We start from the raw sequence: 44066 nt of genomic DNA, 5'->3' as shown, positions 1-44066 counted from the left end.
TTACTTAACACCCTGAGTTGTTCGTGCCTCGCTATGCGTTGCTGTTTCCCGTCTCAGTGGGGTCGCATTATAGGGAGATCCGAAAACAGATCAACCCTTTTTTGAAGAAAACTTGAAATAATGTGTTGTTCGCTGAGTATTTGAGCTAAACGCTCAAAAACACAACTAAACCACCTGTATTGAGAGGTTTATAGAGCTATTTAAAGTCAAAGTTATGGTAACTAGTGATCAGTAGAGACATATTTGGATCATCAATGCTGAAAAAGCCAACCAATAAGTTAAGAGTCGTGTTACTAAAATCATTTGAAATAGTCAAAAGCTGAGATTTAAATTCATTGGGCTATATTTTTATTTGAGAAGTGAGTTTACTAAGGCCCCAATGGTTAGCTTTACTATGAGGTTCTTAGTACCGGTATATAGATAAGAGAACGACCCCATATATCTTCTGATCAGCTCTAATCAATAAAAACTTCGTTAGGGATTGCTTAATGGCAGTTAAATTCGAAGTGCTATTATTAATAACTGTAAATCACTATATAAAGTGAAAATGATATTTAACTAAAACCAGATAGGCTATTTTGGATCAATGGTAAGTAAAGGGTAACTAGGCAGAGCTATTAAAATAACTGTAAAAACAACCTATCGATTCAGAATCTATGAGTCAATGCACATAATAGAAGGTAATTACTGGTTCATATAGTTTGACAAATTTTAGGCAAGAAAAAGCCGAGCATAAGCTCGGCTTTTAGGTTTCTTTAAGACTTACTCTGCAGACTGTGCGTCTTCTTGAACTGCTTCGCTAGTCGCTGGGCGACCAACTAGTTCAATATAAGCCATTGGTGCATTATCACCAGTACGGAAGCCACACTTAAGAATACGAGTGTAACCACCTGGACGATCCGCGTTACGTGGACCGATTTCACTGAATAATTTACCAACAACTTCATTATCACGCGTGCGAGCAAACGCTAAACGGCGATTTGCTACACTGTCAGTCTTAGCCAGTGTGATTAAAGGTTCAATTACACGACGTAACTCTTTCGCTTTTGGCAAAGTAGTTTTGATGATTTCATGTTTCACCAAAGAACCTGCCATATTGCTAAACATCGCTTTACGATGGCTACTGTTACGGTTTAATTGACGACCACTCTTACGATGGCGCATGACCCTATCCTTCTAACTAAACTAATATAGTGATTTAGATTATTCAGCTAAGCTTGCAGGTGGCCAATTTTCTAGGCGCATGCCTAGAGAAAGTCCACGTGAAGCTAGCACGTCTTTAATTTCAGTTAGAGACTTCTTACCTAAATTAGGCGTTTTAAGAAGCTCAACTTCAGTGCGCTGAACTAAATCACCGATATATTGAATTTGCTCGGCTTTCAAACAATTTGCTGAGCGTACTGTTAATTCAAGATCATCAACTGGACGAAGTAGAATAGGATCGAATTCTGGCTTCTCTTCTTTCTCTTCTGGCTCAGTTACATCACGTAAATCTACGAATGCATCTAATTGCTCAGCTAAGATAGTAGACGCACGGCGGATCGCTTCTTCTGGATCTAAAGTGCCGTTTGTTTCCATATCAATGATTAACTTGTCTAAATCTGTACGTTGCTCAACTCGAGCTGATTCAACCGAGTACGCAATACGTTCAACTGGGCTAAATGATGCATCAAGCAACAATCTACCAATTGGACGCTCATCGTCATCAGAGGATAAACGACTAGATGCCGGCACATAACCACGACCACGTTCAACACGAATACGCATGCTGATCTCGCTGTTATTTGTAGTTAAATTACAAATAACGTGATCTGGATTAGCAATTGTTACATCGCCATCGTGCTGAATATCAGCCGCAGTAACAGGGCCTACACCAGATTTAGTCAGGGTCAGAAAAACTTCATCTTTGCCTTCTAACGTTACTGCTAAACCTTTAAGGTTTAATAGTATTTCAATGATGTCTTCTTGAACGCCTTCTTTCGCGCTGTACTCATGTAATACACCGTCGATTTCAACTTCAGTTACTGCACATCCAGGCATAGATGAAAGTAATATACGGCGTAAAGCATTACCCAGAGTATGGCCAAAGCCACGCTCTAATGGTTCTAAAACTATTTTAGAACGCGTTGGGTTGATAGCGTCGATGTCGACTAACCTTGGTTTTAGAAATTCTGTAACAGAACCCTGCATTTTATCCTCTCTTAACTCTTAACTTTACTTAGAGTAAAGTTCGACGATTAGTTGTTCATTAATGTCCGCAGACAGGTCTGAACGCTCAGGTAGACGCTTAAAGCTGCCTTCCAATTTCTTACCGTCAACTTCAACCCAAGTCGGCTTTTCACGTTGCTCAGCCAACTCTAGAGCAGCGATGATACGTGCTTGCGTCTTAGACTTCTCACGGATTACAACAGTATCTTCTGGAGTAATTACGTATGAAGGAATGTTCACAACACGACCATTAACTAAAATCGCTTTATGGCTTACTAACTGACGTGCTTCTGCACGTGTGCTAGCAAAACCCATGCGATATACAACATTGTCTAAACGTTGCTCTAAAAGCTGTAACAAGTTTTCACCTGTGTTGCCTTTAAGGCGAGCAGCTTCTTTGTAGTAGTTACGGAATTGCTTTTCTAATACACCGTAGATACGACGTACTTTTTGCTTTTCACGTAATTGTAAACCGTAATCAGATAAGCGACCTTTACGAGCGCCGTGCTGACCAGGTGCAGTCTCAAGTTTACACTTAGAGTCGATAGCTCTTACGCCGCTCTTAAGGAACAGGTCAGTACCTTCACGACGACTCAGCTTGAGCTTAGGGCCCAAATATCTTGCCATGTTATTTCTCCTAACCTATTGTTAAACGCGACGTTTCTTCGGTGGACGACAACCATTATGTGGTATTGGCGTCACGTCAGTAATGTTGGTAATACGGTAACCAGCAGCATTCAAAGCACGTACAGCAGATTCACGACCTGGACCTGGACCTTTAATGAAAACTTCTAGATTTTTTAAACCGTATTCTTGAGCAGCAGTACCTGCACGCTCTGCAGCAACCTGAGCAGCAAATGGTGTAGATTTACGTGAACCACGGAAACCTGAACCACCGGCAGTAGCCCATGATAGTGCATTACCTTGACGGTCGGTAATCGTTACAATAGTGTTGTTGAAAGACGCATGAACATGAGCCATACCATCAGCAACTTGTTTTTTAACCTTTTTACGACGAATTGGTGTCTTAGCCATAATACTATCCCCTTATCGCTTAATAGGCTTACGAGGACCCTTACGGGTGCGCGCGTTAGTCTTAGTTCTTTGACCACGTAGTGGTAAAGAGCGACGGTGACGTAGGCCACGATAACAACCAAGGTCCATTAGGCGCTTGATATTTAAAGTAACTTCACGACGAAGATCACCTTCAACAGTGTACTTGCCAACTGCATCACGCAGTACGTCAAGAATTTCGTCTGAAAGTTCACCGATTTTTGTGGTTTCGGCGATACCAGTCGCTTCTAAGATAGCCTTAGAGCGAGTCTTACCTATGCCATAAATAGCTGTTAAACCAATAACTGCATGTTTATGATCAGGGACGTTAATGCCAGCAATACGGGCCACTAACACATCTCCTATATTCGAATTTGGTAATCAAAAGTTTGAAAAGCCCGTAAGGATACTCAAACGAAGACCAAATCACTACTAAAAACACAGGCCGAGAAAACTCAGCCTGCACGACTGTTTACTTAGCCTTGCCTTTGCTTATGCTTAGGCTCACTGCAAATTACGCGTACTACACCAGCACGTTTAATAACTTTACAGTTACGGCATATTTTCTTAACGGAAGCACGTACTTTCATTGCTCAACTCCGTAAACTGACCTTATCGACCGTAGCCTTTAAGGTTCGCTTTTTTCAGCACAGAATCATACTGATGAGACATCAGGTGAGTCTGTACTTGTGCCATAAAGTCCATGATTACTACAACGATAATCAAAACTGATGTACCGCCGAAGTAGAATGGCGTTTGCCACGCCATCGTCATGAATTCAGGCACCAGACAGATAAAGGTTATATACAAAGCACCTGCCAATGTCAGGCGTGTCATCACTTTATCAATGTATTTAGATGTCTGCTCACCTGGACGAATACCTGGGATAAATGCGCCAGATTTCTTAAGGTTATCTGCTGTTTCACGCGGGTTAAAAACCAACGCTGTGTAGAAAAAGCAGAAGAAGATAATGGCCGCAGCTAAAACAAGCGAGTACAACGGTTGACCTGGAGTCAACGTAGTAGCAACAGCTTGTAATACATCAGCGACTGGACCTTCACCTTGGCCGAACCAGCTAGCAATTGTACCAGGGAACAGAATTATACTGCTAGCGAAGATTGGTGGAATAACACCCGCCATATTTACTTTTAGTGGTAAATGCGTGCTTTGGGCAGCAAATACTTGACGACCTTGTTGGCGTTTAGCGTAGTTAACAACAATACGACGTTGTCCACGTTCGAAAAACACTACAAGATAAGTAACAGCGAATACGATTACCGCAACCATCAACAGTACAAAAACATTCAAATCACCTTGGCGCGCCATTTCGACTGTCGAACCAATAGCAGACGGCAAGTTAGCTACAATACCAACAAATATTAGAACAGAGATACCGTTACCGATACCGCGCTCTGTTATTTGTTCACCCAACCACATAAGGAACATAGTACCAGTAACTAAACTCACCACAGCGGTGAAATAGAAACCCATACCAGGGTTAACAACTAACCCCTCCATCATGCCCGGTAAGCTAGTAGCAATACCGATTGATTGAATAGTAGCTAGCACAAGCGTGCCATAGCGTGTGTACTGGCTAATTTTTTTACGCCCTTGCTCACCTTCTTTCTTAAGCTCTATAAACGGAGGATACATATGCGTTAATAGTTGCGTAATAATCGAAGCCGAGATATACGGCATAATACCCAGTGCTAACACTGAAGCTCGCTCAAGTGCACCACCACTGAACATGTTGAACATTTCAACAATGGTGCCCTTTTGTTGCTCGAAGAAATCGGCAAGTACAGCGGCGTCAATCCCAGGGATCGGCACAAATGAACCTAGACGGTAAATTATGATAGCACCCAATACGAAGAGTAATCGGCGCTTCAATTCCGAAAGTCCACCTTGTGCACTTTTTGTATCTTGACCTGGTTTAGCCATTAGTACTTCCTTAGTCTTCTACCTTGCCTCCGGCAGCTTCAATAGCTTCGCGAGCACCTTTAGAGGCTTTAAGGCCTTTAACGGTAACAGCGCGTGAAACTTCGCCAGATTTAACAACTTTAACGAAAAGAACGTTCTTTTTAACTAGACCAGCTGCTTGTAACGCGCTTAGGTCTACCACATCGCCTTCAACTTTAGCGATTTCAAAAAGGTTTATTTCTGCAGATACTAAAGATTTGCGAGAAGTAAAACCAAATTTAGGTAGACGACGTTGCATAGGCATTTGACCGCCTTCAAAACCAACGCGTACTTTGCCGCCAGAACGTGATTTTTGACCTTTGTGACCACGACCACCAGTCTTACCTAGACCAGAACCGATACCACGACCAACACGTTTTGGAGCAGTTTTTGAACCTGCAGCAGGTGAAAGTGTATTCAAATGCATCGAATTAACCCTCTACCTTAACCATGTAAGAAACCTTGTTTATCATACCACGTACACATGCTGTGTCTTCTAACTCAACAGTGTGGTTGATACGACGTAAACCAAGACCGCGTAATGTAGCTTTATGTTTCGGTAAACGACCGATAGAGCTTTTTACTTGTGTTACTTTTACAGTTTGATTTGCCATGGTTACCCCAGTATTTCGTCTACGCGAAGGCCACGTTTTGCAGCGATTGACTGTGGAGAATTCATATTCTCAAGAGCCGAAATCGTTGCACGTACTACGTTGATTGGGTTAGTAGAACCGTAACATTTAGAAAGTACGTTCTGAACACCAGTCACTTCTAGTACTGCACGCATAGCACCACCTGCGATGATACCAGTACCTTCAGAGGCTGGTTTCATGAACACTAGTGAGCCAGCATGACGTCCCTTAACAGGATGCTGTAATGTATTGCCATTTAGGTCTACATTGATCATGTTGCGACGTGCTTTTTCCATTGCTTTTTGAATAGCAGCTGGAACTTCACGTGCTTTACCATAACCAAAACCTACTTTACCTGCGCCGTCACCAACTACAGTTAGTGCAGTAAAGCTAAAGATACGACCACCTTTAACTACTTTAGACACACGGTTCACCGCGATTAGCTTTTCAGCTAGATCAGGCTGTTGTTGCTTTGCTTCTACGTTAGCCATAGTCTACTCCTAGAATTGCAAACCGGCTTCACGCGCAGCATCAGCTAGCGCCTTCACACGGCCGTGATATTTAAAGCCACTGCGATCAAAAGCAATCTTTTCGATGCCTTTGTCAGCCGCACGTTCAGCAACCGCTTTGCCAACTGCTTGCGCAGCTTCAACGTTACCGGTGCCTTTAACTGTTTCGCTAATAGCCTTTTCAACAGTAGAAGCAGCAGCCAGTACATTACCCTCAGCATTTACAACTTGAGCGTATATGTGACGTGGCGTGCGGTGGATAACAAGACGCGTTGTGCCTTGTTCAATATAATTTCTACGAGTGCGTTTAGCACGACGTAGACGAGCTGTTTTTTTATCCATCGTCTTACCTTACTTCTTCTTAGCCTCTTTACGGCGTACATTCTCATCTGAATAACGAACACCCTTACCTTTATAAGGCTCAGGTTTACGGTATGCACGAATGTTAGCAGCTGTTTGACCAACTAACTGCTTGTCTACGCCCTTAACTAGAACTTCTGTTTGGCTTGGAGTTTCAATCGTAATTCCTTCAGGAACTGCGAAATTAACTGGGTGTGAGAAGCCAAGAGTTAAATCTAATGTTTTACCCTTCGCTGCAGCACGGTAACCCACGCCTACTAACTGAAGTTTCTTCTCGTAACCTTCATGCGTACCAACAACCATGTTGTTGATTAGAGCGCGAGCAGTACCTGCTTGAGCCCATGCATTAGCTACGCCATCACGAGGTAAAGTAGTAATAACGTTGTCATTTACTTGTACTTCAACAGCGTTGTTGATTGTACGAGTAAGTTCACCGTTTTTGCCTTTAACTGTGATTTCCTGGCCTTTTAATGTAACTTCTACACCGGCAGGAACAGTAATTGGTGCCTTTGCTATGCGAGACATAGTTCCCCTCCGATTAAGCTACAAAACCAATGATTTCACCACCAACACCAGCACTACGTGCTGCGCGGTCTGTCATTAGGCCTTTAGAAGTTGATACGATAGCGATACCAAGACCACCCATTACCTTAGGTAATTGGTCACGTTTCTTATAGATACGTAAACCAGGGCGACTTACACGCTGGATATTTTCAATTACAGCTTTGCCTTCGAAGTACTTCAACTCGATAGAAAGCTCAGGTTTAGTTTCGCCGTTAACAGCGAAATCTACGATATAACCTTCGTCTTTTAGTACTTTAGCTAATGCTACTTTCAGCTTTGAAGTTGGCATCGTTACAGATACTTTCTTCGCTGATTGACCGTTACGAATTCGTGTGAACAAATCCGCGATAGGATCTTGCAAGCTCATAGTCTTACTCCCATGATTCTATTACCAGCTAGCCTTTTTAAGGCCAGGAATTTCACCGCGCATAGCTGCTTCGCGAACTTTAATACGGCTCATGCCGAATTTGCGAAGGAAACCATGTGGGCGGCCCGTAATGTTACAACGATTACGTTGACGTGCAGGGCTAGAATCACGTGGTAAAGCTTGTAGCTTAAGTACCGCGTCCCAACGATCATCTTCAGATGTGTTAACATCACTGATGATAGCTTTTAGTGCAGCGCGCTTTTCAGCGTACTGAGCAACTAGTTTTGTGCGCTTTGCTTCGCGCGCTTTCATAGAATTCTTTGCCATAACCCTACCCTTATTTCTTAAATGGGAAGTTAAACGCTTCTAACAACGCACGGCCTTCCTCATCAGATTTCGCAGAAGTAGTGATAGTAATATCCATACCGCGTACACGGTCTACTTTATCGTAATCGATTTCTGGGAAGATGATTTGTTCACGTACGCCCATGCTGTAGTTGCCACGTCCATCAAAAGACTTTGCACTTACGCCACGGAAGTCACGAATACGTGGGATAGCGATTGATACCAAACGCTCAAAAAAGTCCCACATACGCTCGCCGCGTAGGGTTACTTTACAACCAATCGGGTAGCCTTCACGCACTTTAAAGCCAGCAACAGATTTGCGTGCTTTAGTGATTAAAGGTTTCTGACCAGAGATTGCTGCTAGATCCGCTACTGCGTTATCTAAAATCTTCTTGTCAGCTAGGGCTTCGCCCACGCCCATATTCAATGTGATCTTTTCGATCTGAGGGACTTGCATGACAGAGCTGAAACCAAACTTCTCTTGAAGTTCAGCAACTACTTTGTCTTTATATACTTCATGCAGTTTCGCCATCATTCTACTCCAACTATTAGATAGTTTTACCAGTAGATTTAAAGATACGTAATTTCTTACCATCTTCAATCTTGAAACCTACACGATCAGCTTTACTCGTTTCCGAGTTGAAGATCGCAACGTTTGATGCATCCATAGATGCTTCTTTCTCAACAATGCCGCCAGCTTGGTTCAATTGTGGAACCGGCTTTTGGTGTTTCTTGATCAAGTTTATGCCTTCGACAAAGATTCGACCAGATTCAGTAACAACTGAAAGCACTTTTCCGCGCTTACCTTTGTCTTTACCTGCTAGTACGATTACTTCGTCATCACGACGTATTTTTGCTGCCATGATTGGCTCCTTACAGTACTTCTGGGGCTAGTGAAACGATTTTCATGAACTTATCATTACGAAGTTCGCGAGTCACAGGGCCGAAAATACGTGTACCAATTGGCTGTAAGTTATCATTTAAGATAACAGCAGCGTTGCTGTCAAAACGGATCAGAGAACCATCTGGACGGCGAACACCTTTTCTGGTACGCACAACTACCGCGTTTTTAACATCACCTTTCTTCACTTTACCGCGAGGAATAGCTTCTTTTACAGAAACTTTAATGATGTCGCCAATCGCTGCGTAGCGACGGTGAGAACCACCAAGGACTTTTATACACTGCACTTTGCGAGCGCCGCTGTTATCAGCAACTTCCAGCTGAGTTTGCATTTGGATCATGTTAATGACCTCCGGTGTAGTAATTACAACGTGTCTTAAATTTGTTTAAAATCAAGACATTTCGATTAAATCCCACTCAAAAACAAACGAGTTGTCTCTTAAGGGCGGGCAATTGTACCAGCATTGAGGGGGTAGCGATAGGTTATTTTTTAATTAATTTGGAGTGATGGGAAATTAAAGCTGAGTAATTACGGCTATGTAGCTATTTTACAGGTGGTTACAAAACAAACAAGGCACCTGTAATGTGCCTTGTTTGTTTAAAGTGTAATAAATTAACCAAATAAACCTTTTAATTTATCTTTAATTTTATCTTTTGCTTTGTCTTTGGCTTTTTCTTTTGCCTCATCGACCTTCTGCTTAGCTTCATCTTTGAGCGCATCACCAACATCTAGCTTTATACCTACATCGTGGAAAGGCCCTTTTATACGTAGTGGTATTTTAAAGCCAGTGCTGTCATCGGTAGTTCCCTGACCTTCGATAGATCCAACTATACCTGTAACCAAACGATAGTTGACCGTTGTTTGCGGTAAATCAACGTCGCCTTCACCTGATATTCTAATAAGTGGGCTGATAAGTGATAGGTCGGTATTTTTGCCAACGCCATTAGTAAAGTTAAAACTTCCAGTTAATGCTGAAAAATCTGTTTGCTCAGATTCTTCAAATCCGGTATCAAGCCCTTCAGATGCAGCACCAAAGTTACCTGAAATGAGTTCCTTACCTTTACGAACCATCTCAGCTATATTTGCACCTTTTACAGCTCCATCAGCAAACTCAAATCCAAGCTTTCCATTAAGCGCACCAATAAACGACTTTTGACTTTGGCCAGTTGTGTTTAGGTTCCAATTTAAAGACCCCTTACCCATTAGCTTGTCAAAACCTGCCGCATCCGTTAATAAAGGCTGTGCATCTATTCCAGCTAAGTCAAAGTTAGTTGATATTTTATAAGGTACTTGCTGTGCGTTTACATTGATAACGCCTTTACCTGACCCTTCATAAGCAGAAAAGCTATCTAGGCTTAGTTTTGCAACGCTATTTTTTAAAGCAACAGTAAATTGATTTGCGCCTAATTTAATATCATTGGCTTTTAATCCACTTGAACGAATCACTACATTTGCATCTAGTGAATTTAATGCACTTAAATCAATTTTAGTGTCATCCCATACTATTGGCTCTGCAGGTTTATCTTCTTGCTCTTCTGGCTCTTCTTGTTTGGCCACTGCTTCAGGTAGATACGGGTTTAAGTCAAGCATACCTAAATCAATATCAGCATTTACTGCTAAACGCTTACCTAGGTTAAGCTCGCTCTTACCTTTTATTTCTAATGCGTCTAACGTCGCAACTAAATCTTCTAGATTAAATTTCTCACCTAGTAGGTGCATTTTACCGTTTACACTAAATCCGTTAAATGCATTGTCTTTAGCGTCTAGCTCTACACCTTGCCATTTCGCAATACTTTTAACAGACTCACCGCTTAGTACTAACTGACCTTTAATATCTTGGCCTTGCTTAGCTATGCTCCCTTCGAACGTTAAATCAACTAAACGAGAATCTAAGGTTTGTTTAACATTAAAAGTAGCACCTTCAATTGCTTTAGCAGGAGTATCTAATTTTATATCAAGATCAAAACGCTCTTGCATATAAGTAATACCCCCTTTTACTTCTAATGTTTTACGAAGTGAAGGAAGTAAAATAGCGAGTTCTAAATCGCTAATTTGTTGTTTGGCACCTGTTTGACCATCTAGATAAGTAAATGTGCCGCCATAAATAGCAACCTCACCTAACTCAATATCAAAGTTATCTGGAAGCTTTATCGCTTCACCTGATTGGCTCTGCTCTTTTGGTTGCTCTGCAACTGCATCAAACAACTGCCAATTGGCTTTACCATTTTTGTCGGTTTCTAATAGAATATTTGGTTCGTTTATAACAAACTTATCTAATTTAAACTCACCACCAAATAATGAAAACCAAGGTATGTGTACAGCAAGCTGTTTCATACTCGCCATATCGGCGCGCGAACCTGATTCCATATTTGCAAAATGCACGTCGTTAAGTTCTAACTTTAATGCAGGGAATACGCTAAGTGTTTTATCACCTTTAATAGTAAGAGTGCGCCCAGTTGTTTGTTCTACCTGTTCTGAAACTTTGTTAAAAATAGTATCAGTAGGGATTAGAAACGGTGCGGCAACAATTAGTGCTATACATAGTAAAAGTATTACACCTACAATTTTAAGTAAGGTTTTCATGATCGTCCTTTAAAACGTGCAAATAATGTTCTTATCATAGCGAGTGTTAGCCTTAAAATCATTGTCGTTCTGATAAAAAAGCTTTTTATTAGATATTACATTCCCATCCTGAATCGCCCCTGAAACACTTTGATACCTTTAGGTTACAAATAAATATTGACCCAATGAAACCTTAAGGTTACATTGATACCTACAGGTTACATATTGTAAAAATTTTAAAAAGAAATGAGCTATGTCTAATTACGATATTAAAAGTGAAGAAAAATTTATGGGCCAAAATGCATGGTTTTCATTATTCATGGGGGTCACTTTATTAATCATTAGTGTTTACCCAATGCTTAATCAAACATCAGCCCCACTATTGTTTTTGGAACTGCTGCTTTTTTAGGTTCATTCTTTATGTTTGTGATCAGAGGCGGGTTTACATGGAGAATGAAATACCACCTTACATATAAAGATGAGTATTTAAATACCATCGACACTATTGCCTATAAACATGTCGTGCTTGGCTTACTTTTTAGTATGGGTGGCGTGTACTTACTCTCCGATACTCTTGCTTTAGAAGTATCTCACAGCATGATGGCTACATTTTACCTTGCTGTAATGAGTTTAATATACGGCGTATCAATTCTTTGGCAAAGCAAAGATTAGGAGCAAAAGTGCAAAATAAAATTGCAAAATACCGCAAAGAAGCAGGCCTTTCTCAACAAGACTTGGCTGATCTAATTGCGGTTTCACGTAAGACTATTAGTACAGTAGAAACGGCACGATTTACCCCTTCGGTAATAATTGCTCTAAAAATAGCAAAGCATTTTAATACCTCAGTTGAAAGTCTCTTTGTACTAGATAAAAATGATTGATACATGTTAAAGCGTTGGTCTCATTCTATTAGCAAAAACACCGATTTAGCTATTTCAATTGCAACGTATGGAGGACAGCGCTGTTGTTATTAGCGTAATTGCGCTAAAATAGACCAGCAAAAAAATATATATCTAAACCGGAGATTCTACAAGGCATGAAAAAACTGCTAATTTCACCGTCAAAAATGACGCTAGGCGAACAAGAAAATCAAATCTATCAGAACATTCTGAAGCAATCTTCAGAATTAAGCCTTAACCTTATGGCCGTGAAAGTAGAAAACCACCCTGATGATTTTTTACCTTGGTGTTACGAATTGCTAAGTGCAAGCAGAGATCGTATGAACTACGACTTACTAGAGCCGCAGCAATTACCAGTACTTAAGAAGCTACACGATCAGCTTATTTCAGCTATCAGCTTTTTACAGGTTAAAACTTTACGTATTGCTCCGTGGCCTGTAGTAAGTGTATTTGTAGAACAACACAAAGACGTTATTGCTCTTGATGAACAGCTTCGCTTAGTAGACTACATTAAGAGCATTCGTGAACAATCTCTTAAAGATATGATTCCTGAAGATTTACTTGCGTTTAGCGGTAAGCACATGGCATCACTTGATCCAAGCACATATAACTTTGACGTTGAATGGTTTGCATCAACAAAAAGTGCGAAGAGCTTTCATCAAATGCTTAGCGATTTACCAGGTGCCTTTGACGATGCACTAGTAAATATTCCACTTGAAGGTGACATTACTCAATACGAATATCAACAATTTGTTGCTGCTTATTCAAAAATATTCACCGACAATAATGAAAAACCAACACTTGCGCCTGCAACACGACTACTTGCAATGCGTCGCCCTGATATATTTACTCCGATCACAAACAATCGATTAGATGCATTATGCGGTGCCCTTGGTGTTTCTAAACTAAAAAATAGTGATTTTGAGCGTTACTGGCAAGATATTGTAAAAGGTATTCAAGCTATGTCATGGTACAAAATGGCTAAACCTAGTAATGAGTTAGAAGAACAATTAGTTGCTATTAAAGCACTAATCCCATGTTTCTTTCACTATGCTGATGCTAAAACACCAGATAACTCTAACTACATCAAACTGTTAAGTAAGCCTAAACGAACTACAACTACGACAGGTAAAACTCAGCGTAGAGGTAAAGAGTCTGCAGAAATTTTAGTAGACCGCGCACTTGCTGCTGACGATATTCCTGAGCACATTCGCAGTAAGCGCGATTCAATTGTGAGTGAAGTTCAAAAAGGTCGTAGTGTAAACGAAACAATTAGCCTTATGCGCACTATATTTGGCTAAAAACTTCTAATTTAGCCGTACTTTTATGGTGCGGCTAGGTTAATTTATGCACCAGCAGTGTGCGCAACATCTTCCTACATACCATCTCTCATCTCAATCTATAAAATACAAGCCCATGTTTTTAATGTATAAAAATAATTTTTAATAAAAAATAATGAAGCTGGCACATACAGTGCAATTATCCCGTTAGTTAAACAATAAAAAGCCGTCAGCCTAAAGGTTCCGAATACATAATAAAAACCTTGGCGAGCAAAAATCATATAACGGGAAATGGACATGCTAAAACTAAAAAAAACCATCGCCATAAGTGCTATAGCATTAATGGGCGCAACATCTTTAACATCAACAGCCGTACATGCTGAAGTAACAGCAAACGCAGCGGCAACATCAAACTACTTATGGCGTGGTCAAGAGCAAACTGGGGGCGATGCAGCTATTTCAGGCGGTATTGATTACGCCAATGAATCGGGCTTTTATGCAGGTACTTGGGCTTCAAATGCATCGTGGGCAGATGAAATGACCTATGAGCTTGATTTATATGCAGGCTTTGGTGGCGACATTAACGAAAGCGTTAGCTACGATGTTGGCTATATTTATTACGCTTACCCAGATGCCGCTTCTGAAGCTGACGCAGATTTCTCTGAAATTTACGGTAGCATCAGTGTTGAAGGCTTTACATTTGGTGCTTCAGTACTTGCAACATCAGCTGCAAGTGGTGATGGTACAGACTTTGGTGATTCACTTTACCTGACAGCTGACTACGGTTTTGCTGTTGGCAGTAACGGCACTGAAATGGCACTTCACTTAGGCCACTACTCAGGTGACTTTATTGGCGATGATAATATCTTAGATTACGGTGTATCAATTTCGAAAGATGGGTTCACTTTTGGTTTATCTGATACAGATATGGATGACTCAGATATTAAAGCTTACGTTGCTTATTCTGTAGACTTTAATTTATAAGAAAGAATGTGTTACTTGCTGCGACACGAAGGGCCTTTTGGCCCTTTTCTTGTTTTTGAACAAGACCCCTTACATCTGTTAACAAACCGTTACAATTGAATGAAAACAATACATACATTTTCCTTTATTCTATTACCTAGTCACTGGGCATTTATAACTGCCTAGCCATAAAATAGGTATAAAGGAATAATAATGAAATCACCTAACGCGTTTAGCGCCCTACTCGATATTTATATAAGTCCTAGTAAAGCTTTCAATGGTGTTGAACACGCCAAAGGTTGGTCATGGCTTGCTTTTATAGTCATGTCTTTAGTTTCAATGGCGAGTATTTATATTTTTTATTCCACTGTTGATATGCAGTTTTTGATTAATGAGCAAGTAGCAGCATCAACTATTGATGCGACGATTGGCGAGCAAAAAATGATTCGCCAAAGTATAGAGCAAAATGCAGAAGGCCAAATATGGTTTGGTTTGTTTGGCGGCGTAATTGCGCTGGCTATCATGAATGCATTAATGGCACTTTATTATATGCTTGTGGCTAAACAAGATCCTGAATCAGAACATAGCTACGGAGCTTGGTATGGATTCGCTACCTGGACAATGATGCCAGTTGTTATTTCAAGCCTAGGAACAATTGCTCTTGTACTAAGTGCAAGTACAGATCAAATATCTCAACAAGCCGTATATAGCTACGCATCTATTAACCAATTAATAATAGGACTTGAAATTGGCCATCCTTTTTATAGCTTATTAGAATCAATAAACTTATTTAGCTTTTGGAGCATTGCGCTGGGAATGATCGGCTTAAAATGCTGGACTAATTTTTCAACTAACAAAGCACTCCTATTCTCTGCTCTTCCTTCAATTATTATTTTTGGTATTTGGGCAATCATTGCAGCAAGTTAACTCTTAAGTGGAGGTAGATACTAGCTCCACATTACTTAATTCACGGATAGATAAAATGAAAAAAGCAATAATCATCACACTCGCTGTAGGCGCATTTATAGCCCTAATTGTGTCAAAGCAAATTTCTGGCGATGAAAAACAAGCCGAAGTAAATATTGCTCAAGTAGAGCTTGGCGACATTGCTGACTCAATAATGGCTTCAGGTAATTTAGTTTTTAATACACAAGTGCAATTACGCTCTGAAGTGACAGGCCGAGTAGATAAAATATTTGTTCAAGAAGGCCAAGGAGTTAAACAAGGCGATATGTTAATGCGCCTTGATACAACTGCTTTTGAATCAGAAGTTTCCCGTAGTAAAGCAATCCTTCGCGCCACAGAAATTGAAATTAAACACAATAAAACACGCCTTGCTAACCTAGAGCGCCAACTTAAAAGACAAAAAGACTTATATGATGTCGGTTTAGGTAATCAAGAGAGCTACGAGAATATTGAAAGCGCACGCGATCTAGCTAAAATCGATATTGAATCACGAATAGAGTCGTACAACCAAGCACAAGCGTCACTACAAATTGCGCAAGATCGCTTAAGTAAAAGTGTTTTTAGAGCTCCAATGAGCGGCTTGCTTGCATCTGTAAATATTAAAGAAGGTGAAACCGTTATAGCCGGTACTACTAATATTATTGGCTCTGATTTAATGCTAGTAGCCGACCCAAGTGCTATTTTAGCCGAGCTACGTGTGGATGAAACCGACATTGCGAGTATTAAGCTTAACCAAAAAGCGAATATTTATGCGGCTGCATACCCTAATAAACCATTTAGTGGCACAGTAATCAATATTGGTACTTCAGCTAAAAACCAAGCCGGCTCTCAAGGTTTATCGTTTAAAGTAAAAGTATTACTCGACACTACTGAGCGCCAGCTATATGCAGGAATGAGTTGTAGAGCAGAGATCGCAACAAGCATTGCCGAAAACGGTTTAAAACTTCCAATAGAAGCAATCCAAAAAGAAGACGATAAAACATTTGTATGGCGACTAAATAGTGATAACACCGTTAGCAAAATTGCCGTAACTGTTGGAATATCATCTGATATAGAGCAAGCCATTACTGACGGCTTAAATGAGGGCGACAAAATAGTTATTGGCCCTGCGCGCCCAGTAAGTCTTCTGACTGAAGGTGATGTGGTAAAACTTAAATCAGATGCAGACAAGGAAGAAGCCTAATGTTTGCGGTAATCAAGCTAGAGCATATTAATAAACAATACAAAATGGGCTCAGAGGTATTTAAGGCACTTGATGATGTAAACGTACATATAATGCAAAACGAATACGTGGCGATTATAGGACCTTCTGGTTCAGGCAAGTCGACCTTGATGAACTTATTAGGCTGTTTAGATACACCCAGCAGTGGCGAATACTACTTAAAAGATAAACTAGTAAAAAGTATGACCGAGACAGAGCTTGCTCATCAGCGTAATGAAAGTGTCGGGTTTATATTTCAAAGCTTTAACTTAATACCACGTGCAACCGCACTAGAAAATGTAATGCAGCCTTTAGTATATCGCTTTATCCCTAGCAAACAGCGCAAGCAACAAGCTCTAGAAGCACTAAAGCGGGTAGGTCTCGGTGATAAAGTTAATCATTTATCTAGCCAGCTATCGGGCGGGCAACGTCAACGAGTTGCTATTGCCCGCGCTTTAGTCACAAAACCACATATATTATTAGGAGATGAACCCACAGGTAATCTTGATAGTAAAACGACCCGCGAAATTATGGATTTGTTTGATGAGCTGCATAACGAAGGTCACACTATTATTTTAGTAACACATGAGCAAGAAATTGCCGATCATTGCCAACGCGTGATTCGTTTAGTGGACGGTAAAGTGGTAAGTGATGTAACTAAAGATGAAGGAATCAAGCAGCATGTTTAAATCAGCTCTTGCGATAATGGAAGGCACTAAGGCCGCTTTTTCAGCTATTAAAGCTAATGCAATGCGCAGCGCACTGACCTGTTTGGGTATTATTATTGGTGTTGCCGCCGTAGTTACTGTCGTTGCAGTAATGCAGGGTTTTACAAAGCAAATAAACGATCAACTTGCTGATATGTCGCCAGATGTAACAACAATAAAGCCTTACACCAGTATTGAACTCGAAATGGTTGGTAAAAATGCCAAGCTTACCTACGACGATTTTTTAGCTTTAAAGTCGCGTATAAAAGAAGCTGAAACGCTAACTGCCCTAATGTTTACCTGGCGCTTTTCGGGGGGAGCTGAGTATGGAAATAAAAGCCATTCATCGCGTGTTATCGGTACCGAGCAAGACTATCAAAAAGCGTATCGTACTTATCCTGAACTTGGTCGTTTTATTCGTGCTGAGGACGATGATAAACGAAGAAGGGTCGCATTTATCGGCCCTTCAATCATAGAAAAGCTAAACCTTCCTGAAAACCCAGTAGGTGAATATATAAAGCTAGGTGGTGAATGGTTTAGAATTATTGGCGTTGCTGAAAAACAAGGTAGCTTATTTGGTTTTGACCAAGACGATTACATTAATATTCCAATTAGTACCATGAGTGCTTTAGAAGGCGGAAGTACACAAACTAATGTGCAAATTATGTTTAGGTTAAATGAAGGTACTAACGAAGAACAAGTGCTTGCAAAAATAACTCGTGTATTGCGCCAACTGCATAAACTAAAAGAGAAAGATGAAAACGACTTTGAATTTGAAACCGCTGAAAAATCTCGTGCCCAAATAGATAAATTTACCAGCAGTGCTACAGCTATTACTGCTGGTATTGTTGGCATTAGCTTACTTGTTGGCGGTATTGGTGTTATGAACATAATGCTAGTGTCGGTAACTGAACGCACACGTGTTATTGGTACATTAAAAGCACTAGGCGCAACACCTGGTTTTATTATGTTGCAGTTTTTAGTTGAAGCCGTTGTGCTTTCACTTTTTGGTGGTTTAATAGGACTCATTATAGGATATGGCGCCGCAGGGCTTATTTCGTTTTTAGTCCCAAGTATGCCTGATGCATATATACCAGTATGGGCTGTAATACTATCGTTCGGATTTACATCAATGATTGGGATTATATTTGGTTTAGCCCCTGCTATTAAAGCAGCAAGACTAAACCCTATAGATGCACTGCGTTACGAATAACTATTTTAAATAATTATTTAGCTTTAAATGGTACCTTATTACATTGTACTTCTACTGTTTTAGGGTACCAAGCTGGGCCAATTTGATTCACAACCACCTCAGCTAAACCATTAGTAAACGATTTATACGTATGAACGCTTTGCCACTCCCCTTGTGGGCAATGTTTTGTTAAATCTAACGGCTCTGATCCCTCGTACAACGCAAGTGCAAAATTATGATGCCACTGTGAGCTTTTTAGCGTTTTATTGCTTACTTTGCTCTGCATACCGTTATCAAAGTAAATATTTGTACACCCCGTTAAAATAATCAGTGTGCAACCGGCTGCAAATAGCTTGATGCTCATAATGTCTCCCCTAGTACTTGCTCTTGGCACCACACTTTAATGGTATGGGGCGAGTATATTCCAAGCGTAATTAAACTCAGCGCTCCATCACTAAACGTTTGTTGTGACTGCATTTGAATAACCGGTGTATTTGAACATATTTGTTTTACGTCTACCCGCTGCTCACCCACTAATCCCCATAAATAAATTGGGCGGCTATCTTCGTAATTAGCTTGGCTCGTTATTTTTGCTGTTGCCTGTGGCTGAATGGTTACCGCAGAACAAGCACTGAGGCTTAATGCTATCGCCCCTATAATTAATGGTTTCATACTCTTCCTTATAAACTAAATACCAGTAAGGTAACTTTATAAGAGAACATAAAATATTAGCGTAAAAAGCTGTGGGGAATATGTAGAAACGCTATGAAGTTTTATACAGTTTATTACACATAAAGGCCGCATAAATGCGGCCTTTAAAGTAGTCAGTTTAAGTGTTTAGTAAATAAATAGACTTTAAAACTTAGCTAAGTTGTTTTTACTGTCTTTATCGACCAGCTTAATGTAAGGATCAACCCCTGCAAATAATGGTTTTTCTTTTACTTTTAGCTCAATAGTATTGGTACCAGATACTATTTGATGCTTTTGCGAGTAAATAACAAAGTCTTCAGCGAGTAAGTTTTCAGGGTCGTCGCTAAATAATGCAATATCAATTAGCTCATCGAGCGGCTGCTCAGTTTCTTCACCTTGTCCATCGGCATGCTGCTTAGTTGCTTCAACGCTCAGTGTTACTGTATAAAAACCTTCGCCATCAACATCATCAGTAACCGACACTTCTTTCATTTCAAGCTCATAAAGCGTTATATATTTAAACTGATCATCAATAAAACGTTGTTCAGCTTGTGTTGCATCTCGCTTTAAATAACTAAGTAAATCAATTGTGGTTGGATATGGCGTTGATTGATATTTAAACTCATTCAAAAACGCTTTAAGTGCTGCATTTAAGCGTACTTCACCTAAACGATCATAAATCGCCATCATCGCAACTGAGCCTTTATTGTAATGAAGGTATTGTTGAGCCTGCGTTTTATATAGTGGCATTTCTTCAAAGGCTTCGCCAGTACGGCCCATTAAGTATTTATCTAACTCGTACTTTAAGAATTTACGAAGTTTCTCGGCGCCAAAGCGTTTTTTTAGCACCATAAGCGCACTGTACTGGGAAAGTGTTTCAGAAATAACAGCACTGCCCTCTACATTAGCCCCCGATACTTGATGCCCCCACCATTGGTGCGCAACTTCATGTGCGGTTACATAGTAAGGTAGGTCAACTTTACTCTCATCTCTTAGGTCTGTAATAAAGCCCATACTTTCTGAGTAAGGTACCGTATTGGCAAAACTTTGCGCAAACGAGCGATACTTAGGAAATTCAATAATACGAAGCTGTCTATGCTGATACGGGCCAAAGGCTTGTGTGTAGTAATCTATTGAGTCTTGAACTGACTCAATCATGCGGTCAACATTCCATGCATGATCTTTGTGGTAGTACACCTCAATATTTACACCGTTATGCTCAACCTTTTTACTTTCAAGCTCTGCCGAAAGCACAGAGTAAAAGTTTATAATTGGAGCATCCATTTCATAAACAAAAGTACGGCGCCCGTCTTTTACACTCTCACTTTTTAAGTAACCTGGTGTAATAGCAAATTGTGACTCATCGGTGCTTACCGTTGCCTTATAGTTTATAAAGCCATTAGCAGGCCCAAACTCATTTTGCGTATAATAGCGGCTGTCTTCTAGTTTATGTGCGCGTTCAAGTTCAGGTAAATCGTGCTTGCGGCGCTCATACTTATCGGCAATTTGAAAATACTTTTGATAACCAAAATTTGGCAATAATTCTCCATTATTTACAAATGTACCGTTGTGCACGAGTTGAGTATCAGATCTCCTATCAACAAAACCGTCGTGTTCACGAGAAACTGAGAGCTCGCCTTCTCGTACTTCATTGGGCATTAGCGGTTGTTCAAACTCAAACCATACCATGCCAAAATCGGTTAAACGCTCTACTATTTTTCCGCCCGCCATTTTTACATCCCAGCTTTTAGATTGGCTAGGCTCGTTGATTAACACACGGGTTATTGGCTCGTTTGCGGTATTGGTAAACTTAATTTTAGCCACGGCATTTAAAGCACGCTTTTTAGGATAAATATCAATGTGTAAGTCAACATCAGTTATTATAGGCAGTGGCAAGTCTTTGTATTGTGAAAACCCTTGCTCATACCTTACTTGTAGCGCTTCGTTATCATCACTTGTTACAAACTCGTTGATTACACGGGTGTTGTAATAAATGTTATAACCCGCGCCCACAAATACCAATAAACTTATAACGGCTGCAATCTGGCCTTTTAAAGACATGTTGTAACGCACTAAAGATAAACGAGTACGCAATGATTGCGACGGGCCGCGATGCCATAAAGCAAACCCTACAATAGCTAAAAACACACTCAATGCCCCCCAATATAGGGTATACCAATGCGCGCCTTGTAAAAAATGTCCATAACCATTTATATCAGAATACGGTACGCTACTGCTTTGAGAAAAATGATACATATGATGCTCAAACCCGTAAGCACCCATTACCATTTGAGCAATGTAATACAGAATAAATAAACCCATACCTATGTATTTATTAGGGCTAATTATTTGTAAAAAGAACGCCAATATAGCCATCATAATTAAAGGCAGTAATGTAAGGTAACCCAACCTAAATAAGTACTGACCAAGCTCTAGGTTAAATTGCCCCTTAAATAGCTGCACTGCAATGGTAAACATCATGCCTACTAAATAAAGGCCACAAACTGCAGTGATTAACGCAATAATTTTAGATACCCAAAACACACTGTTATGCACTGGGAAACTGTCAACAATATCACCCATACCACTTTGGCGTTCTCGCCAAACCAGCTCTGCGCTGTAATAAGCAATAATGATAAACATAAACAAAGCGGAGGAGTTTTGAATAATGCCCACCATGTTTTGTGTGAGCGGCCAATCCGTTGTGCCATATGCGCCAATAGGTGCAAAAAGTGGTGCGAGTAACATAGTAATACTGACACCCGCTAAAATCATAAAAGGGGCACTTAATATAACTTGCTTAAGTTCAAATAAGCTGCGCATTACTAATTGCGATTTCGTATTTACCCCTTTTGACTTGTAATTTTTAGCGCTGCTAATAAGTGCTGCTTGTTTGTTTTTTACAAACGTTGAGACAGCAAATTGCTTTTTCTGTTTTTTAGTGACTACGCGATTACCTAACTTTCCGAGGCCAAAAAACATCGCTAAACTTATTGCTACCCATAAAATACGGTTAATTAAAAAATCGCCCGAAAGCGTTAACACTTCAGTATTTTTATCACTTACAGTCCAGTAACGGGTTAAGTCAATTAACGACCCTGTGCCAAATGGGTCTGCGTAAACAACAATATTTCTAAACGCTAAATCGTCAAAATAGATACTCGCCAATTGGTAGGTTATATAAACCACCACGGCCGTTACATATACCGCCATCATGGTTTTAAAATAGACCGCCACACTATTAAAAATAGCACTGAGGACCAATAAGCTTGGCACTGCTAAATATAAAAAAGGCGCTGCGTAATATATAAACTTATTGGGGCCTACTAGCTCGCTATCGAGCCAGCCAACCAACAAGCCAAATTGAGATCCCAAAAATACGCCTAGTGGCACGCTTAAAAACACAATAAGTACAACTAAGTAAGAACCAAAAAAACGCCCTGATTGATAAGCAAGCGGGTTAACGGGCTTACTAAACACCAGCTCATCCATTTTGGTCTCGCTGTTGCGAATCGCTGAGCTTGCAACAAAGTTAACCACTAAAAACATAGCAAGCGTACAAAAGGTAACCGTTAAAACCATAATGGTATAAGGCGAGTTCATATGAACATTAGCCCCACCTAACGGAAACTTACTACTGGAGCTTATAAAAAACGCCATAAAAAAGAATATTAATGAGGTCACATAAAACGAAGGCTGACGCATAAAATAGCGCAGCTCAAACGCTAGCATATTAAAAAACATAGCGCCCCCTTATGCTACTTGGCTGTTACGATGATTAAGCAACGTAGAAAAATACACATCTTCTAGGTTTGCACTGCTGAGCTCAAAACCTTCAGGGGCTTCATTGGCTAATACATGTAATATGGTTTGCCCAGCAAATAAGCGTTTTGAAATAACAGGCAGCTGCGGTTCAAGCTCTAGCGCTTCTTCTTGGCTCATGGCTTTGCGCCAAATTTGGCCTTGGAGTTTATCGGTAAGGGCAATTGGATTGCCCTCTAATAGTATTTTACCGCCTGCCAGCACCGCCATGTTTGGGCAAAGCTCTGCTACATCTTCAACAATGTGGGTCGATAATATAACGACTTTTTGCTCGCCTAAGCTTACTAACAAGTTATGAAAGCGATTTCGCTCTTCAGGATCTAGCCCTGCGGTAGGTTCATCAACGATAAGTAAGTCGGGGTCGCCTAGTAAGGCTTGTGCAATACCAAAACGCTGGCGCATACCGCCCGAAAAGCCACTTACCGCTTTTGAGCGATGTTGATATAAATTAGTATGTGCAAGTAATCCTTCAACCGACTCTTTACGCTCTGCTTTATTATGAATTCCCTTTAAAACAGCCATATGGTCCAGTAAGTCGTAAGCACTAACACGCGGGTACACACCAAAATCTTGCGGTAGATAACCCAAACGTTGGCGCAGAGCCTGTGGGTCTTTAAAAACATCAATACCATCAAAAGTGATTGAACCCGAATCAGCCGACTGCAGTGTTGCAATGGTACGCATTAGCGATGATTTACCTGCGCCATTTGGCCCAAGTAATCCAAACATCCCTTTGCCGATAGATAAATCAACACCTTGTAGTGCATGTACGCCATTATCGTAGGTTTTAGATAACCCTGTTATTGATAGCATTTTTACTTCCTTGAATATGAGTAATTATTTTTATAATGTTTTATACCACAAGGAAAATAGGAACATAAGTTACTTTCTGGTTAAATTTGTAACAACAAATAAACATAATTTAAACTCATAACACTTGCCTGCACTGTATTCACTAGGTATAAAAACCACATATACTTTTTATAAGAAACGAAAAGCCATGCAAGATCACCAAAGCCAGCCGTTAAATGACTTTATAGAATATCCACATGAAGAAATGCTAAATCGTGCTAACGAGTTTTTACAAACCAGCCAACGCCGCCATAGCATTCGCAGCTTTAGCGATCGCCCAGTACCAAAAAATATTATTGAAGCATGTATAAAAGCAGCTGGCACAGCACCAAGTGGAGCGAATCATCAGCCTTGGCATTTTGTGGCTATAAACAGTAGCGATGTAAAAAAACAAATAAGAGAAGCCGCAGAAAAATTAGAGCGTTCTTTTTACGAAGGCAGAGCAGGTGAAGAATGGTTAGATGCGCTAAAACCGTTAGGTACCGACGCCAATAAACCTTATTTAGAGCATGCACCTTGGCTTATAGCTGTATTTAGTCAAAAAAAGGGCGGCGTAAGCAGCGATGATAAAAATACGAATTATTATGTGCATGAGTCTGTTGGCTTAGCTACCGGCTTTTTAATTCAAGCTTTGCACCGCAGTGGTTTGGCAACCCTTACTCATACTCCAAAGCCAATGAGTTTTTTAACCGACATATGTAATCGCGATAAAGATAACGAACGCCCATACATGCTACTTATTACAGGCTACCCAAGTGATGATGCAACAATACCTGCTCATGCACTGGATAAAAAATCACTCGATGAAATAGCTACGTTTATTTAGTATTTTCTTGTCGGCAAAACCACTCATATAGCAAAGCAATGATCGACTCAACTTTTGGATCGGTCAATGAGTAATAAATAGTGTGCCCTTCTCTGCGAGTAGCAACCATATCTGCCTTGCGTAAACTTGCTAAATGCTGAGATAACGCTGACTGTGCTAAAGGTACATTTTTATTTAGCTCACCTACACTTTGCTCACCTTGTAATAAACTACATAAAATCATTAAGCGATTTTTGTTAGCCATTAATTTTAAAAACTGTTCGGCTTGCTCTGCGTTGACAGCTAGTTGTTCAATATTCATTTTTATTATTTCTCTTTTTGATACCTTTTTAAGTATAGACTTTTACATTAGTAGGTTCTAATATAATTAACATTAGACTTTACTAATATTAAGGTAATCACAAAATTAACGATGCCGTTTTATTAATCGGCGGAAGTGCTGTAGCAGTATCCGCACTATTAAGTTACTTTATATAAAGTAACTTTCAGTTTTTAACGTTATTTATAAGTATTAACTCAATTCACCTACTTATACCAAGTAGCACTCATTAATGTCTTTTTTAAGAAAAAGAGGATTTACAAACTAATGCTTACATCAATCCCTGACTTACTAAAAATTATCACACCTAACCAACGCCGTATTGACGCAGCGCAAGCAAAACTCGAGCTTGAACAAAATAAAGGTTTACTTATTGATGTGCGAGAACCTGCAGAGCACGCGACAAAATCGGCTGCCGGCGCTATAAATATTCCGCGTGGGTTACTCGAGATGAAACTGATGGAAATAGAAAAAGACGCAGCTCGCCCTATTTACGTGCACTGCGCAAGTGGTGCGCGCGCAACGTTGGGAGCAGAAGCGTTAACGCGTGTGGGTTATGAAAACGTAACCGTTATTACCTGTGACGCAAACCAAATATGTAGTGTGTTTTAAACATCAACTGAATACTTATAATGATGCGCCTAGTAAAGGTAGGCGTTTAACTTTGTGATAAGTCAGTGCTAATTTAATACACTCTTTAACTGGGTATTCTGGTAATGGCTTTTCACTATTTAATACAATTGCCCGGTTACCTTCGAAAGTGAGAGTGTGGGAATACAACTCTCTAAATGTGCTTACTAGCTTTGATTGGCAATGAAAAAACAAATAACACGAGGAGCCCTTAAAGCCTACGCGAATGGGGCTGCCATTTATTGTGTTATAACTTGGCTCTCCCCACTTTAAAGACTCTTCAACAGCTCCTAAGTTTTGCTCTTGTGCTACGGTATAAATTAACTCTCGTAATTTTATAAGCTTACTTTTTGCTATCTCAGGATAATTATTAAATATATTTTCTATTTCCGTATTCATAAAAATATCCTTATAAGCTTTACAATTTTAAAACAGGCTACTTTTGCTGCCTTTCATCAAGTAAAACAAGTAGCATCTGCTCAATATTTTTAACACTATAAGTAAGTGATCTCAGTAGCTCTTTCTCACTTTGCTCTGTTGCCTGCTGCGACGCTTTACCTTGGTTTGCCAATACATCTTTTTGCTCAAGTATGGCTTCTCTAAACTCACTGGCATTTTCAACACCAAGTAATGACACCAATGCACCATGACCCGACTGCCCTGCAGTTTCAAAGCTTAACCGATATAAGCCAAAAAAGCGCATAAGCGGCCCTTGGTTCAGCCCAACATCGGTTATTTTTTCAAGCGGTATAGATTTTTCTTCTTTAAATAAAATGCCGCGTTTAACAACCAGCTTTTGCGTGAGTAATTGCGCCGACATAGCGGCCAAAATTTTACCTGCCACCAGCCATACAACAAATAACACCAAAGGTATAAGTGGAATGGTCACTAGTGCAACGGCACTAAAAAAGCATGCCATGGTCATCCAGTATTGCTTCACTTTGGGATCAAAGCTGGCACTTTTTAAAATAGAGTTGCTCATTGGTTTATCCTTAATCTACTTAAACACGGCGCTTTACTGCTAGTAAAATACACTGCTTGTTTAAGTTACGTGATCAATTACTTCAATGCAATTTAACGAGGTTGTTAAGCAATGATAACGCTTAGTTAATACGCCCATTATTTTAATTTATAGGGTTGTTTAACCTAATTGTGTGCTTTATATTCTGGCAACAGCTTTATAGACGTCTAAACATCCAAAGTGAAATTATCTCATACAAAGGGAACATAATGACAACTCATACTCTAACTTTACTCGATGGCGGCATGAGCAGAGAGCTCACTCGTATTGGTGCGCCATTTCAGCAACCTGAGTGGTCAGCATTGGCAGTAATAGAAGCCCCTGACAAAGTAACGCAGGCTCATAGTAACTTTATACAAAGTGGTGCCACTGTTATTACCACAAATAGCTATGCATTAGTGCCTTTTCATATTGGCGAAGAACGCTTTAATCAATCTGCTAAATCACTGGCTGAAACCGCCGGACTAGCGGCTAAAAAAGCGGTCGAGCAACACAATAAAGGCACAAAAATAGCGGCAAGTTTACCTCCTATGTTTGGCTCATATCGCCCAGATTTATACCAAGCAGAGCAACTAACACGCATTGCTACGCCTTTAATAGAAGGCCTATCACCTTATGCCGACCTGTGGTTAATAGAAACCCAAAGCCTCATTCAAGAAGCGCTCGATATTAAAGCACTAATCAGTAAAGTAAGTGATAGTCAAAAACCTGTGTGGGTTGCCTTTACCCTTGACGATGAAAACCCCAACGAGCAAACCACGTTACGCTCGGGCGAGTCGGTGCAAGATGCGGTCACTGCAATGCTAAAAGAAAATGTAAAAGGCATTTTATTTAATTGCTGCCAGCCCGAGGTAATAGAGCAAGCTTTAGTTTTAACCCAAAAGGAATTAAAAACACAAAGAGCAGAGCATGTTCAAGTGGGTGCTTACGCAAATGCATTTGCGCCACAAACTAAAGAAGCCACAGCTAACGAAGGGTTAGATGAGGTTCGCAAAGACTTAACCCCGCTCTCTTACTTGCAATGGGCTAAGCAATGGCAACAACAAGGTGCCAGCATAATTGGTGGCTGCTGCGGTATAGGCCCTGAACACATTGCAACATTAAATCAGCACTTTGCCTCTTTATAACGCTAATTATTAGCTTACATGTAAGTAGTAAAATGAAAGAAAATAAAATTGGATTAGTCGCACTTACCGCGCTGGTATTTAGTGCAATGGTAGGGGCTGGGATATTTAGTCTGCCACAAAATATGGCCGAAGTGGCTGGTGTAAATGCTGTTTTAGTAGGTTGGCTTATCACCGGTGTGGGTATTTTATTGCTTGCAGGGTGTTTTTTACAATTATCACGCGCTAAGCCAGAGCTCGACGGCGGCATTTATATTTATGCTAGAGAAGGCTTTGGCGAACTAGCAGGCTTTTTATCTGCATGGGGCTATTGGCTTTGCGCCACCATTGGGGTGGTGGGTTATTTAGTCGTGGCTTTTGCTGCTTTAGGCGCATTTGTAGATACGCCAACATTCACCCTATTTGGCCAGGGTAATACCCTTATGGCGTTTATTTGCGAATCTATTATTTTATGGGCTGTGCATTTAATTATTGTTAAAGGCATTAAACAGGCCTCTTTCATTAACCTGCTTGGCACTATCGCTAAAGTGATCCCGCTGTTGCTATTTATCGGCTTTGCTTATGCTTATTTTGACCCTAACGTATTTAAGGCAAATCAAAGCCATGTGAGTGTGCAAACAGACTTTATTGATCAAGTAAAAAATACCATGCTTATTACTTTATGGGTATTTACTGGTATTGAAGGGGCTGCTGTGCTCTCTGCTCGTGCCAAAAACCGTAAAGATATTGGCCTAGCCACGGTGATAGGCGTTGTTGCAGCGCTTATTTTATATATTGCTATTACCATGCTGTCATTTGGGATAATGAACCAAAGCACTATTGCTCAACTTAGTAACCCTTCAATGGCGGGCATTATGGCCATGATGAGTGGCACTACAGGCAAAGTTATTATAAGTGCGGGGCTTATTGTGTCGGTACTGGCTTCTTACTTAAGTTGGATTATTTACGCCGCCGAAGTGCCTAACAGCGCGGCTAAATACGGCGCATTTCCTAACGTTTTTAAAAAGCAAAATCATAACGGAACCTCTATAGCGTCATTAACTTTAACCAGCCTTACAGTGCAACTTTGCTTAGTGCTTATTTTATTTACTGGCGAGAGTTATAACACCTTAGTGCTTGTATCAACGTCTATGATATTGGTGCCGTACTTTTTAGTTGCCGCCTATATGGTAAAAGTCGCCTTTGCACAAAAGCTCTCGGTACCCATTAAGCTAATGGGGTTAGGCGCAAGTGTGTATGGTTTATGGCTTGTTTATGCTGCGGGGCTAAACACATTAGCGCTTTCACTTATTTTATATATTCCAGGCACGTTATTATTTATGTATAGCCGTAAACAATTTAAATTAAATCAACACGCTTAAAGTATCCATACTCAGGTTTTATCTTTATTAAAAGCCTGAGTATTAACCCACTTACATTCAGATAAACTTTCATACACTCTCTTACAAACGCCAATCAAAAATATAGCTACACTAAAGCCTAATAGCGTTGCGGCACACTTTACTTATCGCAAACAATTTTCACTTTTTACTTAACACCAAGGCTCCTATGAACACTTATATACAAAACTCACTACGGTTATTAGTTGGCACACTTGCACTTGGCAGCATTACTGCTCAAGCTGAGTCGCAGTTTTCTTTAGGGGGCGGTGTCATTTCTACCAGCTCACCTTATGCAGGTACCGACAGTGAAACGCTATTTTTACCTATCATTACTTACGAAGGCGAAAGGCTTAGTTTTAAAGGTTTTTCGCTTGATTATAAATTAGTGGAGCAGCAAGGTTTTAACTGGTCATTAGTTTTAGAGCCAGGAGATAACTTTGATACCTCAGATTCAGACCTTGCAGCCATAAAAGCCTTAGACGATAGAAAGCTATCACTCTACGCTGGCACGCAGGTTAGTTACACTGCAAGCTTTGGTAAAATAAGCGCCAGTGCTACCCATGATGTAATAGGCCACGGCGATGGCGCTAAATTTAAAACCAATTACAGTTACCCTATTAAGTTATCTAAACAACTAATGCTCGTTCCTTCTGTAGGTGTTGAGCTAAATAGCAGTGATGTATCTAACTATTATTATGGTGTAGCACTGGGCGAATCTACCACCTATGCGCCTTACGAACTTGGTTCTACGGTTAACTACAATGCGGGTTTATTTTTAATGTATTACATTAATAAAAACTGGAACGTAAATGCCATGGTTAACTATAAGCAGCTCGATTCTGATATTGAAGACTCACCCATTATTGATACCGATAACACCACGACTGTTATGATGTCGGTTAACTATCGTTTTTAATCCCCCCTTTTGTTAGGTATTAATTAGGCATTAAAAAAGCCGAGCATACAGGGCTATGCTCGGCTTAGGTCTGGGAAAATATAACCGCTACTGTTTGTTGATAAGTATGCTCACATTCTCTCTATCTGGGCCTATTACCTTGAAGGAGTAAGTACCTTGTTCGGTAATATTTAGTGCTATATTGGCACCTACGGCTTCAAGTAGTGTTAGTTCATCAATTGCCACTACCGGCGTATCGCCTGCTCCACCGTAATCAACGGTACTCCAATCTTCAGACGCTACTTTAAATTCGTAGTCACCTGCTTCTAAATCTATTGATGTAGAGTAAATTGCATCACCCTCGTACATAAGCGGGTTATCAGTACTCCAGTCATTTAAGCTGCCGCGAATAAATACCGTTGTTTGTGCAAACATTTCAGCGTTGAGCACTTTTAGCGATACGTTATTTAAATCACTGGCGTCAAATATAAACTGGTATTCACCTTCTTCTGCAATGTCGATGGTCATATTCGCGCCCGCAACCGACAACTGCTCAGCGGTGCCAACCATTACACTGGCATCACCCTCAGCCGATCCATAATCAACCGTGCTCCAATCTTCTGACGCTACTTTAAATTCATAACTTGCAGCACTCAGTGTTTTAGTAAAGGTGTAAATGCCTTTACCTTTATAACTTAGCTCATCGGTTACTCCCCAGTCATTAAGCGTACCGCGCACATAAATAGCAGTGCCTATAAATGGCTCTTCGTTGTATAAAGTAAGCGTTGGATTTTCAGGGTTTGAAGCATCAAGTGAAAATACATAGGTTGCATCAATAGCAGCGCTGAATGTCATGTTTGCACCTGAGCGCGTTAATGCCTCACTTTGGTTTTCAACTACATCTTTATCAGCGTCAGTAAGCGCGCCAAAATCAACTGTAGACCAATCTTCAGAGGCAATTTTAAATTCGTAATCGCCAGCGCTCAGTGCAATTGCTATACGGTATTCACCCTCGCCAATATATTCAAATGCATCGCGTGTGCCCCAGTCGTTTAAAGTCCCGCGCACAAACACAGCGGTGCTGCCATAAGGTACTACATCAGGTGCACCCACTGTCGCATTTGCACTTAAACCAGCACCTTGGCTCTCACCTTGGTTTTTAGTAAATACAGCTAATGTGTAAGGCGGTACAGTAAATGTGCCTTCGTTATCGCCAGCAGCAAAATTAGCATCGGTCATGCTTGCATCAACACTGTTTTTTAATACATCGTGTAATTCAAAAACCGCTGCCGTGGCAATAGTATGGCTAAGGGTTTGCTCGGTTGCGTTAATCATCACTACAAGCGCGTCAAATGCTGGGTCTAAGTCTGTGAGTCCTTCGCCATCATCAATGCTCATTACAATTAGGCCATGTTGCTGCGCTTTACCTACGTTATGAAAACCCACTCGCTCAATGACATCTTGCTCTGTGGTTAATCTAAATAGTGGGCTGCTGCTACGTATTTGTAAAAACTCGTTAAATACATCACCTGCATAAGCTATGTCTTGCGGCATTGCCTGTGCATCTGGATTAGCAGAGATAGGCATAATTTCAGACCATTTTTCTTGGTTCTTCTCTGCGTTTGGTAAACCAATGTTCCAGTTATTATTCTCTTTGGTTAAATCAACAGCATTAAACCAATCACCGGCATTATAGCTATCACGATCCATTGACTTAGAACGCAGTAAATCAGCGCCCAATTGCATAAATGGAATGCCTTGGCTCATAAGTGGAATAGACAATGCCATGTTGTGCGCGCGCACACGTTGCTCAATACTCATGCTTGAGGCATGTTTGTATTGCAACTGATCCCACAGTGTTTCGTTATCATGCTTAGACACGTAGTTAATGCTATCTGCTGGGTCTAATGCATACGCTGTTGGTTGCGTATTCCAAGTAAAGCTATTTCCTTTTGCTGAATTACCTTTGAAGTCTTTTAAAATGTAGTTTTGTAAGTTGCCCGCCAGCGATAACCGTAACGTATCTTGTTCGGCTAGGTTGCCATCTGTCGAGTTATTGCTAAACATTGCACCACCACGCACGGCTTCACGAATACGGTCGTTAAATGTACCCACCTCTGAGCCTGCCATATCAGCCTGTTTAGCTTGTGTGAATAAACGATTGTTAGCTACTTCACCAAAATCCCAGCCTTCACCGTAAAAATAGTTATCTGGGTCAACTGCTTGCACGGCTTCACGCGCAGCTAATATTGATGATTTTGGCATATGCCCCATTACATCAAATCTAAAACTATCGTAGCCAAATTCACGCGCTAAAATAACCAATGAATCAGTAACAAACTTATCCATCATTACATGCTCTGTAGCTGTATTTTCACAACATGTTGAGCGCTCTATTTCACCACTTACTTCGTTATAACGGTGGTAATAACCCGGTACTAGCTTATCAAATACCGACTTGTCCCAAATACCCGACGATGTTGTATGGTTATAAACCACATCAAGCACTACGCGCAGACCAATAGATTGCAGTGATTGCACCATAGCGCGGGTTTCTTTAACGCGGGCAATGCCCTCTGGGCTTGAGGCGTACGAGCCTTCAGGCGCTATAAAGTAATGCGGATCGTAACCCCAGTTAAAGCTATCTAAGCTGCGCATAGCATTAGCAAGTGCTTGTGCGTCATCTGAGCCTGGTAAATAACCGCACATTAAATCAATAATGGTGCTGTTTTTATCTTGGGTTTTACACGCATCGGCTTCATCATTAATTTGCTCACATAAATCACCTAGCGTATCGCTAATATCTACACGCTTACTGACGTCTTCATCTATGGTGCCAATATCAGTAATAGGTAATAAATGAAAATGCGTTAAGCCATTTTGAGCCAAAGTTTGTAAGTGCTGCATAGGAGCACTATTTAGCTCAGTAAATGCAAGGTACTTACCACGGTTAGCCTCTGTTACGCTGTTATCGCGCGCACTAAAGTCACGTACATGGCCCTCGTAAATAATCGCATCTTCTGGGTTTTCTACAGTAGGAATAAGGCGTGTATCCCACCCTTCGGGTTTAGTGTCTTCATCGGCTAAATTAATCAACTGGCTGTATAAACCATTGGTAGATACATTTAGTGAGTAAGGGTCTGTACTCCAAAGCGACTCTATTTGCTGAGTCAGTGGGTGGTAAACATCAAAATTAAAGCGGTAGTAGTGGCGGTCGTATTGCATATCTAAACTTGCTTGCCAAATACCTGTCTGTGTATTTAATGTCATTGGCGTAGAGTGCACTTGTGTTTTTGCATCATCAAACACGTTTAGCATCATGTTATTAGCGGTGGGTGCCCACACAGTTACATCAATCGCGTTATTGCCATAATTTACACCCAGCACAGCTTCATTAGCATCGTCTTCGCCTTGCGTATAAAGGGCATCGAGTGCTTTAGCGGTTTGTACATAGCTTGCTTCTAGCAGCTTACCTTCACTATCGTAACCGGCAATAACAAGCTGCGATTTTATAAGCGCTTTAGCCGTGTTTGTATCCCAACTTCCTTCGTAAGCGTTCCAATTGGTTAAATGCGGTACTTTTGACGCTTGCTCATCAGTGATATTGCTTGATTGCAGCGTAACAGTATCGCCGTTTAAACCAGTATCAATATCCACTTCAAGCTGAGCCGTAGCTGATGAATGCAACTTAATTAGGCTTGTAAGCTCGTTACTTGGTTTATACAAAATAGTATTTAAATCAATCCAATGCGCTGAAGCACCTGTTATAGCAACTGCGCGTTCGCCCAAACTTAAAATAGGATATTCAAACACCGAAGGCTCACCATGAATGGTAAAGTTCATACGTTGAAAGGTTTCATCGTCTTGCATCAGCGGCATGGTTAAATCCACATCACCAAACGCCTTACCTGATCCTTCTGTACCAATATGAATAATAAAATTGGCACATTCGTTATAACCCTCTTTAAGGTTAATTATCCAGTACGCACCGTAGTTTGGATCAATACCATCGTATTCATGGCCGTTAGCCCAATCACTGGTATCAAATGGTGGTGCATAAGCATCACACACATCGTTATTCCACGAATGTAATCGGTAGCCTTCGTAGTTATCATCGGCTAAGCGGTTATAAAATAAAACCGCCTCTCCCTCCCCTGCAAATACAACAGGGTCTGGCAGGGTTGGGTCGGCGCCAACCACGCAACTTTCGTTATTTTCATCAGGTACTGTAGGTGCAGGGCACGATATAGGTTCGGGATCGACACATTGTGACCCCGCTTCATTAGGGACTTGTGGCACATTACAGGTAAGTAATGGTTCACCAGATTCAACATCACCTGTTCCACCACACGCTGCTAATAGCATTAACGCTAACGTTATTAGCAAATATTTAGACATAGTTATAATTTTCATTTTTAAACGCTCCGTTTGCTAATTAATGACTGTATGTAAAACCAAGGTAGAACTGACGACCAAAGTACTGAGTCGTCCCTGTTCGTTGCTCTGAGCCAAAGTAACTTTGGGTTGGTTCATCGGTTAAGTTATTAACTTGCAAAAGCATTGTTAGCGAGTCGCTAAAGCGATAAGAGGTTTGAAAGTCGACTACGGTTTCAGCATCAAAATTAACCACTTGCTCGTTAATGGCAACCTGCTCTGATACAAACTCATCGCGGTAGCGCACATTAAAGCGGGTTTCAAAATCATCCATTGAGTAAAAAACCGTGGCATTAAACACGTTATTAGATAGCCCAGGTAAAGATTGCGCTAATGTGCCGCCCCCTAAACTGGTGATCGATTCAATTTCACTCTCGGTGTATGAGTAACTTGCGTTAGCGCCTAAGCCATTAAATGGCTCAGGTAAAAAGCTAAACACTTGCGTATAAGCAAGCTCTAGCCCTTTGATATAGCCACCTTCACCGTTATTAACTGCCGTGGTGTAAATACCGTTTGTTGTCGCAACTTGCTCGCCACTAACTGGGTCTTCTATAGAGTCAGGTACGTTAAAGCCATTGCCTTTAAAGTCGAAGTTTTCGATTGATAAGGTTTCAACAAACGAGTCTATATTTTTATAAAATAACGCTGCTGCGATAGTGCCGTTACCTTCTTCAAAATAATATTCGTAAGATAAGTCGTACTGGTCGGCATAAAAGGGTTTTAAAAATGGGTTATTAGCACTTGAACCATTAATAACACCATCGTCACTTACGTTTGCACTGGCATCGCCCGCTAAGCGGTTAATTGGCGCACGCGACATTACTTTAGCCGCTGCAAAGCGCACAAGTGAATTGTCGTTAAGTTGCAGGTTTAAATTTAATGATGGTAAGTAGTCGGTGTATTTAGTGCCTAATACATTAGGTGCGTATAAATCATTTACAATGCCGTTCTCATCAACAATATTTTGCGCACCTAAGCGCGCATCGCCTACTACGTTTTCTAGTACCGTTGCTGATTGGTCGGTTTCAACGCGGCGCACACCCACATTACCCGATAGGTCGAGCCCCCCTATTTGCGTGTTAATGTTTACCATAACGTACGCAGCTAGCACATCTTCAAACACCGAGCCGCTTTGTAGCAATGTCCACGAATAGTTAGTTGTGTAACCTTGCGCGTCGTCTACGCCATCGGCGTTGCCCCATGTTTGAACAGGCTCGGGCGTGCCATCTGGAAACCACGCATTGAGCGCTTTGTCTAAATCAATGGCTAAATACGACGGGAAATAACTAAACTCGCCCTGCCAGTCAACCACAGAGGCCATATCGTCGGTTAAACTCAAAGGCGGTTGCGTTGCTGAAAACGCCCCGTCGTTACCGTACTCAAATACCGAACGCTTTCGGCTGTATTCTCTATCTGAGTAGCGCGCACCAAACTCTACTGAGCTAAATATGTCGCTTTCTAGCTCGTATTTAAAGTCGAGTCTAAATGCCGTTACTTCATCTTCTGTTTGATCTGGGTAAATACCATATTTGCTGACCATTACACGGTCTATATCGCTAAAGGCGGCCGCCTGATTAAACCCAACGTCAGGTAAATTTAAGCCGTTTAATTGATAGTTAATTGCTACGTTGTTATCAAATACTGGCGTTTCTGCATTGGCATCTTCTGCTACTAAGCTCCACAGTAAGCCATTTCTAAAATTACTTTTTGCGCGAGAAAGCGACACATCGGCATTTACGCTTAATCTATCGGTTACCTGCCAATCGGCATTAACGCCAAAACTATCTACTTCGTCAAAGTCTTGGTTGTCGTCGTTAACTATTTCAACGCGGGTATAGCTTTGCGAAGTACGATTAACCGCTGCGCCTATTACGGCATTACCGTCGAGCTGAGCGTTTGCATATGCAGCTGTTGGCCCGCCTAATTTAACCCTCAGGCCACGGGCAAACGACTCTTTATCAAAGCGCGATAAAAACGCATCACCTTTTAATTTAAAGTTATCTGCCGGTGCCCACTCTATGGCTGCTAAATAGCCATTACGGGTTTCTTCGCCACCTAAATGCTGTAGCTCAAAGCCTTCGCTAATGTATTCGTTTTCTGGGTTAGCTAAAGGGCCATTGGTGTCGTTAGCTGCGCCATCTACATCTTTTGTGTCGTTGTAAGCAAGGCCAATAAACTGCGTTGCTACACTTGGCTGAAACAAGCGCGCATAGCCCAGCGCCACGCCCAATGTGTCGTCTAGGTATTTGCCTTGATACGAAAAACTAATTCGGTCGCCAAATTCAGTGGCATCCGATACCTCTGAGGCGCGGTCGTTATACATACCGCGCACATTAGCTACAAATTTATGTGTTTGGTCGTTATTGAGTGGGCTGGCGGTTTCAAGCTCTACCGTACCGGCCACGCCACCTTCAATAAGCGATGCCTTTGGCGATTTGTATACCGCCGCAGAGCTAATTAATTCTGACGGATATTGGTCAAACTCAATACTGCGGCTGCCACTTGTAGATACTTGCTCGCGGCCATTAAGTGTTGAAAATACAAACCCGCCCGACAGCCCGCGTATATTAATTTGCGCCGCTTGGCCGCCCGTTCTTACTGCTGAAATGCCTGGTAATCGTGTAAGCGCATCGGCCATTGAAATATCAGGCAATGCCCCTAAATCATCGGCAGAAATTTGTTCTGACACCGTATCGCTAAAACGCTTTTGATTTAAAGATTGGATTAAACTGCGACTAAAGCCTCGCACTTCAATAATTTCTAAATCTTCAGCTTGTGTGCTGGGTGATTGATTTGTTGAGCCTTCGTTTGCAGCCAATGCACTATTTGCGGCAAATAAAGCCAGCATAAGTGCACTTAGTTTAAACTTGTCCATGTGTGTGAACCTTTGAGTTATTGTTGTCAGGTGTTGCTGTGTTGTTCAAAACACAACCAACAAATTGTAACTAAAAGGTAAAATTAATGTGATGAATACGTATGCAGGGCATGAGAGTTAGGCTGCAGGTGTATGCGCGTACATACACCTACATTTGGAACGCTATTTAAAGGCTAAGCACCACTTTTATCGCAAGAGCGATAAATACGACTCCCAGTATTTTATCAAGCCACGGGTTTTGCTTGGTAAATCCAAAGCGGTTTTTTGAAACCTCAGTCAGTAACGCCACCAGCAAGTACCAACCGGTATCAATTACAAACACGGTTAAACACATAATTATGCCCACACTTAAAGTAAGTAGCTGAGGGTCAATAAACTGTGAGAACAAGGCTAAAAAGAAAATAGCGAGCTTGGGGTTCAAAAAAGCAATGGCAAAACCATCTTGTAATGCTTTAGCTGCACTTACCTCACTTTTTTGTACTTCAAGTTCGTTATTGCTGGGTTTTGCTAGCAATATTTTTATACCTAAATACGCCAAATAGGCCGCACCTAAGTAAACGAGTATTTGATAAACAGTTGGAAACTGCATCATTAAAGCGCCTAACCCTAATAACGATGCACCAGCATACAAGCCAACGCCAGTACCATGACTGAGCGCGGCAAGCATACCGTTTTTCATACTGCCGTTAAGTGAGTGCTTTAAAACCACCGCTAAACTTGGTCCTGGCGACATTGCGCCCATCATACAAATAGCCGCTAGGCTTAACCATACTGAAAGTGTCATCTAAAGCTCGTCAGTTTCAATAAACAAAGTATAACCATGCACTTGGCCATAAAAGCCTGTCAATGGCACTGCGTTTATTACTTTCCAGCCAACTTGGTTTAATTCCTGTATGCGGTCATTCAGTGCGACTATATCTACCCCACCCAAAAAACGGGTCTTTCTAAATTCGATTACTTTTTGCATTTTAATCCTTGTGTATCTTATAAGGTGTATTCAAAATCGTAGTAGTGAATCCCTTGCTCAATACGTATTTTCATACTGCCCGTTAACCCTTCTAGCTCATGAGTGCCTGAATCGGGAATTACATTTAAAATTAGGCTGTCTTGGCCTTTATCCATAGTGCCAAAATGCTGCAGTACAAAACTGCCTTTCTTGCCGTCAAGCTCGCCTATTACTTGCTCTATGGCAACATAACCGGCACTGCCTTGTGTGGGTGTCATGGCGCTTAGCATTTCGCCTTGGCTGGTGGCATTTAAGCTACCTTTAAATGTTTTATCTATCGACATACGCCCTAAATTAACGCCGTTTTGGCCGCTTGCGTAGCCTTCAATTGGGGCTAGATTTACATTAAATTCTCCACTTACGGTTGCTGTAGTCATAACGTTTCCTTATTGGCTAATATTTAATAGTATTGATTTTTATTATCTTAGTGCCATATCTATACCTTAACCTTTAAAAAGAATCCACTATGTCAAAAACAAGCCCTAAGCCCGAAAAAGCCGCTTTTAGTAGTTTATTACCTATTTTTGCTTTTATTAAACCGTATAAATGGATGGTAGTAGCGGCGCTTGCTGCCCTGTTAGTAACAGCAGGTGTTAACTTATCCTTAGGGCAAGGGGTTAAGTTTGTCATAGATCATGGCTTTATAGCTGGCTCTAAAGATCAGCTACAACAAGCTGTATTGGTGCTTATTGGTTTAATTAGTTTATTGGCTGTAGGCACCTTTAGCCGCTTTTATTTAATGTCGTGGATTGGCGAGCGAGTCAGTAACGATATTCGCAAAGCCGTGTTTAATCGCATTGTTACTTTGCATCCAAGCTACTTTGAAGAAAACCGCAGTGGCGAGCTTATGTCGCGTTTAACAACCGACACAACATTACTGCAATCAATTATTGGTTCATCATTTTCTATGGCGCTTCGCAGTGTACTTATGCTGGTTGGTGGACTTGCTATGCTGTTGTTTACTAATTTAAAACTTACTTTAGTGGTTGTTGCTTGTGTGCCGTTGGTACTTGTTCCTATGATGGTATTTGGTAAAAAGGTGCGCAAACTTGCAAGCTCCAGCCAAGATGCCATAGCCGATATAAGCACCTATGCCGGCGAGATCATTCAAAATATTAAAGTAGTGCAAAGCTATAGCCACGAAGAACAAGAGCAGCACGCTTTTGCACTTGAAACCGAAAAAGCCTTTAATGTGGCTAAAAGCCGCATTAAACAACGCTCGTTTTTAATTGCAGCGGTAATATTTTTAACTTTTAGTGCTATTAGCGCAATGCTGTGGGTCGGCGGCAGCGACGTATTAGCAGGTACCATGACTGGCGGTGAGCTAGGAGCCTTTGTGTTTTACGCTATTATGGTAGCAATGTCGGTGGCAACCGTTGCTGAAGTATATGGCGAACTACAACGCGCAGCAGGCGCAGCTGCAAGATTACTTGAGTTACTTGCTGTTAAAAGTGAGATAGAAAACCCACTAAATCCACAAGATAGTAACTTACTAAAAAATAGTAACAGCCCTGCTATTACGCTTGAGAATATAAGCTTTAACTACCCTTCTCGCCCAGACGTAAGCGCACTTAATAAAATAAGTTTAAATATACTTCAAGGCCAAACTGTGGCTATTGTTGGCCCTTCTGGCGCAGGTAAAACAACCTTATTTGAATTACTACAGCGCTTTTACGATCCGGCTAGCGGAGCCATTAAATTTAAAGATATAAACATTAAAGAATTATCGCTTAATACCCTCAGAGGTAAAATGGGTATGGTCGCGCAAAACCCTATCTTGTTTAGCTCCGATGTAATGCATAACATTCGCTACGGCAACCCAAAAGCAAGTGACGAGCAAGTATATGCCGCTGCCAAACATGCTCATGCAGATGAATTTATTAAACAATTACCGCAAGGTTATAACAGTTTTTTAGGTGAGCAAGGTGTGCGGTTATCGGGTGGGCAAAAGCAACGTATTGTGCTTGCGCGTGCCATACTAAAAGACCCTGAAATACTCCTTCTTGATGAAGCCACCAGCGCACTCGATGCTCAAAGTGAGCACCATGTACAAGCAGCGCTTGAGCATTTAATGCAAAACCGCACCACGCTTATTATTGCCCATAGGCTGGCAACGGTTAAACATGCCGATGTGATTGTGGTAATGGAAAATGGAGAGATTATAGCAACGGGTACCCACCAAGAATTAGTAGCAAGTAACCCGTTGTATCAAAAACTGTGTGAATTACAGTTTAATAAAGACTAATTATTCTTCAGTGTTTGGTACTATTTGAATTTCTACACGGCGGTTTTGAGCACGGCCATTTGCACTATCGTTAGTCGCAATTGGACGTGTTTCGCCATAACCCATAGTACTTACACGCTCAGCCATAATCTGCTGGTTCACTAAGTAGTTTTTAACGCTTTGAGCACGTTCACGCGATAGGTTCATGTTGTAGCTGTCTTTACCTGTGCTATCTGTGTGGCCTTCAATACTTAGGTACGTTTTTTCGTATTTGTTCATCACTTTAGCAATAGCATCTAAGGTATCATTAAAGCCAGACGAAATATAAGATTGGTCGGTCGCAAACGTAATATTAGATGGCATAACTAAACGCAAGTTATCTCCTTCACGTACAACTTCAACACCAGAGCCTGCAAGTTCATCACGAAATGCTTCTTCTTGCTTATCCATGTAGTTACCCACTGCAGCGCCAGCTAGTGCGCCGATAGCAGCGCCTATAAAAATACGCTTATCTTTATGGTTACTTGTTGCTTTACCTAATACGCCACCCGCTGCTGCGCCAATTGCCGCACCTTTGCCGGTGTTATTCATTTCACAACCAGAAAGTAATACAGCTACTACGGTTACGCTTAAAAGTGATTTAGTTAAAGTCATGGTGATACCCTATTCATTAAGAATTTAGCAAGAGTATGCAAATACATGTATGAACAAACTATGAAGAGAGTGTTAAAAGCAGCGCATCTTGCATGATTGTTAAACAGACCTCAAACTAATGTGCCGTTTTAATAAAAATGTCATACTACGCTGTGACAATTTAATGAATTTTACAAAGGATATTGGCGCAATGTTAATTGCTATTTTTAGACAATTTTTTTTACTAGGGTGCATGAGTTTTGGTGGCCCCGCTGCGCATTTAGGCTATTTTAAGCGCCACTTTGTAGACTCGTTAAATTGGCTAACTAACACGCGTTACGCACAACTTATTAGTTTAAGCCAAGCATTACCAGGGCCAGGCTCTAGCCAAGTTAGTTTTGCTATTGGTGTTGAGCGTGCAGGAGTACTGGGTGGTATAGCTGCTTTTGTAGGCTTTACCTTGCCTTCGTTTTTAATAATGGTGCTGCTTGCGGCTAGTGCCCATCAGTTTGACGCTGTTTACTTTGCAATTATTGCAGGCTTAAAGTTATTTGCCGTTGTTATAGTCGCTGATGCAACACTTAGTATGGCTAAAAGCTTTTGTACAAGTGGTGCGCTTAAGTTACTTGCGATAATGAGTACACTTGCCTTGGTGTTATTTCCAATGATGGGTACTCAAATAGCGATTTTAATCACTGCTGCAACAGTAGGTGCTATTTGGCCTTTATTAAAACTTGGCACAGTAGCAGACGATGTTAGCAGTAAAAACAGTAATATTAATTGGATTGCACTGGGGTTATTTGCACTCTTACTTGGGGTTAGCTTTATTCCACTAGGGCATGAGTTTGCTTTGTTTACCCCTTTTTACCAAGCGGGTGCAATGGTGTTTGGCGGCGGACACGTAGTACTGCCGGTACTTCAAGCTGGCGTACCAGCATTGAGTGATGATCAGTTTTTAAGTGCTTACGCGAGTGCACAGGCAGTGCCAGGGCCAATGTTTACTATTGCTACTTACTTAGGCGCACAACTTACTACTGAGCAACCTTTAGTGGGTGCCCTTATAGCTACACTGCTTATATTTATGCCTGGTTTTTTACTTATACTGGCGTTTCAGAAGAGTTGGATTAATTTGGCAAGTAAGCCACGTTTTGCAAGTTCAATAGCGGCGCTTAATGCAGCGGTAGTCGGTTTTTTAGCGGCCGCATTGTATTCACCAATTTGGACATCGGCTGTGCATAACCTTTGGCAGGTTGCGTTAGTAATAATTACATTTGCATGGCTGCGACTTAAAAAGCCACCTATTTGGTGGCTCTTAGCTTTATTTATTGCTGTGGGTCTTTTGCAGCACTATTTGCCATCACTCTAAATGTTGGCTTATCTGTTTGTTGCTCGTTAGGAGGGCTTAATTGCCCACTAACACTTTGATATGCCCTAAGCCCAAACACTGGCAATACTGCAAGTAAATGGTCCATTATTTCGGCTTGTAGATGCTCGTACGAAATCCAGCGTTTGTCTTCACTAAAGCAATAAAACTCAATCGGTAACCCGTGGTTCATTGGTTGTAGCTCTCGTACCATTAACGTAAGCGACGTATTAATTTTACTGTGCTGCTTTAAATAGCCCTCAGCATAACGACGAAACAGCCCTAAATTAGAAACTTGAGCGGGTAATGTCGTCACTCGGATATAGTCATGAAGCGGAATAGCCGCATCTATTTGCTTTCTAAATTCATCACTTACTAAACAAATACTGTGCATATCTATATTAAGTGAACGTTTAATACGTCTACCGCCCGACTCTTGCATACCACGCCAGTTTTTAAACGAACCCGCAACTAGCATATAAGTTGGAATAGTTGTAATGGTGTTATCCCAGTTACGTACCTTTACAGTGTTTAAACCCAAATCAATTACTTCACCATCGGCGCCGTAGTTTTCTACTTGAATCCAATCACCATAGGTTACTAGGCGATTTGCTGCGATTTGAATACTAGCTACAAAGCCTAAAATAGTGTCTTTAAATACTAATAACGTAACAGCAGCAATAGCACCAAAGCCAGAGAGAATATAAGTGGGTGACTTCTCAAGGAAAATACTTACAATTAAAATAGCACACACAATAAAGGTGATTAGCTTAACAACCTGAATTAAGCCCTGAATAGGGACTTCGCGTGCAAACTCCAATTGGTTATAAATAGAACCCGCAATACTTACAATACTGCTAAAAATAAAACCTACATGAATAATTAGTATGGCTTGGCCAACCGTTTTCAAAATTTCAGCGGTCAGCTCATTAACCGGATAAACACTGTCAAAGGTCGCCAAAAATAATACGCTGCAAAGCATACCTGCAATACGTCTATTAAGCTTATTAAGCATAGGCGACAACGAACCAATACGTTGAGGCGAAAGCTTAGTTACCACTTTTTGAATGCCTGGTAACATTAACCTACGAGTAAATAAGTAAACAATTAATAAAGAAAAAATCCCTATTGAAACTGCGGTAATAGAACTAAGAAAATCCGCATCGGGTACTTTTTCAAACCAAGGAGCGATTAACTCCTGTAGGTGGGTGTTGGTCATAGTGTTTCAATTTCCTTACTGATTTGTGGTTCAGGTAAATCTTGTTGAGCATAAATATCGGCAAGCTGCTGATCTTTCGCAA

At 40.9% G+C, this 44066-nt stretch carries 49 protein-coding genes (1 of these 49 only partly in view); 16 read left to right on the top strand and 33 right to left on the bottom strand.

Annotation, left to right across the window (positions count from 1 at the left end):
• Nucleotides 1–762: 762 nt before the first annotated feature.
• The 18 genes from rplQ to H5160_RS15375 form a co-directional block, all read right to left on the bottom strand.
• A complete protein-coding gene (gene rplQ / locus H5160_RS15460) occupies nucleotides 763–1164 on the bottom strand; it encodes a 50S ribosomal protein L17 (RefSeq protein ID WP_002959450.1) in 402 nt (133 codons plus the stop codon).
• Between the two features lie 39 nt (nucleotides 1165–1203).
• Complete coding sequence (locus H5160_RS15455) at nucleotides 1204–2190, bottom strand: DNA-directed RNA polymerase subunit alpha (RefSeq protein WP_002959452.1); 987 nt, start codon at nucleotides 2188–2190, stop codon at nucleotides 1204–1206.
• 24 nt (nucleotides 2191–2214) lie between these two features.
• Nucleotides 2215–2835 (bottom strand): 30S ribosomal protein S4, encoded by a 621-nt coding sequence (gene rpsD / locus H5160_RS15450; RefSeq protein ID WP_002959461.1) that lies wholly within the window; start codon nucleotides 2833–2835, stop codon nucleotides 2215–2217.
• Between the two features lie 21 nt (nucleotides 2836–2856).
• On the bottom strand, nucleotides 2857–3243 hold the full coding sequence (gene rpsK, locus H5160_RS15445; RefSeq protein WP_002959471.1) for a 30S ribosomal protein S11: 387 nt from the start codon (nucleotides 3241–3243) through the stop codon (nucleotides 2857–2859).
• A gap of 12 nt (nucleotides 3244–3255) precedes the next feature.
• Nucleotides 3256–3612 (bottom strand): 30S ribosomal protein S13, encoded by a 357-nt coding sequence (gene rpsM / locus H5160_RS15440; RefSeq protein ID WP_002959473.1) that lies wholly within the window; start codon nucleotides 3610–3612, stop codon nucleotides 3256–3258.
• 125 nt (nucleotides 3613–3737) lie between these two features.
• Nucleotides 3738–3851: a 50S ribosomal protein L36 gene (gene rpmJ, locus H5160_RS15435; RefSeq protein WP_002959476.1), complete on the bottom strand. Its 114-nt coding sequence runs from the start codon at nucleotides 3849–3851 to the stop codon at nucleotides 3738–3740.
• A 22-nt stretch (nucleotides 3852–3873) separates the two neighbouring features.
• Nucleotides 3874–5202, bottom strand: coding sequence for a preprotein translocase subunit SecY (secY, locus tag H5160_RS15430; protein ID WP_002959478.1), 1329 nt, complete (start codon nucleotides 5200–5202; stop codon nucleotides 3874–3876).
• A 10-nt stretch (nucleotides 5203–5212) separates the two neighbouring features.
• Nucleotides 5213–5647: a 50S ribosomal protein L15 gene (gene rplO / locus H5160_RS15425; protein WP_002959480.1), complete on the bottom strand. Its 435-nt coding sequence runs from the start codon at nucleotides 5645–5647 to the stop codon at nucleotides 5213–5215.
• A 4-nt stretch (nucleotides 5648–5651) separates the two neighbouring features.
• Nucleotides 5652–5834 carry a 50S ribosomal protein L30 gene (gene rpmD / locus H5160_RS15420; RefSeq protein ID WP_002959482.1) on the bottom strand — a complete coding sequence of 61 codons (183 nt, stop codon included), beginning with the start codon at nucleotides 5832–5834 and terminating at the stop codon, nucleotides 5652–5654.
• 2 nt (nucleotides 5835–5836) lie between these two features.
• A complete protein-coding gene (rpsE, locus tag H5160_RS15415) occupies nucleotides 5837–6343 on the bottom strand; it encodes a 30S ribosomal protein S5 (RefSeq protein WP_002959485.1) in 507 nt (168 codons plus the stop codon).
• A 9-nt stretch (nucleotides 6344–6352) separates the two neighbouring features.
• Nucleotides 6353–6703 (bottom strand): 50S ribosomal protein L18, encoded by a 351-nt coding sequence (rplR, locus tag H5160_RS15410; protein WP_002959486.1) that lies wholly within the window; start codon nucleotides 6701–6703, stop codon nucleotides 6353–6355.
• 9 nt (nucleotides 6704–6712) lie between these two features.
• Entirely contained in the window at nucleotides 6713–7246 is a 534-nt protein-coding gene (rplF, locus tag H5160_RS15405) for a 50S ribosomal protein L6 (RefSeq protein ID WP_002959488.1), read from the bottom strand.
• Nucleotides 7247–7259: 13 nt separating this feature from the next.
• Nucleotides 7260–7652 (bottom strand): 30S ribosomal protein S8, encoded by a 393-nt coding sequence (rpsH, locus tag H5160_RS15400; protein ID WP_002959491.1) that lies wholly within the window; start codon nucleotides 7650–7652, stop codon nucleotides 7260–7262.
• Between the two features lie 21 nt (nucleotides 7653–7673).
• A complete protein-coding gene (gene rpsN / locus H5160_RS15395; RefSeq protein WP_006794245.1) occupies nucleotides 7674–7979 on the bottom strand; it encodes a 30S ribosomal protein S14 in 306 nt (101 codons plus the stop codon).
• A 10-nt stretch (nucleotides 7980–7989) separates the two neighbouring features.
• Nucleotides 7990–8529: a 50S ribosomal protein L5 gene (rplE, locus tag H5160_RS15390; RefSeq protein WP_010554915.1), complete on the bottom strand. Its 540-nt coding sequence runs from the start codon at nucleotides 8527–8529 to the stop codon at nucleotides 7990–7992.
• A 16-nt stretch (nucleotides 8530–8545) separates the two neighbouring features.
• Nucleotides 8546–8860 carry a 50S ribosomal protein L24 gene (gene rplX / locus H5160_RS15385; protein ID WP_002959496.1) on the bottom strand — a complete coding sequence of 105 codons (315 nt, stop codon included), beginning with the start codon at nucleotides 8858–8860 and terminating at the stop codon, nucleotides 8546–8548.
• A 10-nt stretch (nucleotides 8861–8870) separates the two neighbouring features.
• Entirely contained in the window at nucleotides 8871–9239 is a 369-nt protein-coding gene (rplN, locus tag H5160_RS15380; RefSeq protein WP_002959498.1) for a 50S ribosomal protein L14, read from the bottom strand.
• A 272-nt stretch (nucleotides 9240–9511) separates the two neighbouring features.
• Nucleotides 9512–11482 carry an AsmA family protein gene (locus tag H5160_RS15375; RefSeq protein ID WP_182737914.1) on the bottom strand — a complete coding sequence of 657 codons (1971 nt, stop codon included), beginning with the start codon at nucleotides 11480–11482 and terminating at the stop codon, nucleotides 9512–9514.
• A gap of 232 nt (nucleotides 11483–11714) precedes the next feature.
• On the opposite strand from H5160_RS15375, the gene H5160_RS20485 reads away from it, so the two are divergent.
• The 9 genes from H5160_RS20485 (at nucleotide 11715) to H5160_RS15335 (ending at nucleotide 18690) form a co-directional block, all read left to right on the top strand.
• Nucleotides 11715–11870: a hypothetical protein gene (locus H5160_RS20485; protein WP_259417177.1), complete on the top strand. Its 156-nt coding sequence runs from the start codon at nucleotides 11715–11717 to the stop codon at nucleotides 11868–11870.
• Nucleotides 11871–11881: 11 nt separating this feature from the next.
• A complete protein-coding gene (locus tag H5160_RS20480) occupies nucleotides 11882–12133 on the top strand; it encodes a hypothetical protein (protein WP_259417175.1) in 252 nt (83 codons plus the stop codon).
• Between the two features lie 8 nt (nucleotides 12134–12141).
• Nucleotides 12142–12342 carry a helix-turn-helix transcriptional regulator gene (locus H5160_RS15365; RefSeq protein WP_002959505.1) on the top strand — a complete coding sequence of 67 codons (201 nt, stop codon included), beginning with the start codon at nucleotides 12142–12144 and terminating at the stop codon, nucleotides 12340–12342.
• 155 nt (nucleotides 12343–12497) lie between these two features.
• Nucleotides 12498–13661, top strand: a complete 1164-nt coding sequence (locus H5160_RS15360; RefSeq protein WP_182716544.1) for a hypothetical protein — start codon at nucleotides 12498–12500, stop codon at nucleotides 13659–13661.
• 276 nt (nucleotides 13662–13937) lie between these two features.
• Nucleotides 13938–14624, top strand: coding sequence for a TorF family putative porin (locus tag H5160_RS15355; protein WP_024591363.1), 687 nt, complete (start codon nucleotides 13938–13940; stop codon nucleotides 14622–14624).
• 192 nt (nucleotides 14625–14816) lie between these two features.
• Complete coding sequence (locus H5160_RS15350; RefSeq protein ID WP_182720094.1) at nucleotides 14817–15530, top strand: YIP1 family protein; 714 nt, start codon at nucleotides 14817–14819, stop codon at nucleotides 15528–15530.
• A 55-nt stretch (nucleotides 15531–15585) separates the two neighbouring features.
• A complete protein-coding gene (locus H5160_RS15345; protein ID WP_182693252.1) occupies nucleotides 15586–16752 on the top strand; it encodes an efflux RND transporter periplasmic adaptor subunit in 1167 nt (388 codons plus the stop codon).
• A complete protein-coding gene (locus H5160_RS15340) occupies nucleotides 16752–17459 on the top strand; it encodes an ABC transporter ATP-binding protein (protein WP_182737913.1) in 708 nt (235 codons plus the stop codon). Before H5160_RS15345 ends, H5160_RS15340 begins: the two co-directional genes overlap by 1 nt.
• On the top strand, nucleotides 17452–18690 hold the full coding sequence (locus H5160_RS15335; RefSeq protein ID WP_039490486.1) for an ABC transporter permease: 1239 nt from the start codon (nucleotides 17452–17454) through the stop codon (nucleotides 18688–18690). The genes H5160_RS15340 and H5160_RS15335 overlap by 8 nt, the downstream gene beginning before the upstream one ends.
• Nucleotides 18691–18703: 13 nt before the next feature.
• Here the strand turns inward: H5160_RS15335 and H5160_RS15330 are convergent, their stop codons facing one another.
• From H5160_RS15330 to H5160_RS15315, 4 genes are all read right to left on the bottom strand, one after another.
• Nucleotides 18704–19033, bottom strand: a complete 330-nt coding sequence (locus H5160_RS15330) for a Bor/Iss family lipoprotein (RefSeq protein WP_039490488.1) — start codon at nucleotides 19031–19033, stop codon at nucleotides 18704–18706.
• Nucleotides 19030–19341 carry a Bor family protein gene (locus H5160_RS15325; RefSeq protein ID WP_182737911.1) on the bottom strand — a complete coding sequence of 104 codons (312 nt, stop codon included), beginning with the start codon at nucleotides 19339–19341 and terminating at the stop codon, nucleotides 19030–19032. Before H5160_RS15325 ends, H5160_RS15330 begins: the two co-directional genes overlap by 4 nt.
• 183 nt (nucleotides 19342–19524) lie before the next feature.
• The gene (locus tag H5160_RS15320; RefSeq protein WP_182737910.1) at nucleotides 19525–23103 is read right to left on the bottom strand and encodes a M1 family aminopeptidase; all 3579 of its coding nucleotides are present in this window, start codon (nucleotides 23101–23103) and stop codon (nucleotides 19525–19527) included.
• A gap of 9 nt (nucleotides 23104–23112) precedes the next feature.
• Nucleotides 23113–23994 (bottom strand): ABC transporter ATP-binding protein, encoded by an 882-nt coding sequence (locus H5160_RS15315; protein ID WP_002959519.1) that lies wholly within the window; start codon nucleotides 23992–23994, stop codon nucleotides 23113–23115.
• A gap of 187 nt (nucleotides 23995–24181) precedes the next feature.
• Between H5160_RS15315 and H5160_RS15310 the strand changes: the two genes are divergently transcribed.
• Complete coding sequence (locus tag H5160_RS15310; RefSeq protein WP_024604482.1) at nucleotides 24182–24859, top strand: nitroreductase family protein; 678 nt, start codon at nucleotides 24182–24184, stop codon at nucleotides 24857–24859.
• Here H5160_RS15310 and H5160_RS15305 read toward each other — a convergent pair.
• Nucleotides 24852–25160, bottom strand: a complete 309-nt coding sequence (locus H5160_RS15305; RefSeq protein WP_010554926.1) for a helix-turn-helix transcriptional regulator — start codon at nucleotides 25158–25160, stop codon at nucleotides 24852–24854. The genes H5160_RS15310 and H5160_RS15305 overlap by 8 nt on opposite strands.
• A 285-nt stretch (nucleotides 25161–25445) precedes the next feature.
• On the opposite strand from H5160_RS15305, the gene H5160_RS15300 reads away from it, so the two are divergent.
• Nucleotides 25446–25790, top strand: a complete 345-nt coding sequence (locus H5160_RS15300) for a rhodanese-like domain-containing protein (RefSeq protein ID WP_024591370.1) — start codon at nucleotides 25446–25448, stop codon at nucleotides 25788–25790.
• Between the two features lie 15 nt (nucleotides 25791–25805).
• Here the strand turns inward: H5160_RS15300 and H5160_RS15295 are convergent, their stop codons facing one another.
• Nucleotides 25806–26207 (bottom strand): DUF1801 domain-containing protein, encoded by a 402-nt coding sequence (locus H5160_RS15295; protein WP_024604483.1) that lies wholly within the window; start codon nucleotides 26205–26207, stop codon nucleotides 25806–25808.
• A 37-nt stretch (nucleotides 26208–26244) separates the two neighbouring features.
• Nucleotides 26245–26790: a PH domain-containing protein gene (locus H5160_RS15290; RefSeq protein ID WP_182737909.1), complete on the bottom strand. Its 546-nt coding sequence runs from the start codon at nucleotides 26788–26790 to the stop codon at nucleotides 26245–26247.
• A 248-nt stretch (nucleotides 26791–27038) separates the two neighbouring features.
• On the opposite strand from H5160_RS15290, the gene H5160_RS15285 reads away from it, so the two are divergent.
• The 3 genes from H5160_RS15285 to H5160_RS15275 all read left to right on the top strand — a co-directional run bounded on the left by H5160_RS15285 (nucleotide 27039) and on the right by H5160_RS15275 (nucleotide 30251).
• Complete coding sequence (locus H5160_RS15285; protein ID WP_182737908.1) at nucleotides 27039–27956, top strand: homocysteine S-methyltransferase family protein; 918 nt, start codon at nucleotides 27039–27041, stop codon at nucleotides 27954–27956.
• 32 nt (nucleotides 27957–27988) lie between these two features.
• Nucleotides 27989–29314, top strand: a complete 1326-nt coding sequence (locus H5160_RS15280) for a basic amino acid/polyamine antiporter (protein WP_029773146.1) — start codon at nucleotides 27989–27991, stop codon at nucleotides 29312–29314.
• A gap of 187 nt (nucleotides 29315–29501) precedes the next feature.
• Complete coding sequence (locus tag H5160_RS15275) at nucleotides 29502–30251, top strand: MipA/OmpV family protein (RefSeq protein WP_182695853.1); 750 nt, start codon at nucleotides 29502–29504, stop codon at nucleotides 30249–30251.
• 87 nt (nucleotides 30252–30338) lie between these two features.
• On the opposite strand, the gene pulA is transcribed toward H5160_RS15275, so the two are convergent.
• The 5 genes from pulA to H5160_RS15250 all read right to left on the bottom strand — a co-directional run bounded on the left by pulA (nucleotide 30339) and on the right by H5160_RS15250 (nucleotide 38922).
• Complete coding sequence (pulA, locus tag H5160_RS15270; protein ID WP_182737906.1) at nucleotides 30339–34643, bottom strand: pullulanase-type alpha-1,6-glucosidase; 4305 nt, start codon at nucleotides 34641–34643, stop codon at nucleotides 30339–30341.
• Nucleotides 34644–34665: 22 nt separating this feature from the next.
• Nucleotides 34666–37539 carry a TonB-dependent receptor gene (locus H5160_RS15265; RefSeq protein ID WP_182737905.1) on the bottom strand — a complete coding sequence of 958 codons (2874 nt, stop codon included), beginning with the start codon at nucleotides 37537–37539 and terminating at the stop codon, nucleotides 34666–34668.
• A gap of 166 nt (nucleotides 37540–37705) precedes the next feature.
• Nucleotides 37706–38323, bottom strand: a complete 618-nt coding sequence (locus H5160_RS15260; RefSeq protein WP_182737904.1) for a LysE family translocator — start codon at nucleotides 38321–38323, stop codon at nucleotides 37706–37708.
• Nucleotides 38324–38506, bottom strand: coding sequence for a hypothetical protein (locus H5160_RS15255; protein ID WP_182737902.1), 183 nt, complete (start codon nucleotides 38504–38506; stop codon nucleotides 38324–38326).
• Nucleotides 38507–38523: 17 nt separating this feature from the next.
• On the bottom strand, nucleotides 38524–38922 hold the full coding sequence (locus H5160_RS15250; protein WP_182712836.1) for a DUF3224 domain-containing protein: 399 nt from the start codon (nucleotides 38920–38922) through the stop codon (nucleotides 38524–38526).
• A gap of 89 nt (nucleotides 38923–39011) precedes the next feature.
• On the opposite strand from H5160_RS15250, the gene H5160_RS15245 reads away from it, so the two are divergent.
• On the top strand, nucleotides 39012–40790 hold the full coding sequence (locus tag H5160_RS15245; RefSeq protein WP_182737900.1) for an ABC transporter transmembrane domain-containing protein: 1779 nt from the start codon (nucleotides 39012–39014) through the stop codon (nucleotides 40788–40790).
• Here H5160_RS15245 and H5160_RS15240 read toward each other — a convergent pair whose 3' ends face one another.
• The gene (locus H5160_RS15240) at nucleotides 40791–41423 is read right to left on the bottom strand and encodes an OmpA family protein (RefSeq protein ID WP_002959537.1); all 633 of its coding nucleotides are present in this window, start codon (nucleotides 41421–41423) and stop codon (nucleotides 40791–40793) included.
• A 190-nt stretch (nucleotides 41424–41613) separates the two neighbouring features.
• Here H5160_RS15240 and chrA point away from each other — a divergent pair, with 190 nt between their 5' ends.
• Nucleotides 41614–42768 (top strand): chromate efflux transporter, encoded by a 1155-nt coding sequence (gene chrA / locus H5160_RS15235; RefSeq protein WP_182737916.1) that lies wholly within the window; start codon nucleotides 41614–41616, stop codon nucleotides 42766–42768.
• On the opposite strand, the gene H5160_RS15230 is transcribed toward chrA, so the two are convergent.
• The gene (locus tag H5160_RS15230) at nucleotides 42725–43984 is read right to left on the bottom strand and encodes a mechanosensitive ion channel family protein (RefSeq protein ID WP_039490513.1); all 1260 of its coding nucleotides are present in this window, start codon (nucleotides 43982–43984) and stop codon (nucleotides 42725–42727) included. The genes chrA and H5160_RS15230 overlap by 44 nt on opposite strands.
• Nucleotides 43981–44066, bottom strand: partial view of an acetyltransferase gene (locus tag H5160_RS15225; RefSeq protein ID WP_182737898.1) — the 3' end only. 835 nt of this gene lie beyond the right edge of the window; only the last 86 of its 921 coding nucleotides appear in the window; the start codon falls outside the window, past its right edge; the stop codon is at nucleotides 43981–43983. The genes H5160_RS15230 and H5160_RS15225 overlap by 4 nt, the downstream gene beginning before the upstream one ends.

Origin of the sequence: Pseudoalteromonas sp. SG43-4, assembly GCF_014164325.1 — a bacterium.
GTDB classification, from domain to species: domain Bacteria; phylum Pseudomonadota; class Gammaproteobacteria; order Enterobacterales; family Alteromonadaceae; genus Pseudoalteromonas; species Pseudoalteromonas distincta.
Note: the sequence above shows the minus strand (reverse complement) of the source record. Positions and strands in the feature narration are given on the sequence as shown.

Bases quoted from the DNA above. Each gene is read 5' to 3' on its own strand.
- rplQ (WP_002959450.1), bottom strand. From the start codon at position 1,164: ATGCGCCATCGTAAGAGTGGTCGTCAATTAAACCGTAACAGTAGCCAT.
- H5160_RS15455 (WP_002959452.1), bottom strand. From the start codon at position 2,190: ATGCAGGGTTCTGTTACAGAATTTCTAAAACCAAGGTTAGTCGACATC.
- rpsD (WP_002959461.1), bottom strand. From the start codon at position 2,835: ATGGCAAGATATTTGGGCCCTAAGCTCAAGCTGAGTCGTCGTGAAGGT.
- rpsK (WP_002959471.1), bottom strand. From the start codon at position 3,243: ATGGCTAAGACACCAATTCGTCGTAAAAAGGTTAAAAAACAAGTTGCT.
- rpmJ (WP_002959476.1), bottom strand. From the start codon at position 3,851: ATGAAAGTACGTGCTTCCGTTAAGAAAATATGCCGTAACTGTAAAGTT.
- secY (WP_002959478.1), bottom strand. From the start codon at position 5,202: ATGGCTAAACCAGGTCAAGATACAAAAAGTGCACAAGGTGGACTTTCG.
- rplO (WP_002959480.1), bottom strand. From the start codon at position 5,647: ATGCATTTGAATACACTTTCACCTGCTGCAGGTTCAAAAACTGCTCCA.
- rpmD (WP_002959482.1), bottom strand. From the start codon at position 5,834: ATGGCAAATCAAACTGTAAAAGTAACACAAGTAAAAAGCTCTATCGGT.
- rpsE (WP_002959485.1), bottom strand. From the start codon at position 6,343: ATGGCTAACGTAGAAGCAAAGCAACAACAGCCTGATCTAGCTGAAAAG.
- rplR (WP_002959486.1), bottom strand. From the start codon at position 6,703: ATGGATAAAAAAACAGCTCGTCTACGTCGTGCTAAACGCACTCGTAGA.
- rplF (WP_002959488.1), bottom strand. From the start codon at position 7,246: ATGTCTCGCATAGCAAAGGCACCAATTACTGTTCCTGCCGGTGTAGAA.
- rpsH (WP_002959491.1), bottom strand. From the start codon at position 7,652: ATGAGCTTGCAAGATCCTATCGCGGATTTGTTCACACGAATTCGTAAC.
- rpsN (WP_006794245.1), bottom strand. From the start codon at position 7,979: ATGGCAAAGAATTCTATGAAAGCGCGCGAAGCAAAGCGCACAAAACTA.
- rplE (WP_010554915.1), bottom strand. From the start codon at position 8,529: ATGGCGAAACTGCATGAAGTATATAAAGACAAAGTAGTTGCTGAACTT.
- rplX (WP_002959496.1), bottom strand. From the start codon at position 8,860: ATGGCAGCAAAAATACGTCGTGATGACGAAGTAATCGTACTAGCAGGT.
- rplN (WP_002959498.1), bottom strand. From the start codon at position 9,239: ATGATCCAAATGCAAACTCAGCTGGAAGTTGCTGATAACAGCGGCGCT.
- H5160_RS15375 (WP_182737914.1), bottom strand. From the start codon at position 11,482: ATGAAAACCTTACTTAAAATTGTAGGTGTAATACTTTTACTATGTATA.
- H5160_RS20485 (WP_259417177.1), top strand. From the start codon at position 11,715: ATGTCTAATTACGATATTAAAAGTGAAGAAAAATTTATGGGCCAAAAT.
- H5160_RS20480 (WP_259417175.1), top strand. From the start codon at position 11,882: ATGTTTGTGATCAGAGGCGGGTTTACATGGAGAATGAAATACCACCTT.
- H5160_RS15360 (WP_182716544.1), top strand. From the start codon at position 12,498: ATGAAAAAACTGCTAATTTCACCGTCAAAAATGACGCTAGGCGAACAA.
- H5160_RS15355 (WP_024591363.1), top strand. From the start codon at position 13,938: ATGCTAAAACTAAAAAAAACCATCGCCATAAGTGCTATAGCATTAATG.
- H5160_RS15350 (WP_182720094.1), top strand. From the start codon at position 14,817: ATGAAATCACCTAACGCGTTTAGCGCCCTACTCGATATTTATATAAGT.
- H5160_RS15345 (WP_182693252.1), top strand. From the start codon at position 15,586: ATGAAAAAAGCAATAATCATCACACTCGCTGTAGGCGCATTTATAGCC.
- H5160_RS15340 (WP_182737913.1), top strand. From the start codon at position 16,752: ATGTTTGCGGTAATCAAGCTAGAGCATATTAATAAACAATACAAAATG.
- H5160_RS15335 (WP_039490486.1), top strand. From the start codon at position 17,452: ATGTTTAAATCAGCTCTTGCGATAATGGAAGGCACTAAGGCCGCTTTT.
- H5160_RS15330 (WP_039490488.1), bottom strand. From the start codon at position 19,033: ATGAGCATCAAGCTATTTGCAGCCGGTTGCACACTGATTATTTTAACG.
- H5160_RS15325 (WP_182737911.1), bottom strand. From the start codon at position 19,341: ATGAAACCATTAATTATAGGGGCGATAGCATTAAGCCTCAGTGCTTGT.
- H5160_RS15320 (WP_182737910.1), bottom strand. From the start codon at position 23,103: ATGTTTTTTAATATGCTAGCGTTTGAGCTGCGCTATTTTATGCGTCAG.
- H5160_RS15315 (WP_002959519.1), bottom strand. From the start codon at position 23,994: ATGCTATCAATAACAGGGTTATCTAAAACCTACGATAATGGCGTACAT.
- H5160_RS15310 (WP_024604482.1), top strand. From the start codon at position 24,182: ATGCAAGATCACCAAAGCCAGCCGTTAAATGACTTTATAGAATATCCA.
- H5160_RS15305 (WP_010554926.1), bottom strand. From the start codon at position 25,160: ATGAATATTGAACAACTAGCTGTCAACGCAGAGCAAGCCGAACAGTTT.
- H5160_RS15300 (WP_024591370.1), top strand. From the start codon at position 25,446: ATGCTTACATCAATCCCTGACTTACTAAAAATTATCACACCTAACCAA.
- H5160_RS15295 (WP_024604483.1), bottom strand. From the start codon at position 26,207: ATGAATACGGAAATAGAAAATATATTTAATAATTATCCTGAGATAGCA.
- H5160_RS15290 (WP_182737909.1), bottom strand. From the start codon at position 26,790: ATGAGCAACTCTATTTTAAAAAGTGCCAGCTTTGATCCCAAAGTGAAG.
- H5160_RS15285 (WP_182737908.1), top strand. From the start codon at position 27,039: ATGACAACTCATACTCTAACTTTACTCGATGGCGGCATGAGCAGAGAG.
- H5160_RS15280 (WP_029773146.1), top strand. From the start codon at position 27,989: ATGAAAGAAAATAAAATTGGATTAGTCGCACTTACCGCGCTGGTATTT.
- H5160_RS15275 (WP_182695853.1), top strand. From the start codon at position 29,502: ATGAACACTTATATACAAAACTCACTACGGTTATTAGTTGGCACACTT.
- pulA (WP_182737906.1), bottom strand. From the start codon at position 34,643: ATGAAAATTATAACTATGTCTAAATATTTGCTAATAACGTTAGCGTTA.
- H5160_RS15265 (WP_182737905.1), bottom strand. From the start codon at position 37,539: ATGGACAAGTTTAAACTAAGTGCACTTATGCTGGCTTTATTTGCCGCA.
- H5160_RS15260 (WP_182737904.1), bottom strand. From the start codon at position 38,323: ATGACACTTTCAGTATGGTTAAGCCTAGCGGCTATTTGTATGATGGGC.
- H5160_RS15255 (WP_182737902.1), bottom strand. From the start codon at position 38,506: ATGCAAAAAGTAATCGAATTTAGAAAGACCCGTTTTTTGGGTGGGGTA.
- H5160_RS15250 (WP_182712836.1), bottom strand. From the start codon at position 38,922: ATGACTACAGCAACCGTAAGTGGAGAATTTAATGTAAATCTAGCCCCA.
- H5160_RS15245 (WP_182737900.1), top strand. From the start codon at position 39,012: ATGTCAAAAACAAGCCCTAAGCCCGAAAAAGCCGCTTTTAGTAGTTTA.
- H5160_RS15240 (WP_002959537.1), bottom strand. From the start codon at position 41,423: ATGACTTTAACTAAATCACTTTTAAGCGTAACCGTAGTAGCTGTATTA.
- chrA (WP_182737916.1), top strand. From the start codon at position 41,614: ATGTTAATTGCTATTTTTAGACAATTTTTTTTACTAGGGTGCATGAGT.
- H5160_RS15230 (WP_039490513.1), bottom strand. From the start codon at position 43,984: ATGACCAACACCCACCTACAGGAGTTAATCGCTCCTTGGTTTGAAAAA.